The 55,330-nt window shown below is 66.6% G+C and carries 52 protein-coding genes and 1 tRNA gene (2 of these 53 only partly in view); 28 read left to right on the forward strand and 25 right to left on the reverse strand.

Translation table 11 applies throughout. The annotated features are described in order from the left end of the window. Together aceK and J7396_RS16470 are read left to right on the forward strand one after the other, a co-directional pair. Positions 1–514: the 3' portion of a bifunctional isocitrate dehydrogenase kinase/phosphatase gene (aceK, locus tag J7396_RS16465; protein ID WP_209261743.1), read on the forward strand. The gene continues 1,226 nt to the left of window position 1, outside the view; the window shows 514 of its 1,740 coding nt (coding positions 1,227–1,740); the start codon falls outside the window, past its left edge; the stop codon is at positions 512–514. Between the two features lie 288 nt (positions 515–802). Then, on the forward strand, positions 803–1,687 hold the full coding sequence (locus tag J7396_RS16470) for a hypothetical protein (protein WP_209261744.1): 885 nt from the start codon (positions 803–805) through the stop codon (positions 1,685–1,687). A gap of 107 nt (positions 1,688–1,794) precedes the next feature. On the opposite strand, the gene rho is transcribed toward J7396_RS16470, so the two are convergent. Together rho and trxA are read right to left on the reverse strand one after the other, a co-directional pair. Beyond that, positions 1,795–3,663 carry a transcription termination factor Rho gene (gene rho, locus J7396_RS16475; RefSeq protein WP_209261745.1) on the reverse strand — a complete coding sequence of 623 codons (1,869 nt, stop codon included), beginning with the start codon at positions 3,661–3,663 and terminating at the stop codon, positions 1,795–1,797. A gap of 216 nt (positions 3,664–3,879) precedes the next feature. Continuing rightward, complete coding sequence (gene trxA, locus J7396_RS16480; protein ID WP_005923050.1) at positions 3,880–4,221, reverse strand: thioredoxin TrxA; 342 nt, start codon at positions 4,219–4,221, stop codon at positions 3,880–3,882. A 198-nt stretch (positions 4,222–4,419) separates the two neighbouring features. On the opposite strand from trxA, the gene rhlB reads away from it, so the two are divergent. The 6 genes from rhlB (at position 4,420) to rpoH (ending at position 10,497) form a co-directional block, all read left to right on the forward strand. Continuing rightward, a complete protein-coding gene (gene rhlB / locus J7396_RS16485; RefSeq protein WP_011348805.1) occupies positions 4,420–6,141 on the forward strand; it encodes an ATP-dependent RNA helicase RhlB in 1,722 nt (573 codons plus the stop codon). Positions 6,142–6,216: 75 nt separating this feature from the next. Next, complete coding sequence (gene ftsE, locus J7396_RS16490) at positions 6,217–6,903, forward strand: cell division ATP-binding protein FtsE (RefSeq protein ID WP_003484499.1); 687 nt, start codon at positions 6,217–6,219, stop codon at positions 6,901–6,903. Beyond that, positions 6,900–7,850 carry a permease-like cell division protein FtsX gene (gene ftsX / locus J7396_RS16495; RefSeq protein WP_008577360.1) on the forward strand — a complete coding sequence of 317 codons (951 nt, stop codon included), beginning with the start codon at positions 6,900–6,902 and terminating at the stop codon, positions 7,848–7,850. Before ftsE ends, ftsX begins: the two co-directional genes overlap by 4 nt. Before the next feature lie 8 nt (positions 7,851–7,858). After that, positions 7,859–8,701: a response regulator gene (locus J7396_RS16500; protein ID WP_003484494.1), complete on the forward strand. Its 843-nt coding sequence runs from the start codon at positions 7,859–7,861 to the stop codon at positions 8,699–8,701. Beyond that, positions 8,698–9,423: a uracil-DNA glycosylase gene (gene ung / locus J7396_RS16505; RefSeq protein ID WP_011348803.1), complete on the forward strand. Its 726-nt coding sequence runs from the start codon at positions 8,698–8,700 to the stop codon at positions 9,421–9,423. The genes J7396_RS16500 and ung overlap by 4 nt, the downstream gene beginning before the upstream one ends. Before the next feature lie 198 nt (positions 9,424–9,621). Next, positions 9,622–10,497: an RNA polymerase sigma factor RpoH gene (rpoH, locus tag J7396_RS16510; protein WP_005911428.1), complete on the forward strand. Its 876-nt coding sequence runs from the start codon at positions 9,622–9,624 to the stop codon at positions 10,495–10,497. 78 nt (positions 10,498–10,575) lie between these two features. On the opposite strand, the gene J7396_RS16515 is transcribed toward rpoH, so the two are convergent. Then, a complete protein-coding gene (locus tag J7396_RS16515) occupies positions 10,576–11,190 on the reverse strand; it encodes a trimeric intracellular cation channel family protein (protein ID WP_011348802.1) in 615 nt (204 codons plus the stop codon). 50 nt (positions 11,191–11,240) lie between these two features. Continuing rightward, positions 11,241–12,533: an NAD(P)/FAD-dependent oxidoreductase gene (locus tag J7396_RS16520; RefSeq protein ID WP_209261746.1), complete on the reverse strand. Its 1,293-nt coding sequence runs from the start codon at positions 12,531–12,533 to the stop codon at positions 11,241–11,243. 118 nt (positions 12,534–12,651) lie between these two features. Between J7396_RS16520 and J7396_RS16525 the strand changes: the two genes are divergently transcribed. From J7396_RS16525 to J7396_RS16535, 3 genes are read left to right on the forward strand one after another with little or no spacing between them, the layout of a single operon-like run. After that, positions 12,652–13,176, forward strand: a complete 525-nt coding sequence (locus tag J7396_RS16525) for a hypothetical protein (RefSeq protein WP_127166295.1) — start codon at positions 12,652–12,654, stop codon at positions 13,174–13,176. Further along, positions 13,173–14,003 carry an NYN domain-containing protein gene (locus tag J7396_RS16530; protein WP_029820487.1) on the forward strand — a complete coding sequence of 277 codons (831 nt, stop codon included), beginning with the start codon at positions 13,173–13,175 and terminating at the stop codon, positions 14,001–14,003. Before J7396_RS16525 ends, J7396_RS16530 begins: the two co-directional genes overlap by 4 nt. Beyond that, positions 14,000–14,656: a glutathione S-transferase gene (locus tag J7396_RS16535; protein WP_209261747.1), complete on the forward strand. Its 657-nt coding sequence runs from the start codon at positions 14,000–14,002 to the stop codon at positions 14,654–14,656. The genes J7396_RS16530 and J7396_RS16535 overlap by 4 nt, the downstream gene beginning before the upstream one ends. Before the next feature lie 271 nt (positions 14,657–14,927). On the opposite strand, the gene J7396_RS16540 is transcribed toward J7396_RS16535, so the two are convergent. Beyond that, the gene (locus J7396_RS16540; RefSeq protein WP_209261748.1) at positions 14,928–17,150 is read right to left on the reverse strand and encodes a primosomal protein N'; all 2,223 of its coding nucleotides are present in this window, start codon (positions 17,148–17,150) and stop codon (positions 14,928–14,930) included. Between the two features lie 469 nt (positions 17,151–17,619). Here J7396_RS16540 and J7396_RS16545 point away from each other — a divergent pair, with 469 nt between their 5' ends. Both J7396_RS16545 and J7396_RS16550 read left to right on the forward strand, forming a co-directional pair. Further along, positions 17,620–18,645, forward strand: coding sequence for a hypothetical protein (locus tag J7396_RS16545; RefSeq protein ID WP_209261749.1), 1,026 nt, complete (start codon positions 17,620–17,622; stop codon positions 18,643–18,645). After that, positions 18,629–19,231 carry a DUF3106 domain-containing protein gene (locus J7396_RS16550; protein WP_033478607.1) on the forward strand — a complete coding sequence of 201 codons (603 nt, stop codon included), beginning with the start codon at positions 18,629–18,631 and terminating at the stop codon, positions 19,229–19,231. The genes J7396_RS16545 and J7396_RS16550 overlap by 17 nt, the downstream gene beginning before the upstream one ends. A 172-nt stretch (positions 19,232–19,403) precedes the next feature. On the opposite strand, the gene J7396_RS16555 is transcribed toward J7396_RS16550, so the two are convergent. Further along, the gene (locus tag J7396_RS16555; protein ID WP_244669709.1) at positions 19,404–20,576 is read right to left on the reverse strand and encodes a DUF3667 domain-containing protein; all 1,173 of its coding nucleotides are present in this window, start codon (positions 20,574–20,576) and stop codon (positions 19,404–19,406) included. Between the two features lie 268 nt (positions 20,577–20,844). On the opposite strand from J7396_RS16555, the gene J7396_RS16560 reads away from it, so the two are divergent. Continuing rightward, on the forward strand, positions 20,845–22,221 hold the full coding sequence (locus J7396_RS16560) for an MATE family efflux transporter (RefSeq protein ID WP_029820482.1): 1,377 nt from the start codon (positions 20,845–20,847) through the stop codon (positions 22,219–22,221). Positions 22,222–22,305: 84 nt separating this feature from the next. Further along, positions 22,306–24,207, forward strand: coding sequence for a signal peptide peptidase SppA (gene sppA / locus J7396_RS16565; protein ID WP_014091225.1), 1,902 nt, complete (start codon positions 22,306–22,308; stop codon positions 24,205–24,207). Positions 24,208–24,500: 293 nt separating this feature from the next. Here sppA and J7396_RS16570 read toward each other — a convergent pair whose 3' ends face one another. Beyond that, the gene (locus J7396_RS16570) at positions 24,501–24,716 is read right to left on the reverse strand and encodes a hypothetical protein (protein WP_008572026.1); all 216 of its coding nucleotides are present in this window, start codon (positions 24,714–24,716) and stop codon (positions 24,501–24,503) included. 334 nt (positions 24,717–25,050) lie between these two features. Here J7396_RS16570 and J7396_RS16575 point away from each other — a divergent pair, with 334 nt between their 5' ends. After that, positions 25,051–25,827 carry an SDR family oxidoreductase gene (locus J7396_RS16575; protein ID WP_005911403.1) on the forward strand — a complete coding sequence of 259 codons (777 nt, stop codon included), beginning with the start codon at positions 25,051–25,053 and terminating at the stop codon, positions 25,825–25,827. A gap of 168 nt (positions 25,828–25,995) precedes the next feature. Here J7396_RS16575 and J7396_RS16580 read toward each other — a convergent pair whose 3' ends face one another. The 9 genes from J7396_RS16580 to J7396_RS16620 form a co-directional block, all read right to left on the reverse strand. After that, complete coding sequence (locus tag J7396_RS16580) at positions 25,996–26,646, reverse strand: DUF4124 domain-containing protein (protein ID WP_171309830.1); 651 nt, start codon at positions 26,644–26,646, stop codon at positions 25,996–25,998. Positions 26,647–26,669: 23 nt separating this feature from the next. Beyond that, positions 26,670–27,446: a hypothetical protein gene (locus tag J7396_RS16585; RefSeq protein ID WP_008572028.1), complete on the reverse strand. Its 777-nt coding sequence runs from the start codon at positions 27,444–27,446 to the stop codon at positions 26,670–26,672. 229 nt (positions 27,447–27,675) lie between these two features. Next, complete coding sequence (locus tag J7396_RS16590; RefSeq protein ID WP_014091222.1) at positions 27,676–28,239, reverse strand: Sua5/YciO/YrdC/YwlC family protein; 564 nt, start codon at positions 28,237–28,239, stop codon at positions 27,676–27,678. A 9-nt stretch (positions 28,240–28,248) separates the two neighbouring features. Next, positions 28,249–30,741, reverse strand: coding sequence for a DNA topoisomerase I (locus J7396_RS16595; RefSeq protein WP_136733290.1), 2,493 nt, complete (start codon positions 30,739–30,741; stop codon positions 28,249–28,251). 182 nt (positions 30,742–30,923) lie between these two features. Then, positions 30,924–32,195: an RDD family protein gene (locus tag J7396_RS16600; RefSeq protein WP_014091220.1), complete on the reverse strand. Its 1,272-nt coding sequence runs from the start codon at positions 32,193–32,195 to the stop codon at positions 30,924–30,926. A 41-nt stretch (positions 32,196–32,236) separates the two neighbouring features. Then, positions 32,237–32,962, reverse strand: a complete 726-nt coding sequence (locus J7396_RS16605) for a pilin (protein WP_011348786.1) — start codon at positions 32,960–32,962, stop codon at positions 32,237–32,239. Positions 32,963–33,002: 40 nt separating this feature from the next. Further along, positions 33,003–33,476 (reverse strand): DUF494 family protein, encoded by a 474-nt coding sequence (locus J7396_RS16610; RefSeq protein ID WP_003484452.1) that lies wholly within the window; start codon positions 33,474–33,476, stop codon positions 33,003–33,005. Positions 33,477–33,518: 42 nt separating this feature from the next. After that, positions 33,519–34,664, reverse strand: coding sequence for a DNA-processing protein DprA (gene dprA / locus J7396_RS16615; RefSeq protein WP_209261751.1), 1,146 nt, complete (start codon positions 34,662–34,664; stop codon positions 33,519–33,521). A 71-nt stretch (positions 34,665–34,735) separates the two neighbouring features. Continuing rightward, positions 34,736–35,872: a LysM peptidoglycan-binding domain-containing protein gene (locus tag J7396_RS16620; RefSeq protein ID WP_014091218.1), complete on the reverse strand. Its 1,137-nt coding sequence runs from the start codon at positions 35,870–35,872 to the stop codon at positions 34,736–34,738. 131 nt (positions 35,873–36,003) lie between these two features. On the opposite strand from J7396_RS16620, the gene def reads away from it, so the two are divergent. The 5 genes from def to J7396_RS16645 all read left to right on the forward strand — a co-directional run bounded on the left by def (position 36,004) and on the right by J7396_RS16645 (position 42,352). Beyond that, positions 36,004–36,516, forward strand: a complete 513-nt coding sequence (def, locus tag J7396_RS16625) for a peptide deformylase (protein WP_008572823.1) — start codon at positions 36,004–36,006, stop codon at positions 36,514–36,516. A 388-nt stretch (positions 36,517–36,904) separates the two neighbouring features. After that, the gene (gene fmt, locus J7396_RS16630; RefSeq protein WP_014091217.1) at positions 36,905–37,828 is read left to right on the forward strand and encodes a methionyl-tRNA formyltransferase; all 924 of its coding nucleotides are present in this window, start codon (positions 36,905–36,907) and stop codon (positions 37,826–37,828) included. Next, complete coding sequence (gene rsmB, locus J7396_RS16635; protein ID WP_014091216.1) at positions 37,828–39,138, forward strand: 16S rRNA (cytosine(967)-C(5))-methyltransferase RsmB; 1,311 nt, start codon at positions 37,828–37,830, stop codon at positions 39,136–39,138. Before fmt ends, rsmB begins: the two co-directional genes overlap by 1 nt. Before the next feature lie 48 nt (positions 39,139–39,186). Then, positions 39,187–40,908, forward strand: a complete 1,722-nt coding sequence (locus J7396_RS16640; protein WP_029820471.1) for a glycosyltransferase family 39 protein — start codon at positions 39,187–39,189, stop codon at positions 40,906–40,908. A 166-nt stretch (positions 40,909–41,074) separates the two neighbouring features. After that, on the forward strand, positions 41,075–42,352 hold the full coding sequence (locus tag J7396_RS16645; protein WP_029820470.1) for an O-antigen ligase: 1,278 nt from the start codon (positions 41,075–41,077) through the stop codon (positions 42,350–42,352). A 196-nt stretch (positions 42,353–42,548) separates the two neighbouring features. On the opposite strand, the gene J7396_RS16650 is transcribed toward J7396_RS16645, so the two are convergent. Next, positions 42,549–43,373 (reverse strand): glycosyltransferase family 2 protein, encoded by an 825-nt coding sequence (locus J7396_RS16650; protein ID WP_011348778.1) that lies wholly within the window; start codon positions 43,371–43,373, stop codon positions 42,549–42,551. Between J7396_RS16650 and J7396_RS16655 the strand changes: the two genes are divergently transcribed. Then, entirely contained in the window at positions 43,374–44,432 is a 1,059-nt protein-coding gene (locus J7396_RS16655; RefSeq protein ID WP_209261752.1) for a CDP-glycerol glycerophosphotransferase family protein, read from the forward strand. 160 nt (positions 44,433–44,592) lie between these two features. Here the strand turns inward: J7396_RS16655 and J7396_RS16660 are convergent, their stop codons facing one another. The 3 genes from J7396_RS16660 to ribA form a co-directional block, all read right to left on the reverse strand. Further along, positions 44,593–46,098, reverse strand: coding sequence for a PH domain-containing protein (locus J7396_RS16660; RefSeq protein WP_008572809.1), 1,506 nt, complete (start codon positions 46,096–46,098; stop codon positions 44,593–44,595). Then, positions 46,095–46,571 carry a PH domain-containing protein gene (locus tag J7396_RS16665; protein ID WP_029820467.1) on the reverse strand — a complete coding sequence of 159 codons (477 nt, stop codon included), beginning with the start codon at positions 46,569–46,571 and terminating at the stop codon, positions 46,095–46,097. Before J7396_RS16665 ends, J7396_RS16660 begins: the two co-directional genes overlap by 4 nt. Before the next feature lie 138 nt (positions 46,572–46,709). Beyond that, the gene (ribA, locus tag J7396_RS16670) at positions 46,710–47,843 is read right to left on the reverse strand and encodes a GTP cyclohydrolase II RibA (protein WP_071118383.1); all 1,134 of its coding nucleotides are present in this window, start codon (positions 47,841–47,843) and stop codon (positions 46,710–46,712) included. 245 nt (positions 47,844–48,088) lie between these two features. Here ribA and J7396_RS16675 point away from each other — a divergent pair, with 245 nt between their 5' ends. Then, positions 48,089–48,610, forward strand: coding sequence for a GNAT family N-acetyltransferase (locus J7396_RS16675; protein WP_008572803.1), 522 nt, complete (start codon positions 48,089–48,091; stop codon positions 48,608–48,610). 9 nt (positions 48,611–48,619) lie between these two features. Here the strand turns inward: J7396_RS16675 and J7396_RS16680 are convergent, their stop codons facing one another. Continuing rightward, on the reverse strand, positions 48,620–49,636 hold the full coding sequence (locus J7396_RS16680) for a lauroyl acyltransferase (protein ID WP_209261753.1): 1,017 nt from the start codon (positions 49,634–49,636) through the stop codon (positions 48,620–48,622). Here J7396_RS16680 and dtd point away from each other — a divergent pair. The 4 genes from dtd (at position 49,635) to J7396_RS16700 (ending at position 52,923) form a co-directional block, all read left to right on the forward strand. Further along, the gene (dtd, locus tag J7396_RS16685; protein WP_008572800.1) at positions 49,635–50,075 is read left to right on the forward strand and encodes a D-aminoacyl-tRNA deacylase; all 441 of its coding nucleotides are present in this window, start codon (positions 49,635–49,637) and stop codon (positions 50,073–50,075) included. The two genes, J7396_RS16680 and dtd, sit on opposite strands and share 2 nt — an antisense overlap. Before the next feature lie 108 nt (positions 50,076–50,183). Beyond that, positions 50,184–52,061: an RNA polymerase sigma factor RpoD gene (gene rpoD, locus J7396_RS16690; RefSeq protein WP_008572798.1), complete on the forward strand. Its 1,878-nt coding sequence runs from the start codon at positions 50,184–50,186 to the stop codon at positions 52,059–52,061. Between the two features lie 193 nt (positions 52,062–52,254). After that, positions 52,255–52,575 (forward strand): hypothetical protein, encoded by a 321-nt coding sequence (locus tag J7396_RS16695; protein WP_011348769.1) that lies wholly within the window; start codon positions 52,255–52,257, stop codon positions 52,573–52,575. A gap of 272 nt (positions 52,576–52,847) precedes the next feature. Then, positions 52,848–52,923, forward strand: a tRNA-Ile gene (locus tag J7396_RS16700). A gap of 51 nt (positions 52,924–52,974) precedes the next feature. On the opposite strand, the gene J7396_RS16705 is transcribed toward J7396_RS16700, so the two are convergent. Beyond that, positions 52,975–53,223: an AlpA family phage regulatory protein gene (locus J7396_RS16705; RefSeq protein WP_209261754.1), complete on the reverse strand. Its 249-nt coding sequence runs from the start codon at positions 53,221–53,223 to the stop codon at positions 52,975–52,977. A 100-nt stretch (positions 53,224–53,323) separates the two neighbouring features. Between J7396_RS16705 and J7396_RS16710 the strand changes: the two genes are divergently transcribed. Then, a complete protein-coding gene (locus J7396_RS16710) occupies positions 53,324–53,725 on the forward strand; it encodes a zinc ribbon domain-containing protein (RefSeq protein ID WP_209261755.1) in 402 nt (133 codons plus the stop codon). A 17-nt stretch (positions 53,726–53,742) separates the two neighbouring features. On the opposite strand, the gene J7396_RS16715 is transcribed toward J7396_RS16710, so the two are convergent. The 3 genes in view from J7396_RS16715 to J7396_RS16725 are tightly spaced (at most 21 nt apart) and all read right to left on the reverse strand, a layout consistent with a single transcriptional unit that may run on beyond the window. Continuing rightward, entirely contained in the window at positions 53,743–54,051 is a 309-nt protein-coding gene (locus J7396_RS16715; protein ID WP_209261764.1) for a hypothetical protein, read from the reverse strand. Between the two features lie 3 nt (positions 54,052–54,054). Further along, positions 54,055–54,963, reverse strand: coding sequence for a recombination-associated protein RdgC (locus J7396_RS16720; protein ID WP_209261756.1), 909 nt, complete (start codon positions 54,961–54,963; stop codon positions 54,055–54,057). A 21-nt stretch (positions 54,964–54,984) separates the two neighbouring features. After that, positions 54,985–55,330, reverse strand: partial view of a hypothetical protein gene (locus J7396_RS16725; protein WP_209261757.1) — the 3' portion only. 314 nt of this gene lie beyond the right edge of the window; 346 of the gene's 660 nt are visible here — the last part of the coding sequence; its start codon lies off the right edge, out of view; it ends in the stop codon at positions 54,985–54,987.

Below are 55,330 nucleotides of genomic sequence, written 5' to 3' on the forward strand. Positions count from 1 at the left end.
CCTGAGCGAAGACGGCGACGATGTCCTGATCGCACTGTGCTATGTGCAGCGCCGGTTGCGCCCGTTGAATCTGTACCTGCGCGAACAATTGCCCGAAGCCGCGCATGCCGCAGCGCTGGACTACGGCCAGGCCATCAAGGACATGGCGCGCAACAACATCTTTCCCGGCGACATGTTGCTGAAGAATTTCGGCATTACCCGCCATCAGCGCGCGGTGTTCTACGACTACGACGAGCTGTGCCTGATCACCGAATGCAACTTCCGCGATTGGCCAGTACCCGCCACTTACGAAGAACAGATGGCCGCAGAACCCTGGTTCCATGTCGGCCCGCGCGACGTCTTTCCCGAGCGCTTCGCCTTGTTCATGGGCCTGCCCGCCTCGCAACTGGAAGCGGTCAAGCACCAGCACCCGGAACTGTTCGACCCACGCTGGTGGCGCGACCTGCAGAGCCGGCTGCGCGAAGACGATTATCCCGACACCCCGCCCTATGCGGAGTCGCGCAGGCTGGCCTAGAGCGTGTGATGTACGTTGAGATGAGTGCGAAGCGTCCCGTGGCGCGTCGAGACAAGGCGCGCCACGCGGTATCGGCGCGCCACCGGGCGCTTCCCGAAGGGTTGGTCGTCAGCGGCAGCGCGCACCGCGCAGCTTGCCTTGGCGCCAGCCAAGCTGGCGCTACGCAGCACCCGCTCCGCACCGCGGGCGGCCAACGCATCTCTTCTCAACATGCATGACACGCTCTAGTGATTTACCGGCAGCGGCAACACTGGTACAACGCACGCTACATCATCAGGGAGTGCGGTCATGCAATGGAAGCAGCGTTTCAGTCTTGGCATCTTGTTGGCATTGAGCAGCATCGCAGCGACGCAGGCACGTCCAGGCGCAGAACAGGCGCACATGCAGATTGAGGCCAGCATGAATGTGGCAGGCGAGTTGACCCTGACCCCGGACGGTACCGTCACGGCAGTGAAACTTGCCGACGAAGCGAGCTTGCCGCCGGCAGTGCGCGAGCGGATCAAGCGTTCGGTCGCATCGTGGCGCTTCGACCCTGTGCGCGACAACGGAAGCGCCTTGCCCGCGCAGTTGCCGATGAGCCTGCTGCTGGTCGCCAAACAGGGGGACGGGGAAAATTATCTGGTGTCGATCCGTAGTGCGCATTTTGGCGGCCAGGCGCAGGACGCGACGAGTGTGCGCACCAACGACATGCGGCCGCCGCGCTACCCCGAAGCGGCGTTTCGGGCCGGTGCCACCGGCGTGGTCTATCTGATGCTCAAGATCGGGCGCGACGGCAAGGTCCAGGATCTGATCGCAGAGCAAGTGAACCTGACATCCCTCGTGCCGGAATCCAAACGTGCACGGTTGCGCCAGGCGTTTGCCGATGCGGCCTCGACGAAGGCGCGTGCATGGACGTTTCTGCCGCCGACAGAGGGTCCGGACGTCAAGGCGCCGTACTGGGTCATGCGTGTTCCGGTCAGCTTCGACATCGGAACGTCGCCACCCGATCTGATCGCCGCACAACAGGCCCAGAAATGGCGTTCGTATCTGCCTGGCCCCCGTCAGGCCGCCTCATGGGATGAACAGCGCGGCGCAGCGACATCGAGCGACAGCCCGGATGCCCTGCCTGCCAGCGGGTTGTTCTCCGCACGCGGGGAAGGTGTTCGCCTGGTCACGCCGCTGCAAGGAAGTTGAGCGCGGCTCACAGAGCTGACAGAGAAGGCTAAAGCCTGCGCAACGGTCGCCTCGCACAAAAAAGCCCCGCAATGCGGGGCTTTTTCGTCTCGATGAACCGACTGGACTCAGCGCTTCATCGAACTGAAGAACTCGTCGTTGGACTTGGTGGTCTTCATCTTGTCCAACAGGAATTCCATTGCCGCGATTTCGTCCATCGGGTGCAGCAGCTTGCGCAGGATCCAGATCTTCTGCAGCAGTTCCGGCTCGATCAACAGATCTTCGCGGCGCGTGCCCGAACGGTTGATGTCGATTGCCGGGTACACGCGCTTTTCGGTGATGCGACGGTTCAGGTGCACTTCGCTGTTGCCGGTGCCCTTGAACTCTTCGTAGATCACCTCGTCCATCTTGCTGCCGGTTTCCACCAGCGCCGTGGCGATGATGGTCAGCGAGCCACCTTCTTCCACGTTACGCGCCGCACCGAAGAAACGCTTCGGGCGGTGCAGGGCGTTGGCGTCCACACCGCCGGTGAGCACCTTGCCGGAGCTGGGCACCACGTTGTTGTAAGCGCGCGCCAGGCGGGTGATGGAGTCCAGCAGGATCACCACGTCCTTCTTGTGCTCGACCAGGCGCTTGGCCCGCTCGATCACCATCTCGGCAACCTGCACGTGACGCGCAGCCGGCTCGTCGAACGTGGAGGAGATGACTTCGCCGCGCACGGTGCGCTGCATTTCGGTCACTTCTTCCGGACGCTCGTCGATGAGCAGCACGATCATGTGCACTTCGGGATGATTGGTGGTGATGGCCGTGGCCACCTGCTGCATCATCATCGTCTTACCGGCCTTGGGCGGGGAGACGATCAGCGCACGCTGACCCTTGCCCTGCGGTGCCATCAGATCCAGGATGCGGCCGGTGATGTCCTCGGTGGAGCCATCGCCACGCTCCAGACGGAAGCGGCGGCGCGGGAACAGCGGGGTCAGGTTCTCGAACAGGACCTTGTTCTTGCTCGCTTCCAGCGGCTCGCCGTTGATGGTGTCGACGATCGACAGCGCGAAATAGCGTTCGCCGTCCTTGGGGAAGCGGATGCGGCCGGACAGGTGGTCGCCGGTGCGCAGGTTGAAGCGACGGATCTGGCTGGGCGAGATATAGGTATCGTCCGGGCCGGCCAGGTAGCTGGCTTCTGCCGCACGCAGGAAACCGAAGCCGTCGGGCAGGATTTCCAGCACGCCATCGGCGGCAACGCCTTCACCGTGACGGGTCAGCACCTTGAGCAGGGCGAAGATCACGTCCTGCTTGCGCGCACGCGCCACGCCTTCCTGGATGTTGAGCTGGTCGGCGATGTCCAGCAGCTTCTGCGCCGGCATCTGCTTGAGGTCGCTCAGCGAATACACCGGAAAACCTTCCGGCACGGCCGGATGCGGACGCGCGATGAACGGCTCGTTGTTGCCGTCGGACGAGGGCATGCCGCCGTCGTTGCCGAAGCGGTCGCGCGGGCCGCGGTCGCGGCGGTTGCGGAACCGGTCACGGCGGTTGCCCTGCTGGTTCTGGCCTTGCTGGTTTTGTCCCTGACCCTGACCGCCCTGGCCTTGCTGATTCTGGCCGGCGTTCTGGTTCTGGCCCTGCTGCTGACCTTGGCCCTGGTTCTGGCCTTGATTCTGGTTCTGCTGTTGCTGCGCCTGGTTGAAGCGCTGCTGCTGCGACTGGCCACCCTCGCGGGGCTCGCCGTGGGTGTCGCCGCCGTGGCTGGCGCTGGGCGCCTGACCGGCGTGTGCGCCATCGCTGGACGTCTGCGCCGGTGCCGGATCGGCAGCGCGCGACGGTGCCTGCGGGGCACGGGGTGCTTCGGGTGCGGGACTGGTGGGCAAGGGCAGGTTGGGCTGCTGTGCGCCAGCCTCTTCAGTGGCGGCGGCGGTCTTGCTCACGCGCGGCTTGCGCACGCGCTTCTCGACGGGAGCGTCGACGCTGCTCCCGGTATCGGAGGAAGGATGATCGGACAAGTGCGTGATTCCTCGCTAAGGTGCGAGCGCCCAACTAGGGGGCGAACTGGTGGTAGATGGGAGTCTAGAAGAGCTTCTAGAGGGGTGCGGCGGCGCACGAACGTGTGCCGGACCAACTGACACTATCACCGCCGCGCGTGACCGCGCAAGCGTCTTCCCGGGCATGATTTAACTGCCGGCGCATCATCGGGCGCCCATTGCTGGACGCCCGCTTGCTCAGGCGGCCGCGCCACCCAGGGTCTTGTCGATCATCTGGGTCAGCTGGCCCTTGCCGACGGCACCGATCTGGGTCGCCTGCACCTGCCCGTCCTTGAACAGCAACAGCATCGGGATCGAGCGCACATGGTACTTGATGGCCAGCGCACGGTTCTGGTCCACATTCACCTTGGCGACCTTGAGGCGGCCCTGATAGGTGTCGGCCAGATCGTCCAGCACCGGGGCGATCATCTTGCACGGGCCGCACCACTCGGCCCAGAAATCCACCAGAACCGGTTCGCCCGATTGCAGTACAGCTGTGTCGAAGTCGGCATCGCCGACATGTTGAACCTTATCGCTCACCTTGGGTCTCCTGGAAACCAAAACGGCCCACCCGAACGGGCAGGCCGCTACATTGCGCTAAACTGGGGCATTGCGCGACTGAATCAAGTGTCAGTCCTGAAGCCGCGCTGTCCGCCACAACAGCCGCAGTTTGCGACGCTGTCGGCATCGATGCAAGCCGCGCCCGGGCTGCCCAGGGCGCCTCACGAAGACGGAATAATGAGCGACAAACCGCTGACCGATGTGACCTTTTCCTCGTTCGATCTGCATCCGGCCTTGATCGCCGGGCTGGAGAGCGCCGGGTTTACCCGCTGTACCCCGATCCAGGCGCTGACCTTGCCGGTCGCGCTGCCGGGCGGCGATGTCGCCGGCCAGGCCCAGACCGGTACCGGCAAGACCTTGGCGTTCCTGGTCGCGGTGATGAATCGGCTGCTGATCCGCCCGGCCCTGGCCGACCGCAAGCCGGAAGACCCGCGCGCGCTGATCCTGGCGCCGACCCGCGAGCTGGCGATCCAGATCCACAAGGACGCAGTGAAGTTCGGCGCCGACCTTGGCCTGCGCTTTGCGCTGGTCTATGGCGGGGTGGATTACGACAAACAGCGCGAACTGTTGCAGCAGGGCGTGGACGTGATCATCGCCACCCCGGGCCGCCTGATCGACTACGTCAAGCAGCACAAGGTGGTCTCGCTGCACGCCTGCGAGATCTGCGTGCTGGACGAGGCCGACCGCATGTTCGACCTGGGCTTCATCAAGGACATCCGCTTCCTGCTGCGGCGCATGCCCGAGCGCGGCACCCGGCAGACGTTGTTGTTCTCGGCCACGCTCAGCCACCGCGTGCTGGAGCTGGCCTACGAGCACATGAACGAGCCGGAAAAGCTGGTCGTCGAAACCGAAAGCATCACCGCTGCGCGGGTGCGCCAGCGCATCTATTTCCCCTCCGACGAAGAGAAGCAGACGCTGCTGTTGGGCTTGCTGTCGCGCAGCGAAGGCGCGCGCACCATGGTGTTCGTCAATACCAAGGCGTTCGTGGAGCGCGTGGCGCGCACCCTGGAGCGGCACGGCTACCGGGTCGGCGTGCTGTCGGGCGATGTGCCGCAGAAGAAGCGCGAGTCGCTGCTCAACCGCTTCCAGAAAGGCCAGCTCGAAATCCTGGTCGCCACCGACGTGGCTGCGCGCGGTCTGCATATCGATGGCGTCAAGTACGTCTACAACTACGACCTGCCGTTCGACGCCGAAGACTACGTCCATCGCATCGGCCGCACCGCACGCCTGGGCGAAGAAGGCGATGCGATCAGCTTCGCCTGCGAACGCTATGCGATGAGCCTGCCGGACATCGAGGCCTATATCGAGCAGAAGATCCCGGTCGAGCCGGTGACGTCCGAACTGCTGACGCCGCTGCCGCGTGCGCCACGCGTGCCGGTGGAAGGCGAAGAGGCCGACGACGACGCTGGCGACAGCGTGGGCACGATCTTCCGCGAAGCGCGCGAGCAGCGCGCCGCCGAAGAACAGCGTCGCGGTGGCGGGCGCAGTGGTTCGGGCGGGTCGCGCAGCGGCAGTGGCGGTGGCGGTGGTCGCCGCGAAGGCGCCGGTGCCGATGGCAAGCCGCGTCCGCGTCGCAAGCCACGGGTGGAAGGCCAGGCGCCTGCAACTGCGGCGTCGACCGAACATCCGGTCGTTGCCGCAGCGGCGGGACAGGCACCTTCCGCGGGCGTGGCCGATGCCGAGCGCGCGCCACGCAAGCGTCGGCGTCGTCGTAACGGTCGTCCGGTCGAGGGTGCCGAGCCGGCAGTGGCATCCACGCCGGTTCCCGCACCTGCCGCACCGCGTAAGCCCACCCAGGTGGTTGCCAAGCCGGTGCGTGCCGCCGCCAAGCCGTCGGGCAGCCCCTCGCTGCTCAGCCGGATCGGCCGCCGACTGCGTTCGCTGGTCTCAGGCAACTGACCGTTTGCGGCACTGATCGCATCGCCGCGCATCGGCGATGCGACGCAAGCACTGACGCTCCGGCATAATCGCTGAATGACCGTTCTGCGTTTCGACAACGTCAGCAAGCACTACGCCGGTGGCCACCAGGCGCTGACCGATGTCAGCTTCGAAGTGGCCGATGGCGAGATGCTGTTCGTGACCGGCCACTCCGGCGCCGGCAAAAGTACCTTGCTCAAATTGATCCACCTCAGCGAACGCCCGAGTCAGGGCGCGGTACTGCTGGGCGAACGTAACTTGCTCAAGGTACGTGGCCGGCAGATTCCGCTGCATCGGCGCCAGGTGGGTGCGGTCTATCAGGACCACCGTCTGCTCAACGACCGCAGCATCGCCGAGAACGTGGCCCTGCCGCTGATCTTGCGCGGCACCCGGCGTGCCGAGATCGGCAAGCGCGTGCGCTCGGCATTGGAGCGCATCGGTCTGGCCCATCGCGAGAAAGCCCTGCCGTCGCAATTGTCTGCCGGCGAGCAGCAACGCGTGGGCATCGCGCGCGCCATCGTCGGCGAACCGCGGCTGCTGGTGGCCGATGAGCCCACCGGCAATCTCGACCCGGCACTGGCCGCGGAAATCATGCAGTTGTTCGCCGAACTTCCGGCCCGTGGCACCAGCGTGCTGGTGGTCAGCCACGACCTGGCGCTGCTCAAGCAGATGCGCAAGCGCGTGCTGATCCTGGATCACGGCCGCCTGGTCGACGACATCTCGCCGCAGGACCTGGCCGAATGAGCAAGCCCGCCAATACCGAAACCGTCGCGCCGTCGCGGCTCGGCGTCTGGATCGACCACCATCTGCACAGCATTGCCTTCAGCCTGGGCCGTGCGATGCGCAAGCCGTGGGCCACGTTGCTGACCATCGTGGTGATGGCCCTGGCCCTGGCCCTGCCGCTGGGGCTGTCGATCGCGCTGGATAACGTCAAGCTGCTGGCCGGCAGCGTGCAGCAGTCGCGCGAGATCAATCTGTTTCTGAAGGTCGACGTGGCTGCCGAGGCGGCGCAGGCGCTGGCCGGCGAGCTGCGTGCACGCCCGGATGTCGCCAAGGTCACGCTGCGCACGCCGGAGCAGGGCTTGGCCGCGCTGCGCGAGAGCGCCAAGCTCGATGAAGCGGCCGATGCGCTGGGCGACAACCCGCTGCCCACCTTGCTGATCGTCACTCCCGCCGATGCGACCGACGACGCGCAGCTGGCCAATGCGCTGCAGGCGCTGCCGCAGACCGATCAGGTGCAGCACGATGCGCTGTGGCGCAAGCGCCTGGATGGCTGGCTGCACTTCGGCGAGCGCCTGGTCCAGGTGTTGTCTGCCCTGCTCGGGATCGGTGCGGTGCTGGTGGTCGGCAACACCGTGCGGCTGGACATTCAGTCGCGGCGCGAGGAAATCGGCGTGCTGCAGTTGCTCGGCGCCAGCGATGGCTTCATCCGCCGCCCGTTTTTGTATCTGGGCGCGTGGTACGGACTCGGCGCCGGCGCTGTCGCGCTCGCTCTGATCGCCGCCTCGGGCCTGGCATTGCGTGCGCCGTTGGCGACATTGGCCGACAGTTACGGCAGTTCTTTTACCCTGCACGGGCTGGATCTGTTGCATTCTGCGATGGTGCTGGTCGGCACCTTAGTCCTGGGTTGGTTGGGTGCCTGGCTGGTGACCGGCCATTTCCTTCGCCAGACCCGTCCTACCGAGACCTGAGGCCTGCCATGCATCCACCAGATCTCAAACACCTGATCAGCGACGCACCGCGCGTGATGGTGGTCGATGGTTCCAAGTTGGTGCGCAAGCTGATTGCCGACGTGCTCAAGCGCGACCTGCCCAATGTGCAGGTGATCGGCTGTTCCAACATTGCCGAAGCGCGGCAGGCGCTGGAAGCCGGCGCCGTGGATCTGGTCACCACCTCGCTGTCGCTGCCCGATGGCGACGGCCTGACCCTGGCGCGCAGCGTGCGCGAAACCGCCGGGCAGGCCTATGTACCGGTAATCGTGGTCTCCGGCGATGCGCAGCAGCATCTGGTGGAGCGCCGATTCACCGAGTACGTCACCGATTATTTCGACAAGGCGCTGGGCCATGAAGCCCTGGCGACCTTCATCCGCGGCTACGTGCAGCCCGAGCCGGTGGTGGGGGCGACCGTGCTCTACATCGAAGACAGCCGCGTGGTGGCCGAGGCGACCAAGCGCATGCTCGAACGGCAGAGCCTGAAAGTGGTGCACGTGCTCACCGCCGAAGATGCCTTTGCGCTGCTCACCGCCGAATCGCTGGGCCGCACCGAACGCCGCATCGACGTGGTGCTGACCGACGTGACCCTGAAAGGCGAGCTCAACGGCCGCGACGTGGTCGAGCGTATCCGCATCGATTTCGCCTACGGCAAGCGCCGCCTGCCGGTGCTGGTGATGACCGGCGACACCAACCCGCGCAATCAATCCGACTTGCTGCGGGCCGGTGCCAACGATCTGGTGCAGAAACCGATCGAAGAGCGCCTGCTGGTGACCAAGGTGTTGTTCCAGCTGCGCCTGGCACGCCTGGAGGATCAGGCTGTCACGCTATGACTGAAGGGGAGGGACGCATCCAGCTGGAACCGTCGTGGAAGGCAAGAGTGGGCGACTGGCTGCTGCGCCCGCAGATGCAGGAGCTGTCGGCATTCCTGCGCCAGCGCAAGGCGGCCGGAGCACGGGTGTTTCCGCCCGGCCCGCAGATCTTCGCCGCCTTCGACGCCACCCCGTTCGAACAGGTCAAGGTGGTGATCCTGGGCCAGGACCCGTATCACGGCGAAGGTCAGGCGCATGGGCTGTGCTTCTCGGTATTGCCCGGCGTGCCGGTGCCGCCGTCGCTGCTCAACATCTACAAGGAGATCCAGGACGACCTGGGGATCGCGCGGCCGGATCACGGCTACCTGATGCCCTGGGCGCGCCAGGGCGTGCTGCTGCTCAATGCCGTGCTGACGGTGGAGCAGGGGCGCGCCGGCGCCCACCAGAACAAGGGCTGGGAAGGCTTCACCGATCATGTGGTGGACACCCTCAATCGCGAGCGCGAAGGGCTGGTGTTTCTGCTGTGGGGCAGCTATGCGCAGTCCAAGGGCAAGGTCATCGACCAGGCACGCCATCGGGTCTTGAAGGCGCCGCATCCTTCGCCGCTGTCGGCGCACCGCGGCTTCCTGGGTTGCCGGCATTTTTCCAAGACCAACGACCATTTGCGGCGGCGTGGTCTGAGCCCGATCGACTGGTCGCTGCCACCGCGCAGCGCGCTGGACACCACCTCCACCGGCGCCTGAACGACGCTGGCGGCATCTCGTTGCGCAACCAATTTGTCACGGTTTGCACAGGGGCTTGGTGATACCGTAAGCCTCGAATTTGGGGTGCCGGGCTGTAGAACACCGGTGATGCCAAACACCCGAACGTTCTATAAATGGAATGCTGGGAACTCTTTCTGTACCCGGCAGTCCAATAGTTCGACTGCTAAGATGGTGCCTATGAACCAGACTACCTCAACTGCCCTTGTGGCAAACAATCTCCCGATTCCCAGTGCGCTCGGTTCGCTGGACGCCTACATCGGTGCCGTGCACCAGATCCCGGTGCTGTCGGTCGATGAGGAGCAGGATCTGGCCCGTCGCTTCCGCGACGAGCTGGACCTGGACGCCGCGCGCGAACTGGTCCATTCCCACCTGCGCTTCGTGGTGCACGTGGCCCGCGGCTACAACGGCTACGGCCTGCCGCTGGGCGACCTGATCCAGGAAGGCAATATCGGCCTGATGAAGGCGGTCAAGCGCTTCGACCCAGACATGGGCGTGCGCCTGGTCAGCTTCGCGGTGCACTGGATCCGTGCCGAGATGCACGAGTTCATCCTGAAGAACTGGCGCATCGTCAAGGTCGCCACCACCAAGGCGCAGCGCAAGCTGTTCTTCAACCTGCGCAAGTCCAAGACCCGTCTGGGCTGGCTCAATGCGTCGGAAGTGACTGCGGTTGCCAAGGACCTGAACGTCTCCGAGCGTGAAGTGATGGAGATGGAGTCGCGGCTGTCCGGTCGCGATATCGGTTTCGACGCGTCGTCGGACGAAGACGACGATCACGGCCCGCCGTCGCCGGTGAGCTATCTGGTCGCCAATGAAGAAGACCCGTCGCAGGCGTACGAGCGTCACGACAGCGAAGACAACCAGCTGCAGCTGCTGCGCGAAGGCATGGCTGGACTGGACGCGCGCTCGCGCGACATCGTCAAGCGCCGTTGGCTGGATTCCGATTCCAAGGTGACGCTGCAGGAACTGGCAGACGAATACGGCGTCTCGGCCGAGCGTATCCGCCAGATCGAAGCCAATGCGCTGAAGAAGATGAAGGCGCTGTTCGTCGCCTGACCCTGTCGGTCTTGCGCGAGTGGTTGTACAGACGGCCCGGTTTTCCGGGCCGTTTGCATATGTGGTGTTACGCGATTGCTACTCCGGCGGGCGCGCCACCGGCAGATGCCAGCCGTAGCGGATGGCCATGAAGCGCAGGCCGAAACACACGCCGGCGCCGGTCGCCAACGACCAGGCCTGCGGCACATCCAGGACGTGCCCGATCGCGACCAGCCCGCCACCGGCGAGCGCGGCGACCGCATACAGTTCGGCCTGCAACACCACCGGCGTGCGTGCCACCAGCAGATCGCGCGCGATGCCTCCGCCGATGCCGCTGAGCATGCCCAGCAGCGTCGCGCTGAGTGGGCTGAGGTGATAGTCCAGCGCCTTGCTGGTGCCGTAGACCGCAAACAGCGCCAATCCGGCCGCATCGAAGAGTTGCACCGGGTTGCGCAGCCGCTCCACCGCTGCATGCCAATAGAACCCGGCCACCCCGGCCAGGCAGGCCACCAGCAGATACTGCGGCTGCACCAGCGCGGCCGGCGGGGTGGCGCCGATCAGCACATCGCGCACGATGCCGCCGGACACCGCTGCCGCGCAGGAGAGCACCAGCACGCCGAACAGGTCCAGGCGGTTGCGCACCGCCAAGGTCGCGCCGCTCAGGGCGAACACGAAGGTGCCGAGCAGATCCAGCAGGAACAGGACAGTTGCCACGATCGGGTCGTCGAATCAGGCCGCACAGCATCGCACGGCCTGCGCCGCTATCACCCGTCCTTGCTGCTGGGCGGCGGGTCGTCGGCGGCGCCGCCAAAGATGATGCGTGCGGCGCGCTGGTAGCTCCAGTACGCCATCGCCCAGTTCACCAGCACCACGAACCGGTTGCGGAAGCCGATCAGAAAGTACACGTGCGCAGCCAGCCAGAACCACCAGGCGACGATGCCGGACAACTTGAGCTTGCCCACATGCACGATGGCGGCCATGCGGCCGATCGTGGCCAGGTTGCCGTAGTCCTGGTAGCGAAACGCCGGGGCGGTCTGGCCGCGCTGCCGCGCCCGGATCGCCTTGGCGATGTGCTTGCCCATCTGCTTGGCGGCCGGCGCCACGCCCGGCACCGGGCGGCCGTCCTGCTGCACCGAGGCCAGATCGCCGCCGACGAAGATGTCCGGGTGGCCCGGTACGCTGAGGTCGGCCTCGACCAGCACGCGGCCGGCGCGATCCAGCGGCACGCCCAGCGTACGCGCCAGCGGCGAGGCGGCCACGCCGGCGGCCCACACCACGGTGCGTGCCGGCACGAAGGTGTCGCCGAGCTGGTAGCCCAAGGCATCGATCTGCGTGACCGGAGTTCCGGTGTGCACCTCCACGCCCAGACGTTCCAGCTGCTTGCGCGCCTTGGCAGTGAGATCTTCCGGAAACGAGGGCAGCACGCGCGGACCGGCTTCGACCAGGCGCACGCGCGCCTGCCGCGGGTCGATGTGGCGGAACTCGTTCTTGAGCGTGTGGCGGGCGATTTCGGCCAGGGTGCCGGCCAGTTCGACGCCGGTGGGCCCGCCGCCGACCACGGCAAAGCTCAGCCAGGCGGCGCGTGCGGCGGGGTCGGATTCGGCTTCTGCGCGTTCGAAGGCCAGCAGCAGCTTGCGCCGCAGCACCAGCGCGTCGTACAGCGTTTTCAGGCCGGGGGCGTGTTCGGCCCATTGGTCGTTACCGAAATAGGCATGGGTGGCGCCGGTGGCCAGCAGCAGCATGTCGTAGCCGAGCGTGCTGCCATCGGCCAACACCACCTCGCGGCGGTCTGGTGCGATATCGGTGACATCGCCGAGCAGTACTTCGACATTGCGTTGCTCGCGCAGGATGTGCCGGAGCGGCGCGGCGATGTCCGGTGCCGACAAACCGGCGGTGGCCACCTGGTACAGCAGCGGCTGGAACAGGTGGTGGTTCTGGCGGTCGACCAGGGTGATGCGGATGCCGGGGTCGTCGAGCGCGCGGGTCGCCCATAAGCCGGCGAATCCGCCGCCAACCACAACCAGACGCAGCGGAGCTTGGGAGGGGGGAGAGGTCATCGTGAGGTCCGATGGAGTGCGACGCGGGCCCAGCAGGATGCCGCATCGGCAATGAACATGCCGCGTGAGCGCGGCCCGCCTGCGGCATCATGTCGCATCTCCCGCTTCCGGCCAGCCCATGTCGTCGCTCCCGCCGCCGTTGCCGCCGTTGTCGTCTGTGCCACCCGCTGCACCGTCGCCGGCAGCTGTCGCCCCAAAGTCGCTCAGTAGTGTGGCGATCGGGCTGATTGGCGTGGCGACGTGCGTGGTGCTGATGGCGATGCTGGTGTTTGGCGCGCTCATCTGGTTGATGTCGACCGGCTGGTCGTTGTTTGCCGATCAGGCGCGCAGTGCGCTGCAGGCCGATGCCGTGGTGCAGGAACATATCGGGCAGATCCGCGACATGCGGGTGGATCTGTATCGCACCAGTCTGGCACCGGGGAGCGATGAGTTCGTGTTCGATGTGCAAGGCGATCGCGGCACCGGGCGCGTGCATGCCACCTGGGTCAGCGACGGTGCCGAACGCGAGATCCTGAGTACGGGCGTGCTCACGCTGCGCGATGGTACCGAGTACACATTGCCGGCCGAGACCGACGTGGAGGAGAGTGAGATGGACACCGACACCGACTTCAAGACCGAATCTGCGAACTCCCTGGAGCAATGAGCATGATCGACAACCCTGACAAACGCATCGCGCTGCTGATCGATGCGGACAATGCGCCGGCCGGAAAGATCGATGTGGTGCTGGCCGAAGTGGCGCGCTACGGCGTGGCCAACGTGCGCCGCGCCTACGGCAACTGGAAGAGCCCGCACTTGAAAGGTTGGGAGGCGGCATTGCACGACTACGCGATCCGGCCGATCCAGCAATTTGCCTACAGTTCCGGCAAGAACGCCTCGGACATGGCGATGGTGATCGATGCGATGGACCTGTTGTACGCGCGCAATCTGGATGGATTTGCGATCGTCTCCAGCGATGCCGATTTCACGCCGCTGGTGATGCGGCTGCTGACCGACGGCATGAAGGTCTATGGCTTCGGCGAGAAGAAGACACCGGCGCCATTCGTCAATGCGTGCTCCAAGTTCACCTATGTCGAGGCGCTCGGGCAACAGGCTGCAGCGGCCAGCGAAACGGCTGCCGGTCGCAAGGACGCCACCGCATTACGCAGCGATACGCGTCTGGTCCAAATGCTACGCAATGCGATCGTCAGCGCCTGCGAAGACGATGGTTGGGCGCTGCTGAGTGCGGTCGGCAAGCAGGTGGCCAACCAGGCCTCGTTCGATCCACGCAACTATGGCTATCGCAAACTCAGCGATCTGGTACGCGCGATCGGCTTGTTCGAGATCAGGCAGGACGAACAGGCGTTGTGGGTGCGCGACGCGCCCAAGGGTGGCGGCAGCGGCGCGAAAACTGCTGCGCCTGCCGCAGCGGCGCCGTCACCGGCCAACAAGCGCGCGGCGCGCGCGCCCGCCAAACCTGCTCCGGGGAAATGACGATGACGCATGCAGCCAGCGACCACACACCGCCGACGATCACGCTGTGGGGGCGTCGCAATTCCAGCAATGTACGCAAGGTGCTGTGGTGCGCCGAAGAAGCCGGCGTGGCCTACGCCTCGATCGAAGTGGGCGGCGCGTTCGGGGGCAACACCACGCCGGAATATCGCGCGCTGAACCCGAACGGGCTGGTGCCGACACTGCAGGATGGCGCGCTGGTGCTGTGGGAATCCAACGCGATCGTGCGCTATCTGGCCGCGCAATATGCGCCGGCGTTGTATCCGCATGCGCCGGCCGAGCGCGCGCTGGGCGACCGCTGGATGGATTGGACCACTTCCACTTTCGCTGGAGTGTTTCGCGACCTGTTCTGGGGCGTTTTGCGCACGCCCGAGGCCGAGCGCGATCACGCACGCATCGCTGCGGCGTTGACCCACTCGGGCGAGTTGCTCGCACGTGCCGATGCGGCATTGGTGCAACAGCCGTACCTGTCCGGCGAGCAGTTCGCGATGGGCGATATTCCGCTGGGCAGCTTCATCTACGCGTGGTTCGAAATGCCGATCGAGCGACCGGAATTGCCGCATCTGCAGGCGTGGTATGCGCGCCTGCGTGCGCGGCCGGCATACCGGCGCGCGGTAATGACCGCGCTGACCTGAGTGTCGCGCCGACGCTGAGTCAATGCGATTCATGACAGGCACCGCCTGAGCTGCCGACCCGGCACGTGCTGCAAGCAAGTGGGCCTTGTACATCACGCAGGCAGGTAGCCTGCAGTGTCGTAGGAGCGCACCCGGGCGCGAGGGCATTCCCGTCATGCCACATCGCGCCCGGGTGCGCTCCTACCAAGGATCACGCCACTGCGCTCAATGACCTGGGCACAGCGCGCAAGACGTGGGTCTGGCTTCTGCTCCATGGTCGAGACGCCGTGCGCTAATACAAGTCGATCGGGTCCACATCCAGCGACCAGCGTACACGGCGGGCTTGCGGTAGCGTATAGATGGCCGGCAGTTGGGTGTCGAGCAGGCGATGCAATGCCGCGCGTTGTTGCGCCGACAACAGCAACTGCGTGCGCTGGAAACCGGCGCGGCGCGGCATCGGTGCCGGCATCGGGCCGTAGCATTCCACCGCGGCAAACGCCGGCGATTGCGTGCCGGGGTCGGCGCTGGTCAAACCGCGCACCGCCAGCAGGAATTGATTGGCTGCGGCCACATCCTTGGCTTCGGCACGGAACAAGGCCAGGTGCGCGAAGGGAGGGAATCCGGCCGCTTCGCGCTGCTGCAGTTCGGCGTCGGCGAAGGCGTGGTAGCCGCCATTGACCAGGGTCTGCAGCAACGGGTGTTCGGGGTGATGGGTCTGCAACCAGACTTCGCCCGGCCGGTCGGCACGCCCGGCGCGTCCGGCTACCTGGATCAACTGCTGGGCCAGTTTTTCGGCGGCGCGGAAGTCGGCCGAGAACAGGCCTTCGTCGATGCCGACCACCACCACCATGGTCAGCCGTGGCAGGTCGTGGCCCTTGGCCAGGATTTGCGTGCCCACCAGGATGCCGGCCTCGCTGCCCAGGCGCGCCAGCTGGGTCTCCAGTGCGTCGCGACGCTGGGTGGTGCTGCGGTCGATGCGCACCACCGGGACGTCCGGAAACGCCTCGGTCAGGCGTTCCTCCAGTCGCTCGGTGCCGATGCCCTGCGGCTGCAGCGCGAGGCTGGCGCAGGCCGGGCAGGCCAGCGGTGCAGGTTGGCGCGCGCCGCAATGGTGGCACTGCAGACGGCGGCCGCCGGCATGCACGGTCATCGGGGTCTGGTGCAGCGGCGTGCTGCAGCGCTGGCAGGCCGCGGTCCAGCCGCAGTCGTGGCACAGCAGCACCGGTGCATAGCCGCGGCGGTTCTTGAACACCAGGACCTGTTCGCCGCGCGCCAGGGTGGCGCCGATACCGGCCAGCACCTCGGGCGACAGGCCGTCCTTGAGCGGGCGCTTGCGCACGTCGAGCACGCGTACGCGCGGCGGGCGCGCTTCGCCGGCGCGCCGCGACAGGCGCAGATGCTGGTAGCGGCCGGAATAGGCGTTGTGCAGGCTTTCCAGCGATGGCGTTGCACTGCCCAGTATCACCGGCACATCCAGCGCCTTGCCGCGTACCAAGGCGAAATCGCGCGCGTGATAGCGGATGCCGTCCTGCTGCTTGTAGCTGCCGTCGTGCTCTTCGTCGATCACGATCAGGCCGGCGTTGGGCAGCGGGGTGAACACCGCCGAGCGGGTGCCGACGATCAGCTTTGCCTCGCCACGCCAGGCCGCCGCCCATACCCGCGCGCGTTCGCCGTCGGACAGACCCGAGTGCAGTGCGTGCACCGGCACGCCCAGGCGGGTACGGAAGCGGCCCAGGGTCTGCGGGGTCAGGCCGATCTCCGGTACCAGTACCAACGCCTGCTTGCCGGCGGCCAGGCAGTCGGCAATGGCCTGCAGGTAGACCTCGGTCTTGCCGCTGCCGGTGACGCCGTCGAGCAGGTAGGTGGCAAAGCCACTGTGCGCGCGGATCGCGGTGGCGGCGGCCTGCTGTTCGTCGTTGAGCGGCGGGCCGCTGCCGGGACGGGGCGGGATGCTGTCGGCCGGCACCGCCACGCGCTCGGCGTAGTGGCGTTTGGCCAGGCTGCGCGCTGCCTGCCGCCATTGCGGCAGTAGTGGATCCAGTTGCTCTTCGCCCACTGCGCCGGTGAGCAGCAGGGTCGCCAACAGGGCGGGACGGCTGCCCGCGCGCAGGCTGGCGGCACCGCTGTGGCCGGCTTCGGTCAGCTGCCAGGCCCAGGCGTGGGTGTCGGCCAGCGGTTCGCCGCGGCGCAGCGGGCCGGGCAGGGCGCTGGTCTGGGCCTCGCCGAGCGGGGCGTGGGTGTAGCGGGCCAGCCAGTGCAGCGAGCGGGCCAGTTCATCCACCAGCAGCGGGGCCTGGTCGCACCACGCCAGTGCCGGGCGCAAGCCGTCGGCCGCGGGCAGTTGCCCGATCTCCACCACCACCCCGACCAACTCGCGCGGCCCGAACGGCACCCGCACCCGGCAGCCGACCCGCGCCGGGTCCGTCAACGGCGCATCGGTCGGAGGCAGATAGTCGAACAACTGGGGCAGCGGCACCGGCAAGGCGACGCGCAGGGTGGCGACGGTCGAAATCATCCGACCAGTCTACCGACCCTGTCCAGAGGCCGGCGGCCGCCCCCGAATCGGCCCGAATCCAACCCGAGGCAGCGGCCGCGTTTCTGTGACGGAAGTGATAAATACGACGTAAACCTATGTGAGGGTTAAGGAAACGGGTTTATCCACACTGGCTGTGGATAAACCTGTGAATTAGTGTCGTGCTCCACGCTGTGACGATGGATTCACTAGCCTCTGCAACCTCTTGGACATTTTTTAGCCAACATGCATAAGTCAATAAATTTCAATCACTTAGGCGTGAAACACGAATGCAACAAAGAAAAAACAACAGTTGACAGACGCCTGCGTATCGGTATGTCTGCCGCTGTGCACAACCCGCCGCGGCGGCAGGCACGGCCGGTGTGAAGGCGGAGCGGGGCCGGGCCGATCTGTCAAGCCGTCGGCGGGGGCCAATCGCGTCGGTATCATGCCGGCCGATGCTGGAGTTCTCATGACCGTAGTCCCCGACGCCCCCGTGACCCCTGCCGCGCTATCTGCCTTCTTGCGCGGTGTCGAACGCCGGGGTCTGGTGCTCGCACAATTGCAATGCGGCGACGTGGCCGCCGCCGAGCGCGCACTCGCAGCGGCCTTGCGCGCCTTCAGCAGCCAGGCGGCAGGTCGGCCGATGGCAAGCTGGCCGATGCGCTTCTGGAGCCTGCTGGCCACCGCGCCACCGCTGCGGCGCGAGCCGATGCCGGGCACGTGGCTGCCCCCGTTCACCGTCTTGGGCCGGATGCAGACTGCCGACCGCCTGGCGCTGCTGCTGCGGATCGTGGCCGGGCTGGAAGAAGGCGTGGCCAGCGAGGTGCAAGGCGTCGAAGCGGCGGACTACCGGCAGTCGCTGGCGCGTGCCTGCCCGCGCGATGCCGCCGGCAATCCGGATGCCCAGGCCTGGCGGGCCCTGGCAGAAGCGGCGCAAGTGGAACTGCGCGACCTGAGCCCGGCCCAGTTGACCCGGCTGAGCCAGCTCCGCGATTCGGCCCTGGCCGGAATGCCGCTCACTGCCGCGCCGGCCGAGCCGGCACCGGCGCCGCGCCGTCCTGCCGCTGCCCGGGCCCGACGGCAATGGCGGTGGCCGCAGCTGGAGCGCCGCCACGCCGGCATGGCGTTGGGCGTGCTGGCGGTGGCACTGCTGCTGGCGGGGTTGGGCTGGTGGTGGGCCCACCGCCGGCCCGCGCTTCCTCCCGAGCCTGTCTCCCAGGCGCCTGCCGGCGTGCTGCACGTGACCGACGCGGCGCCGGTACTGGTGGAGGAACTCCCGGCGGCCGACCTGCCGGATGCCGTGGCCACGCCGGGCCTGGATCCGCGCGACCAGGCGATGCTGGCCGACCCGGATCTGGAGCTGGCCCGCGCTGCGGACTTCTACGCCTGGTATGCCGCCGGCCACCCGGTGCCGGTTGATGAATCCGGTGCGCATGCCACCGCAGCCGAGCAACCTTCCGCCGCTTTGGAGACGGTCGATGATGAAACCAACTGACTGGTGCGGCCTGCTGCTCTGCGCGTTTGCCGGCGTCGCCGGCGCGCAGCGCTTGCCGACGCCGCTGGAAGAATCGGCCGCTGCGCCGGCCGCGTCCACTTCCGCTGCCGCAGTGCCGAGTACATCGCCGAGCGCCGCGCAGCAACGCGCACGCTGGGCAGCGATGACGCCTGCGCAGCAAGCCGAGCTGCGTGCCCGCTATGCCGCCTGGAAGGGGCTGACGGCCACAGACCGCGTGGTGTTGCGCCAGGCACGCGAGCGGCTGCAGGCCTTGCCGGAGGATCAGCAACGCGCGCTGCGCACCCAGTTCGGCGCGATGGATCGCCTGCATCGCGACGGCTGGCGCCTGGGCTCGCAGGTGGGGGCGTTCTATGCCCAGTTGCAGCCGTTGATCGGCTACGTGCAGCCCGCCCAGCGCGAGGCCATGCTGGCCGCGCTGCGCAGCCTGGACGCCGGCCAGCTGGAGCAACTGGCGGTGCTGGCACAGCGCACCCCGCCCCAGGAGCGCGACAGCCTGCGCGAGGCCTTCCTGGCCGAAGCGCCGGCCACGCGCAGCATCTGGTTGAAGCGCCAACTGGCGCGTTGATCGCTCGCGTGCCGTCGGCGCGCGCAATGCCTTTCAGTGTTGCGCCGGTCATATCCGTTCTAGCTGTGCCTGCCCCATAGCGCCGCTTCAGACGCGCCGCACCCAGGCCCGGCATCGCTGCGTCGCGCTGCAATGCGGCTGTCTTAGCGCAACCGTCTGCGCAGTCAGCGCGTCAAAGACGCGCCAGACTGGCCACCATCAACAGCGCAGCGGCCACCGTCACCAACACCAACACCAGATACACCCCGCTCAGGCCGATGTACTTGAGCACGGTGACCAGCCAGGACTGCGCGTACACACGCCGCTGCATCCACAGCAGATACACCGGCATCCAGAGCGTCAGCCCGAACTGCGCGACTCCGATACTCCAGGTGATCGGGCTGGCGACGTGCGCCAGCGCATCGCTGAGCAGCGACAACAGCAGTTGCGTGAGCAGGTTCAGGCACAGGAAGGCGTGGCTATACAGTGCCAGCACCAGATGCTCCAGATACACCTGCCCGCTGCGCACGTAGAACACCCGCAACAGCAGTGCAAACAGCGGCACCAGCACCAGCAATGCAGACGGCACCGCTGCGAAGAATGCGTTGTAGAGCAGTTGCGGGTCGCTGCGCAGTCGAGGCAGGTTGTCGCGGATATGGCGAAGTTGGGTATTGATCCAGCGGTTGGCGAACTGCGGTAGTGCCGCATAGTGCAGTGGGTTGCTCACCGGGTCCCACGGCTTGCCCATGACCGAAAAGAACGTGCTATCGCTGTCTGCCTCTGCGGTGGGCACGGCGCTGGTCGGACGCGCGTCGGCCTGCAGCTGCGTCAGACGACGTTGCGCTTGCGCATTGGCACGCGCGATGCCGGCGTCCACGCGCTCGCGTGCGATGCCGCTCGGCACGGCCGCGCGCGTCTGCGTCAGCGCGTCGACCAACTGCCTGCGTACCGCTTCCACCTGCGCCGGCGTGCGTGCCTGTGCGAAATCCTTGGAAACCGTGGTCTGGCTGGTGCCGGGCGCGGCGGCGATATCGCTGTCTGCGGCGGACGCATGCACGGCGATGCGCGCGATGAAGAACGTCAACAGGCTCAGTACCAGGAACAGCCGCATCGGCGCCACGTACCGCACGCGTTGGCCGCCCAGGAAGCGTTGGGCCACGCGTCCGGGCACCAGCAGGTCGCGCAGGGTGCGGAAAATGCGCCCATCCAGATGCCAGAACGATTCGAAGACTTCTTCCACCGCATGGGCGACGCTGCGCACCGGGTTGTGCGCGCTTTGCCCGCAGGCGTGGCAGTACGCCCCCTGCAAGGCAGTGGCACAATTTTCGCAGTCTGTGGGAGGGTGCGCGGTCGAATGCGGTGACATGAGCCAGGTCCGGTTGGCGAGTCGGGGAAGGCGCGTTGCCGTCGACCTGATCCCGAAAGAACGGCGTTGGCGCACGCGTACAACGGTCTCCCGCGCCGGCCCGGTTGCAGCAGCCTTCGCGTTTTGCCCGCACACACAGTCGCGCAGCGGGCTCTACCCAGCTGCGCGGCAAGGCCGCAGTCGGAAAGTAGGCGTAAGATAGCCGGCCCGCGCGACCCGGTGCCAGCGCCTCCCGGCACGGCCGTAGTCCGCGCAGCGATCGGTTGTCATGTCTGTTTCTTCTGCACCCCCGTCCGCGACGCCAGGCTTCGCCTCGGAAGTGCGCACCACCGGCCTGCTTGCGTTGCCGCTGGTGCTCGGCCACGTTTCCACCGGCCTGATCGGTTTTGTCGACAACGTCATCGCCGGCCACCACGGCACCGCCACGCTGGCTGCAGTCACCATCGGCACCTCGCTGCTGTGGCTGCCGATGCTGGTGCCGATCGGCACCTTGATCTCGTTGACTGCCTCGGTCTCGCAATTGCTCGGCGCCGGCCGCGAGCGCGAGATCGGGCCGCTGTTCCGGCAGGCGCTGTGGCTGTCGCTGGGGCTGAGTGCGCTGATGTTCGTGTTCCTGAGCGTGGTGCCGCCGTTGCTGCCCACCTTCGGGATTGCAGCGGACATCGTGCCCGGCGCCACCGCGTTCCTGCACGCGGTGCGCTGGGGCGTGCCGGCGCTGACCTTCTACTTCTGCATGCGCTATCTCAGCGAGGGCATGCACTGGACGCTGCCGACCATGCTGCTGGGCTTTGGCGGCCTGCTGGTGCTGGCACCGGTGGGCTATGCGCTGACCTATGGCAAGTTCGGCTTCGCCGAACACGGTGCCGAAGGTCTGGGCATCGCCTCGGCCATCACCATGTGGGTGCAGGCGAGCGTGTTTGCGCTGTATCTGTGGCGCGCACGGCGGTTTGCGCATCTGCACTTGTTCGCCCACCTGGAAGGACCGCGCTGGCGCGCCATCGGCGAGTTGCTACGCACCGGCTTGCCGATCGGCATCACCGTGTTGATGGAAGGCGGGTTGTTCATCGTCACTGCGTTGTTGATCGGCCGGCTGGGCTCCACCGAAGCGGCCGCGCACCAGATCGCGATCAACGTCGCGCAGTTGTGTTTCATGATCCCGATGGGCGTGGCCGAGGCCACCACCGTGCGCGTGGGCCACGCAGTGGGCCGCGGCGACCCGCTGGCGATGCGGCGCGCGGCCTGGGCCGGCTATGCGATCGTGCTGGGCACCCAAGCGCTGTCGGCCAGCGCACTGTTGCTGGGCCACGATGCCATCGTCGGCGTCTATACCGACGACGTGGCCGTGGCCGCGCTGGCGTCGGTGTTGCTGCTGTTTGCCGCCACGTTCCAGTTTCCCGACGGCATCCAGGTGCTGTCGGCCGGCGCGCTGCGCGGGCTCAAGGACACCCGCGTGCCGATGTTCCTGGCGATGTTTTCGTACTGGGGCGTGGGCATGCCGATCGGCGCCGGGCTCGGCCTGGGGCTGGGCTGGGGACCGAAGGGCATGTGGGTGGGCCTGATCCTGGGCCTGACGGTGGCCTCGATCCTGATGGGGCTGCGCTTCCGCCAGACCAGCCGGCGGCTGACCGCCACCGTGACACCCTGACTTCCAGCGCATGCCGCGCGCGCTGCGCAGCCGGTATGCTGGGCACCATCGATCTGTATGCAGCGTCTTTCGACGGAGCTTTCCATGAACCACCCCGTGCGTCGCAATCCCATCGCCAGCTTCTTCGTCGGCCTGTGGGATGTGATGAATTTCACCCGGCGCCTGATTTTCAACCTGGTGTTCTTCGGGTTCCTGTTCCTGCTGTTGCTGGTGTTCGTGGTGGCGCTGGCGCGTGGCGATGGCACCAAGCCGTTGGCCGAGCGCACCACCCTGGTGATCAACCCGGAAGGTACGCTGGTCGAACAATTCAGTGCAGACCCGGTCAGCCGGTCCCTGGCCAAGGCGGTCGGCGACAAGAGCGCCGAAGAAGTGCAACTGCGCGACCTGGTGCGCGTGATCGAGGCGGCGGGCAAGGACCGCAAGATCGAGCGCGTGCTGTTGAACCTGGACAAGCTGCAACCGTCCGGATTTGCTTCCCAACGCGAAGTGGCCGTCGCATTGCAGAAGTTGCGCGCCTCCGGCAAGCAGATCGTGGCCTTCAGCGAGAGCATGAGCCAGGGCCAGTACCTGCTCGCCGCACAGGCCAACGAGGTGTATCTGGACCCGATGGGCAGCGTGTTGCTGGAAGGCCTTGGCCGCTATCGCCAGTACTTCCGCGAAGGCCTGCAGGACAAGCTCGGTGTGGACGTGCATCTGTTCCGCGTCGGCGAGTACAAGTCTGCAGCCGAGCCGTACATCCTGGACGCGGCCTCGGCCGATGCCAAGGAAGCGGATTTGTTCTGGATGAACGATGTGTGGCAGCGCTATCTGGCCGACGTGGGCACCGCGCGCAAGCTGAGCCCGGCGCAGCTGGCTGCCGGCATCGACACGCTGCCCGAAGGCGTGGCCGCCGCCGGTGGCGACCTGGCCAAGTTCGCGCTGCAACAGAAGCTGGTGGACGGGCTCAAGACGCGCGAAGAAGTCGATGCGCTGCTGGTCAAGCGCGGTGTGGCCGACAGCGATGCCGACAGCGGTTTCCGCAATATCGGGTTCAACGATTATCTGAGCCAGCTGCAGGCGCAGCGTTCGCCGATGGATAGTCGCCCGCAGGTGGCGGTGGTCGTGGCAGCGGGCGAGATCAGCGGTGGCGAACAGCCGGCCGGACGCATCGGTGGCGAGTCTACGGCGGCGCTGTTGCGCCAGGCGCGCGACGACGAGGAAGTGAAGGCGGTGGTGCTGCGCGTGGATTCGCCCGGTGGCGAAGTCTTCGCCTCCGAGCAGATCCGCCGCGAAGTGGTTGCGCTCAAGCAGGCCGGCAAGCCGGTGGTGGTGTCGATGGGCGATCTGGCCGCGTCCGGCGGTTACTGGATCAGCATGAATGCCGATCGCATCTACGCCGACCCGTCGACCATCAGCGGCTCCATCGGCATCTTCGGCATGGTGCCGAACCTGACCCGCGCGCTGGACAAGATCGGCGTGCACACCGACGGCGTGGCCACCACGCGGTTCGCCGGTGCGTTCGACATCACCCGTCCGCTGGATCCGGCTGCCGGCCAGGTCATCCAGGCAGTGATCAACAAGGGCTACGCAGACTTCACCGGCAAGGTGGCGCAGGCGCGTCACCAGTCGGTGGAGGCGATCGACAAGGTGGCGCGTGGCCGTGTGTGGAGCGGCGCGCAGGCCAAGGAGCGTGGATTGGTGGACGCGTTCGGCGGCATGTCCGAAGCGGTGGCCGATGCGGCCGACCGCGCCAAGCTGAGCCGCGGCAAGTTCCGCGTGCGCTATGTGGAAAAGCCGGCCACGCCGTTCTCGCAGTTCATGAGCGGGTTTGCCGGCAGCCGCATGGGCGCCTGGATGCTGGGCGACTCGGGCATGGCGCGCGCGCTGCTGGCCCGCTCGTTGCCGGAAGTGGATACGCAGCTGCGCTTTGTCGAAAGCGCCGTGCACGACAGCAAGGCAGGCGGCACGCCGGTCAAGTCGCTGGCCTACTGCTTCTGCGGGTTCTGACGCGTTGCGCTCAGTGCGCACTTGATGCATCGACAACGCCGGCCATGTGCCGGCGTTGTTGTGCGCGCGCGGATGATGCGGTGGTTTGAACGGCCGAACGAACGAAGCAGACGGCAAGACCCACGCAGCAATCGTCGAGCGCGCAACCATCAGCCACTCGCATCGCGCATGTCGTGCTGAGTGCAGTTACAGCCTTGGCAGGCGTTCACCGGTGGCTATTGGCACATCCGTGCGCTGATTGGCACCAACTGCAGGCGCTTCAGGGCGCCAGTTCACCGGTTGCCGAGGTTTTGCTACTGCGTGGCGGCATCGATCGCCTTGCGCTGATCGTCGGCCGCCTGGTCGGTTGCGGCCTGCACCGCGTGCGCCTTGTTCAACGGTTGCTGGATGTGGCCGCGCAAGGCGGTGGCTTGCGGATCGGGCTTCTGATCGGTGGGCGCGGGCTGCGGCCGCTGACAGGCGCCCAGCGACAACGCCAGACCAACCGCAAGCATCCAATGCATCTTCATCGTCGTGACCTCGCTTGGGGTGGCGTTATCCTAGAGCGTGTTATGTACGTTGAGGTGAGTGCGAAGCGTCCTGGCGCGTCGCGACAAGGCGCGCAAAGCGGTATCGGTGCGCCACAGGACGCTTCCCGGCGGGTTGGCCGCCAGCGGCATGGAGCAGGCGCCGCGCGGCTTGCCTTGGCGCCAGCCAAGCCGGCGCCGCGCAGCACCCGCTCCGCACCGCTGGCGGCCAACGCATCTCATCTCAACGTGCACAACACGCTCTAACGCCCGGGCCACGCATGCGCGTCAACTGCGTTGCAGCGGCCGTTTCCTGCGCTTTGAAGAGGATTACCACGTGACAACGCACCGTTGGCGGCTGGATGGACAGACCGCCCTCATCACCGGCGCCAGTGCCGGGATTGGTCTTGCCATCGCGCGCGAGCTGCTCGGCTTCGGTGCCGACCTGCTGATGGTGGCGCGCGATGCCGATGCCCTGGCGCAGGCGCGCGATGAGCTTGCCGACGAGTTTCCCGAGCGCGAACTGCACGGGCTGGCCGCCGATGTCTCCGACGATGAAGAGCGCCGCGCGATCCTGGATTGGGTGGAAGACCACGCCGACGGCCTGCATCTGCTGATCAACAACGCCGGCGGCAACGTGACCCGCGCCGCGATCGATTACACCGAAGACGAGTGGCGCGGCATCTTCGAAACCAACGTGTTTTCCGCATTCGAACTGTCGCGTTATGCGCACCCGTTGTTGGCGCAACACGCAGCCTCGGCCATCGTCAACGTCGGCAGCGTCTCGGGCATCACCCATGTGCGCAGCGGCGCGCCGTACGGCATGACCAAGGCGGCGTTGCAGCAAATGACGCGCAACCTGGCGGTGGAGTGGGCCGAAGACGGCATCCGCGTCAACGCGGTGGCGCCGTGGTACATCCGCACCCGCCGCACCTCCGGTCCGTTGTCGGATCCGGACTACTACGAACAGGTCATCGAACGCACGCCGATGCGTCGCATTGGCGAACCGGAAGAAGTTGCCGCGGCGGTGGGTTTTTTGTGTCTGCCGGCTGCCAGTTACATCACCGGCGAATGCATCGCGGTGGACGGCGGCTTCTTGCGCTACGGGTTCTAGCGCAGGCGACACATACCGCCTGGTTCCGAGTGGATGCGCATGGACGCAGAGCTTGCATGTTCATGCACCATGTTCATGCACCCGCCCATGCTGCGCGTCGTCTTTCAGCCAAATGGCGATTGCCCGCCAACCGTCCAGACCCGTTGGCTCATCGCGCGACAGGCGTGCTCAGGGCGTGGCGGCCGGATTGGCGCAACGGCTCTCGTCGAGAACCCGGCGCATCTGCTCATAGCGTTGTTTGCGTTCGGCCGACTGCGCTTCATCGGAGAAGCGCCAGGTGGATTCGGCCTGCTCGGCGCGTTTGCGCCAGGCCTCGCACAGGCTCTGGTCCGGCACCGGCGCGCAGCGGTCGGTGACCACCTCGCAGGCGCTGCCGCCCCCGGTGGCCGGGCCGCCGGCCAGATTGGTGGTCTGCATCGGCAGGCAGCGCGTGGCCGGTTCGCGGTCTTCGGTAAAGTAACGTCCGTTGTCGTGTGCGGTGCACTCGAACAGCGGCGGCGGTGGAAGGGTCGATGTCGAGGTAACCGTCGGTGCTGGCAGTGCGGCGGGCGTGGCCGGTGCAGCGGGTGCCGATGCAGCCGCCTGCGCAGCAGCCCGTGGTTGCGCCGCTGGCATCGCAGGTGCGGGCGCTGGGTTGGTAGCGCCGCCGGGCGCGAATGGCACCGCCGCCGGTGCGGTCATCAGCTTCTTCTGTTGTTGCATGCCCTTCGGGCACGGCATGTTCTGCACCGTCAGTGCGCCAGTCGGATCGGTACAGCGATAGATGGCCACTTCCTGCGCGCCGGCCAGCGAACCGAGCGCCATCATGCTGAGCGTCATTGCGCCCAATAACGGCCAGCGCCTCATGCGCCGCCGCAGTCGCGTTGCTGGCGTGCCTCGATGCCGCGCTGTTCGCGGCTGAGATCCTCGCGCTCGCTCTGCAGCGCGCTGTTGTAGCGGCGGATCAGCTCCCAACGGCGGTCGGCCAGCCGCGCGCAGACTTCCTGTGCGGGCAGGGCGTGGCATTCGTCGCGGATCTGCACGTTGCCGTACGGCACGATGACCGTGCCGCCGTATCCGCCGCCGTTGTAACCGCCCTGATAGCCGCCTTGGTAGCTATCTACGCCGAAGCTTGCGCTGCCGCGGACGCTTCCTCGTCCGGAGCCGCCCTGCACCGAGATCGCCGGACGCGGGCTCACCGAGATCGGTGGACGCTGGATGCCGCCACCGCCGCGGACCGGGGGAGCAATGGTGTTGCCCACATAGGCGGGCCCCCAGGTCGGCACCCAGCGCGGATTGCCTTCCGGGCTGTCGCTTGTGTAGCGGTTGCCGTCTTCGGTGGTGCACTCGTACATCGGCTGTGGCGGTTGCACGGTAACGATGCGGACCTCATGCGTGGGCGCTGCGGCGACCGGTGCCGGCGGCTCCACGCGCGCTGGACGCGGCGGCGGGTCTTGCGGCCGTTGCAGATCCAGCACCTGCTGGCGACCGCTGCTGCAGGGTGCATCCTGCAGGGCGACAGTGCCGGTGCTGCTCACGCAGCGATAGACCCGCACATTCGGGTCGGGTTTGCTCGCGGTGGTGGCGGCCGACGCCGGCAGCGCCGCGGCGAGCAGCAGAAGAGTCAGGACGGTACGCATGACTGCAGTGTGCGCGTCTGTGCGGCCGCCGCAAAGGGGGTGCGGCTGAACGAACGCTGTGCAGGGGCGAGGCGACAACGCGCCGGATGGCTGCGGCCTGCTTCCGGAATGCCAGCAGTGGCCGGGTAGGCCGCCAAGGGCGACGGCCCGGAACATTCGGCGTGGGGATAGACGACCAATGGACCCGCCGCGCGCGCCTCATGGCTGCGCGGCCGTTTCTCGGCCGCACTCAGTCGCGCAGGATCTGCCCGCTGCGTGCGTCGCGGATCTGGGTCGGCTGCGCCAGGGCGCCGGTCTCGCCATCCACCACGCCGTCGATTGTCGCCAGCAATGCCGGATCCAGGGCGGCACGGCTGCGCGCTGGCGGCTCGCCGGCCAGGTTGGCGCTGGTCGACACCAGCGGCGCCCCCCAGGCCGCGCACAGCGCTGCCACCACGGGATGCGCGCTGATGCGTACCGCTAGCCCATCATGTTCGCCGGTGACCCAGCGCGGCGCCCGAGCGGTGACCGGCAGGATCCAGGTGTGCGGGCCGGGCCAGCTGGCCAGCACGTCCTGCCGGCGTGCCGGCTCCAGTGCGTCGATGTCGACCCAGTCGCGCAGCAGGTCCACGCTCGACGCCACCACGATCACGCCTTTCTCCACCGGGCGCCGCTTGATCTCCAGCAGCCGCAGTACGGCCGCCTCCTGGCGCGGGTCGCATCCCAGTCCCCACACCGCTTCGGTCGGGTAGGCGATCACGCCGCCCTGCGTCAGTGCGGCGACGGCGCGATCCAGGTCGAGTGTGTCGGTCATGTGCGCCTCTCAGCCTGCGGCCTTGCTCACGGTTTTCTTGACCACGCGCTTGGCGGCCTTCTTGGCAGCGGTCTTCTTGGCCGGCGCCTTCTTGACGGCGGTCTTGCTGGCTGCGGTCTTGGTCGCGGTCTTCTTGACGGCAGGCTTCTTCGGCGCCGAATCCTTGACCGTATTCTTCTTCAGGGTGGCCTTCTTGGCGCCAAAGCCCTTGCGCACGGGCTTGCCGGTGTCGGCCAGCAGCTGCTGCACTTCTTCGAACGTCAACGACGCCGGCTCACGATCCTTGGGGATCTTGCCATTGAGCTTGCCGTCGCTGATGTACGGGCCGAAGCGTCCGTTGAGTACCTGGATGTCGCTGCCGTCGAATTCCTTGATCACCCGGTTGCGTGCGATCTCTTCCTTCTCTTCGATCAGGAAGACCGCGCGCGCCAGGTCGATGGTGTAGGGGTCGTCTTCCTTCTTCAGCGAGGCATAGGTGCTGCCGCGGCGCGCGAACGGGCCGAAACGGCCGATGCCCACGCTGACGTCCTGGTCCTGGTCCTGGCCGAGCAGGCGCGGCATCTTGAACAGTTCCAGCGCGTCTTCCAGCGAGATCGAATAGATGCTCTGGCCAGGACGCAGCGACGCGAAGGTGGGCTTGTCCTCGTCTTCGACCGTGCCGATCTGCACCATCGGGCCGAAGCGGCCGATGCGCGCGCTGACTTCCTTGCCGCTTTTCGGGTCGGTGCCGAGCACGCGCACGCTGCCGGCATCGGTCTTGTCCAGCGAGTCTTTCTTATCTTCGACCAATTCCTTGAACGGGCCCCAGAACTTCTCCATCAACGGGATCCACTCGGCTTCGCCGCGCGACACCGCATCCAGGTCGTCTTCCAGATTGGCGGTGAAGTCGTAATCGACATAGCGGGTGAAATGCCCGGACAGGAACTTGGACACCGCCCGGCCGACGTCGGTGGGGCGGAAGCTGCGGCCTTCCATCTCGACGTATTTGCGGAACTGCAGGGTCTGGATGATCGAGGCATAGGTGGAAGGACGGCCGATGCCGTATTCCTCCAGCGCCTTGACCAGCGCCGCTTCGGTGAAGCGCGGCGGCGGCTGGGTGAAGTGCTGATCGGTGACGATGCGGTCCAGCGGGACGTTGTCGCCGGCCTTCATCAGTGGCAGCTTGCGGCCCTCGTCCTCGTCCTCGCTGCTCTTGGTGTCCTTGCCTTCTTCGTACACGGCCAGAAAGCCCGGGACCACCACGGTGGTGCCGCTGGCGCGGAACACGTGCTCGCTGCCGGCCGACAGGTCCACGCTGACCGTATTGAGCGTGGCCGGAATCATCTGGCAGGCCACTGCGCGGCGCCAGATCAGCTCGTACAGGCGGCGCTCGTCCTCGGACAGGAAGCGCGCCACTTGCGCAGGCGTGCGCAGCGCGGAGGTCGGGCGCACCGCTTCGTGGGCTTCCTGCGCGTTCTTGGACTTGGTGGTGTAGGCGTTGGGCTGGTCGGGGAGCGAGGCGGTGCCGAAATCGCGCGCGATCACATCGCGGATTTCCGCCAGCGCGTCCTGCGACAGGTTCACCGAGTCGGTACGCATGTAGCTGATCAGACCGACCGAGCCTTCGTCGCCGAGTGCCACGCCTTCGTACAACTTCTGCGCCACCTGCATGGTCTTGCGGGTGGTGAAGCCGAGCTTGCGCGAGGCTTCCTGCTGCAGCGTGGAGGTGGTGAACGGCGGGGCGGGGCGGCGCTTACGCTCCTTGCTGGCCACGTCGGTGACATGCAGCACGCCTTGCGCGGCCTGCTGGATGCGCAGGCGCGCCGCCTCGGCGGTGTCGCCGTCGGTCACGGTGAACTGCTCGAACTTCTGCCCGTCCAGCTTGATCAGCCGCGCATTGAACGCCTGCGAGGGATGCCGACAGTGCGCATCGATGGACCAGTATTCGCGCGGGATAAAGGCTTCGATCTCTTCTTCGCGCTCGACGATCATGCGCAGCGCCGGCGATTGCACGCGGCCAGCGGACAGTCCGCGCTGCACCTTGCGCCACAGCACCGGCGAGAGGTTGAAGCCGACCAGGTAATCGAGCGCGCGGCGCGCCTGCTGCGCATCCACCAGGTCGCCGGCGATCATGCGTGGCTTTGCCATCGCCTCCTTGATCGCGCGCGGGGTGATCTCGGTGAACACCACCCGCTGCATCGGCTTGTCCTTGAGCAGGCCGCGCTCTTTCAGGATCTCGGCGATGTGCCAGCTGATCGCCTCGCCCTCGCGGTCCGGGTCGGTCGCCAGAAAGATGTCGTCGGCACTCTTGGCGGCACGCGCAATGGCTTCGACGTGCTTCTCGTTCTTCTCGATCAGGTCGTAACGCATCGCAAAGCCGTTGTCCGGATCAACCGCGCCTTCCTTGGGGACCAGGTCGCGCACGTGCCCATACGAGGCCAGGACGGTGAAGTCCTTGCCGAGGTATTTATTGATCGTCTTGGCCTTGGCGGGCGATTCGACGATGAGCAGGTGCTTGGGCATGGTGGCAACTTCTTGGGGCGGAGCCCGGGGGGCGGGTAGCGTGGCCTAATTGGCCGGTCGAGGGAAGCAGATCGACCGTTTCCCACGCGTTAACGCCCGGGAAGGACTCCCGGGCGTTCAGTTCTCTTATTAGAAAGATCACGGCGGACGCCGCCGTGTCAAGCGGCCGGCGCCGCGAATTGCTAGCGCTGGCTCATTCCGATCGCCGCCAGCATGAAGGCGACGGCCACCACCGAGAGCACCAGGATCACCGCGTAAATGGCTAGAACCACGATGGACACGGTATCCAGACCCCTGGATTGGCGCTCCGGATGCTCAGTGAATGCCCAACGGTCCACCACCAGGGTGTCGCAGACCTTGTCGTGCGGAGCCTGCTTGCGCGCGGTCATGCCGGCCATGAAGGCCGCCACGATCACGCCGATGCCCAGGGTGAGCACGCTGATCAGCATGTAGGCCAGATAGCGCAGCACATTGCGCCAGAATCCGACCCGCCCGCCGTTGCTGTCGGCGCGCACCAGCTTGATGCCGCAGGCGAGCTTGCCCAGGCTGGCCTGATGCCGGCTGGACTGCATCCAGGCGAAATACAGCGTCGGGATGGCCAGGCCGATGCCGTAGGACATCACCACGATGGCGATGCCGAGCGCACTGCCGTCGTCCAGCGCCGAACCCGAATCGCCGCGCGTGGTGACCAGCGCCACCACGAACACCAGCGGAATCACGATCAGGTACACCGCAAAGGTGGTGATCAGGCTATCGAGAATGCTGGCGGCCACGCGCCGCCAGAGCCCGGCGTAGACCACTGGCGCATCCTGCAGCGCCGTGTCTGCGGCGGGCGCGGCGAGGGCCGGGGCATCCCAGGCCCCTGGAGGTGGCGTGGTCGCCGCTGCCGCGGTGTAACCCGGTGGCCACGTGGTGCCCGAGGGCGTGGTCGGGCTTGGATCTGACGCCAGCGGCGTGTTGGACCATGCCGAGGTGTCTGATGAAGGGGATTGATCGTGTGGCCGGTGTAATGGGGCGATTGCCGGGCGGTGATCGGCACCGGCAGCCGCGCCGGTATCGCTGGCGCTGGTGCCTGCACCCGCACCCTCAATGCCGCCATCGGCAGCTGCCGGTTGCCAGTGCGATGTCCCCCTGGCGTGGTCATCGATCGGCAGGGTCGCGGTGGGCGAACCTGTCGCCGGCGCGTCGTGGCCGGGATGCGCAGCCGACAATGGTGCATGGCTTGCCGCATCCGCCGGCATCTGCCCGCCGGCTTCCGGGGCCGCGGCCGCCGCCGCGCTGTCCAAGCCCAGCTCGCCCTCGATCTCGTGCAGTGCCACCCACTGCGCCAGACCTTCGCGCCAGACCAGGCTGGAACGGTCGATGATGCCCTGCGACAGGCGCGCGCGAAGCGTGTCCGTGTCCACCGGCCCCTGGCGCTGCCGCTGTGCGTCGGCGTAGTACCACTGCGTCATGTTGTCCCCTTAACGTGTAGCGATCGGCATGCAGCAGGCAGTCAGCCGCGGCAATCCGGTGGAAGTTGGGTGTCGTCGATTTCGGAACTGCAGTGCCAACTGCCGGCATCCGCATCCAGCTCCAGCCACACGGCCTTGCCGTCGATTCTGGCCGACTTGGGCGCATGGAGCACGGCTTCGATGCCGCATTCGCTGCCCTCGAAACGGCCGATGCGCACGCTGCTCAGCCGCTCGCTCGCGTACTGCTCGGGTGGCTTGAACCCCGCGTCGTCATTGACCGGGCAGCGGCCCTCACTGGCCAGGAATCCGGTGATCTGCGGCTTCAATGCGGCCAGTTCGCCGACCGCCTCGGCGACCTTGGCGCGGCTCAGGTAATCGTTGTAGGCCGGGAACGCGATCGCAGCGAGGATGCCGATGACGCCCACCATCACGAAAACACCGGCCAGCGCACCCAGCACTGCAACCAGCGGCCAGCCGGGGCCATTGCGACGTGGCTGCACTGGTGGCGCGACAGACGACTGGGCAGGCGGAATGTGCGCCGCGGCAGGCGGCAACGGCGGCGGAACCGCGCCCGCACGCACATCCGTAGAGACTGGCGGGCCCAGGGTGTCGGCGCACGCGGACAGCGGCAACCAGTTGTCCAGGCCTTCGCGCCAGACCAGCGTATCCAGGGCGATCACGCGATCGCGATACAGGCCCAGCAAGACGTCGTCGGCCACCGGACCATGCCGATGGCGGTGGCCATCGGCGTAATACCAACTGCGCATCCCCGTTCCCCTGCACGCACATCCGTGGCGGCTTCAACGCTCAGTGTACGGGTTCAGGCTCGTCCAGGAACATCTGGGTTTCCATCCAGGCGTAGGCCGCTTCCGCCCCGGGCTGGTTGAACAACACCATCAGCACCACCCACTTGAGGTCGTCCAGATCCAGTTCGTCCTGATCCAGCGCCATGGCGCGGTCCAGCACCAACTCGCGCTGGTCGGCGTCGAGAATGCGGTGTTGCTCGAGGAACAGCAGAAACCCGCGGCAGTCGACATCGAGCTTGTCCAGCTCCGGCCCGTGATAGATACGCACCGGTCCATCGACATGCGGGCGCGCGACGCTGGGCCGCTGCTCGGAAAGCGCGTCCAGCCAATCGAAGGCCTTGCTGATTTCTGCGGGACTGAAACCGGCCTGGATCAGGCCATTTTGAAGCGAGTCACGGTCACGGACCAGGTCCGCGTCTTCGCTGAAGTAATGTTCAAACAGGTACAGCAGTACATCGAGAATGCTCTCTTTCATTGCCCTCGGCCTGCGTCGCGCGACGCTGTGGAGGTGAAGAAACTAAGGATTGCGGGTATAGCGACCGTGCTCGGTGACCACGTCTCCCTCCAGTTCCATGATGAGCAGCATGGAGGACAGCGCGGCGGCCGTCAATCCGGTGCGCTGCACCAATGAATCCATAGGGGTTGGGTCGTGGCCCAGTGCTTGCCACAAGCGCTGGTAGTCGGGATCGGAGCGGGCGGGACCGGCGCCAGCACTGGTGGTTGCCTTGCTGGGCAATTCAGTGGGGGCGGCCAGGCGCTCGCGCAAGGCGCTGGCCAATTCGCCAGACAGCTGGCCCAGTCCTTCGATGACCTGTGCAGGCTCCTGCGCCAGCGTGGCGCCCTGCCGGATCAGGTGATGGCAGCCGCGCGCGAGCGGATTGTGCAGCGAGCCGGGGAGGGCGAACACCTCGCGCCCTGCTTCGGCCGCCAGCCGGGCGGTAATCAGTGCGCCCGAACGCATCGCCGCTTCGACCACCAGCGTCCCCAGTGCCAGCCCGGCAATGATCCGGTTGCGGGCCGGAAAGTGCGCCGCGACCGGAGCAGTGCCAGGCAGATATTCGCTGACCACCGCGCCGCGTTCGGCGATGCGATCGCGCAAGCCTTGGTGCCGCTCGGGATAGGCGACATCGACACCTGTGCCGACCACCGCCACGGTGATGCCGTCGTGCTGGGCCAATGCGGCCTCGTGTGCGATCGCATCCACGCCGGCGGCCATGCCGCTGACGATGCTCAGCCCGGCGCAGGCCAGGCTGGAGGCGAATGCGCGGGTATGGTCGCGGCCGCCGGCAGTGGCCGAGCGGCTGCCGACCACCGCCACGCCCGGGTGCCAGAGGACATTGGGGTCGCCGTCCACGAACAAGGCCATCGGCGGATTGGCGATATGCCGCAACAGGGCCGGGTAATCCGGATCGCACCAGCCGATCAGGTGGTGGCCGGGCTGTTCGCACCAGCGCAGCGCGGCCTCCAGCGCCTGTGGATCGGGGCCCTGCAGCAGCGCAGCCTGCACCTCATCGCAACCAGCGGCGCGCCACGCCCCAGGCCCGGCTGCCAGCATTTCGGACGCTGACCCGTACGAGGTCAGCAATTTTCGGCGCGGCGGACTGCGGCCGCCTGCCAGCAGCAGGATCAGCAGTGCGCGCAGGTCGGGAGCGGTTTCGGCCATACACCCAGGCTAGGCCGCAAACGACGACGGCGCCCTCGGGCGCCGTCGCGTTGGTGCATCGGATCTTTCGCTTATTGCGCGTCAGGATGCTTGACGAAATAGCCCAGGCCGGTCGGCTTGACGCTTTCCATCACCAGCGCATAGCTGACCTTGTCGAAGGTGCGGAACACCATCGCATGCGAGGCGTACTCGTCGGGCAGGCCGACGGTGGAGCCGGACGGGCCGCTGAAATCGTCGTCGGTCCGCGAGAAGCGCGAGTGCTTGACGCGGTCGCTGACCGTGCGGCCCTTGCGCCAGATCGAGAACACCGTGCCGTTGTTGATGCCTTCGCGGGCGCCGCCGGAGATGGCGATCACATCGCGCGTGCCGCCGACGGTGAAGGCATCGGCGATGGCCAGCACGCGCAGTTCGGTCTGCAGCGCCTGTTCCGACGGCGGATGCGGGATGAACTGCAGATCGTACGGCTGCGCTTCGACCGCAACGATGCGATCGCCAGCGCGCACTTCGCGGCCGCTGTCCTGCAACAGCAGGGTCGCCGCCTTGGAGTTGCCGCCTGCCGCGCTGCGGGTGATGGTGCCGACATTGACCTGCGCCATCTCGTAGCCGAGGAACTCGCGGCGCGTGCTCGGCGCGATGAAGTTCTTCCAGATGTTGCCCGAGCCGGCGGTGATGTTGCCGGCCATGTCCAGATCTTCGTTGTGCTTGGGCAGGCTGAACTTCACGGTCGGGCGAACCACCGCAAAGCGCTGGCCCGGCTGCGCGTTTTCCAGGCCGACCACGTAGGCGACCTGGCCGGTGGTGGCACGCGTGCGTCCGCCTTCCAGACCCACCACATACGGCAACTGGTCGAAATCGTCGACCACGCGCAGGTTCTTCAGGAACGGCTCGACGTCGGCCAGCGGAATGGCGTTGATCGGCGCTTCCTGGCGCGGGCCGGGCTGGATCGTGCCTTTGCCGACCCGGTCCAGATAGGCCAGGCTGATCACGTCACCCGGATAGATCAGGTGCGGATTCTGAATCTGCGGATTGGCTTGCCAGATTTCCGGCCACAGCCATGGTTTTTGCAGGAAACGCCCAGCGATGTCCCACAAGGTATCGCCCTTGCGGACCACATAGGTGTCTGGATGCTCGCCCACCGCTTGCGCGGCAGCGTAGGTCGCGACGGTCAGCATCGCCGCAGCGACGACCGTACGAAGTCGGTTCAACATAGGTGCCTTCTTGCCTGATTCCCCAACAGGTCTGCGCACTATAGTCTAGAAACCGGGGCGTCACGCAAGCATTGCGCTAGAATGACAGCGTCTTGCCGGCGCCGCGCCGGTGTTTCCAGACGGGTAACCCCATGGCTTTGCTCCCAATTCTTGAGTTTCCCGACCCGCGGCTGCGCACCAAGGCGGTGCCGGTCGATGCTGCCGAGGTCACCAGCCAGGCGTTCCAGACGCTGCTGGACGACATGTTCCAGACCATGTACGAGGCGCCAGGCATTGGCCTGGCCGCCAGTCAGGTGGACGTGCACAAGCGATTCATGGTGATCGACATCAGCGACGAGAAAAACCTGCCGCAGGTGTTCGTCAACCCCGAGATCGTGAGCAAACAGGGCGAGCAGCTGTATCAGGAAGGCTGCCTGTCGGTGCCCGGCATCTATGCCGATGTCAGCCGCGCCGACGCGATCACCGTGCGTTATCTCGACCGCCAGGGCCAGGCGCAGGAACTGCAGGCCGACGGGCTGCTGGCCGTGTGCATCCAGCACGAGATGGACCACCTGGACGGCAAGCTGTTCGTGGATTATCTCTCGCCGCTCAAGCGCGAAATGGTGCGCAAGAAGCTGGCCAAACAGCGCAAGCATGTGGCTTGAGGGCCGGGATTGGGAATTGCGGATTCTGGATTGGCAAAAGCGGGTTTTTGCAGTGTTTTGAATCTGCTGGTGTCGAATCCTCGAATGCGAAGTCTGCTGCGATCTGGCTCGTGGGCTTTGCCCGCGCATCGCGATACCGGCCCGTCTGTAGACGGATGGTCTCAAAGATCGGGATTCGGGATTGGATAAGGCACTGCCGTAGCAGGCATCGAATTGCCGGCTGCGATTCCCGCCTCGCGCTCGATGGTGACGGGCAACGCCGGTTCTGGCGCCAGGTTTCCAAATCCCCCACAAATCTGCTCCTACCTCTCAGCTCCACGCCATTCGCGCCCCGGCCAGCACACCTGCCGTTGCGAATCCCAAATCCCGAATCCCGACTCCCAGCCTTATGAGAATCATCTTCGCCGGTACGCCGGATTTTGCCGTTCCGTCGCTACGCGCCGCCGCGCAGCGGCATGAGGTGGTGGCGGTGTACACGCAGCCGGATCGCCCCGCCGGGCGTGGCCGCGGGTTGACGCCCTCGCCGGTCAAGCTGGAGGCGATCGCGCGCGGCATTCCCGTGTTCCAGCCGCAGACGCTGCGTTCGCCCGAAGCATTGGCGACGTTGCGCAAGCTGGATGCGGACCTGATGGTGGTGGTGGCTTACGGGTTGATCCTGCCAAAGGCAGTGCTGGCCGCGCCGACGCACGGCTGCTGGAACGTGCATGCCTCGTTGCTGCCGCGCTGGCGTGGCGCCGCGCCGATCCAGCGTGCGATCGAGGCCGGCGACACCGAGACCGGGGTGTGCCTGATGCAGATGGAAGCCGGGTTGGACACCGGCCCGGTGCTGCTGTCGCAGCGCATCGAAATTGGCGAGCAGGAAACCGGCGGGCAGCTGCACGACCGGCTGGCCGCGCTGGGCGCGCAGGTGCTGTCCGATGGCCTGGGTCTGTTGCGCGCCGGCATCCGTCCGGTGGCGCAACCGCAGCCGGCCGACGGGGTGACCTATGCGCACAAGCTGGACAAGGCGCAGGCGCGGCTGGATTGGGCGCAGCCGGCGCAGGAACTGGCGCGGCGCGTGCGGGCGTTCAACCCGTGGCCGGTGGCCGAGGCGATCCTGGCGGGCGAGCGCGTGCGCCTGCATGGCGCGGTGGCGCTTGAACTGGCCCATCAACACCCCCCGGGCACGCTGCTGGCGGCCAGCAAGCAGGGCATCGATATCGCCTGCGGTGAGGGTGCGCTGCGGGTGCGCGTGCTCCAGCGCGAGGGCGGCAAGGCGATCACCGCCGCCGATTACCTCAACGCGCGACGCGACCTGCCGGCGCTGCGCTGATGTCGGCCGATACCGCAACCGCCGGCGTTGCCTCGCGCCTGGCCGCCGCACGCGTGCTGACGGCGGTGTTCGATCGGGGCCGGTCGTTGAAGGCCGAACTTGCCGCCACCTTGCCCGGCATCGGCGATCCGCGCGATCGTGCGCTGGTGGAGGCGATCTGCTTTGCGGTCATTCGCCGGCGCCCGGCCTATGACATCGCGTTGCGGCAATGGCTGGAACGTGCGTTGCCGCCCCGCGATGCCGAACTCAAGGCGCTGCTGATGGTCGGTTTCGCCCAACTCGACGTGCTGCAGCTGCCCGCGCACGCCGCGTTATCGGCCACGGTGGATGCGTGCCGCGCATTGGGCCGGCCCCGTCAGGCCGGCATGGTCAACGCGATCTTGCGGCGCGCCCAGCGCGAAGGATTTCCGGCGGTGGCCGACGATGCCGGTTGGCCGTCGTGGCTGCGCAAGCAGCTGCGCGCGGACTGGGGCGATCGTGCCGAAGCCATTTTTACCGCCAGTGCGCAGATGGCGCCGATGTGGCTGCGCGTGCAGCGTTCGCGCACCGACCCTGCGAGGTATGTCGCGCGACTGGCCGAACTGGATATCGTGGCGCACACCGACGCGGTACTGCCGGATGCGGTGCGCCTGCACAACGCCGTGCCGGTGAGCCAGTTGCCGGGCTTTGCCGAAGGCGATGTTTCGGTGCAGGACGGCTCTGCCCAGCAGGTGGCCGATGCGTTGACCCTGGCGCCGTCGGCACGCGTGCTCGATGCCTGCGCGGCGCCGGGCGGCAAGGCGGCGCATCTGCTGGAGCGCCACCCCGGCTTGCAGCTCACTGCGCTGGATGTGGATGCGCGCCGCCTGGAGCGCGTGCAGCAGACCTTGCAGCGCACAGTCCCCGATGCGCAGGTTGCATTGCAGGCGGCCGACGCCGCCGATCCGGACGCGTGGTGGGACGGCCGGCCGTTCGATGCGGTGCTGCTGGACGCGCCATGTTCGGCCACCGGCGTGGTGCGTCGTCAACCGGATGTGCTGCTGCACCGGCGCGCCGACGATATCGATGCGCTGTGCGCGCTGCAGGCGCGGCTACTGGATGCGACCTGGCGCACGCTGCGCCCGGGTGGACAATTGCTGTACACCACCTGTTCGCTGTTGGCGCGCGAGAACCAGGCGCAGGTCGAGGCATTTCTGCAGCGCACTCCCGATGCACAGGCGCAGCCTTTGGGTGCGCAGTTCGGGCATGCCGCCGGCGCCGGACGTCAGCGGTTTCCAGGCGAGGCGCACTGCGACGGATTTTTCTACGCGCTTTTGCTAAAAGCCTCCTGATCGCGCGAAGTCCAGCGCTCCACCCTCTGCGTCCGACTGCCGCCCGACATGTTCAAGAATCGCGCTTCCACCGATGTCTGGTTGCTGGCCATGACCGCCGTGCTGGTAATTGGAGCCGGCCTGGGGTTGCGTGACCCATGGCCGGCGGACGAGCCGCGCTTTGCGCTGGTGGCCAAGCAGATGGTGTTGAGCGGCGACTGGTTGTTCCCGCATCGCGGCAACGAGCTGTATTCGGACAAGCCACCGATGCTGATGTGGCTGCAGGCGCTGTTCTACACGCTGCTGGGCAATTGGCGGGTGGCGTTCCTGCTGCCGTCGTTGCTGGCCGCGTTGGGCACATTGGCCTGCGTCTACGATCTGGGCCGGCGGCTGTGGACCCGGCGCGTGGGCGTGTATGCGGCCTGGATGCTGCTGTTTACGCTGCACTTCACCTTTCAGGCCAAGAAGGCGCAGATCGACCCGCTGGTGGTGTTCTGGATCACCCTGGCCAATTACGGCTTGTTGCGGCATCTGCTGATGGGTCCTGCCTGGCGCTGGTGGACGCTGGGCTGGTTCGCCGCCGGGTTGGGCGTGATCACCAAGGGCGTTGGCATCATCGCGCTGCTGCTGCTGATCCCGGCCGGGATTGCAGCGGCGCGTGGCTGGCCGGGCGTGCGCGTGCACGTGCGCGACCGGCGCTTCTGGCTGGGGCCGCTGTTCTTCTTCGTGGCGATCGCGCTGTGGTTCGTGCCGATGATGGTGACCGCGCTGACCGCCGGCCAGCCCGAGTACCGCGTGTATCTCAACGACATCCTGCTGCGCCAGACCGCCAAGCGCTACGCCAACTCCTGGGATCATGCGCAGCCGGTCTGGTACCACCTGCAAAGCATGGCCACGATGTGGCTGCCGACCATCCTGCTGCTGCCGTGGGCGATTCCAGCGTGGCGGCGCCGGCTGAAGCGACGCGATCCGCGCTATCTGCTGCTGCTGGCCTGGTGGCTGCTGGTGCTGGTGTTCTTCACCATTCCCAGCGGCAAGCGCGATGTGTACATCCTGCCGGCGCTGCCGATGTTCTGCCTGGCGCTGGCGCCGCTGGTGCCGGGCCTGCTGCGCCGGGCTGGCGTGCAGCGGCTGCTGTTCGGGTTCGGGCTGCTGTTGGCAGTGGCGTTCAGCGCGGGCGGCGTGGCGATGCTGATCGGCCACCCGGGCTTCGAGCAGAAGATCATGGACAGCCGCGGGGTCGGCAGCGAAGCCACCGACCCGCTGGGCTGGCTGCTGCTGGCGGTGGGTAGCTGGGGCATCGCCAGCCTGCTGCTGATGCGCGTGCGCCGCTCCGCGTTCGCGGTGGTTTCGCTGCTTGGCGCGTGGTGGGTGGCGTTCGGGCTGGTGTGTTACCCGATCTTCAACGATTCCAGTTCGGCCGGTGCGGTGATGCGCGAGGCCGGGCGCCGCATCGGCCCGGATGCGCAACTCGGGCTGGTGGCGTGGAAGGAGCAGAACCTGCTGATGGCCGACCGGCCTGCGCAGACCTTCGGCTTCAAGGTGCCGTGGGAAGCCCAATTGCAGCGCGGCGTGGCCTGGCAGGCAGAGCAACCCGGCCAGCGCTGGCTGATGGCACAGGAGACCGCATTGCTGGCCTGCGTGGATCGCAGCCGCAGCCAGTTGGTGGGCGTGGCCAATCGCCGGCGCTGGTGGTTGGTGCCGTCCGATGCCGTGCGTGGCCCCTGCGTGGCCAGCTCCAGCGAGCGTGCGGTGGAAGCAAAGGAGCAGGGCAACCTGGATACCGAATGAGCCGGCCGACTCCACCGGCACACGCGCGTACCAGGTGCCATTGGCACGGCGTCAATGCAGCGGCCGGTCGCTGTCTAGCAGGGATTCATGCGTCGCATCGTTAGCTTGGCCGGCGCTGCCGAAGCCCACGCACTGCGTCGCCCCCCTTTTCCCACCGATTTTGTAGATGAATTCCTTGCGTCCCCAACCCGCGTCACTGTCGCCCTCTGCCCCGACCACCTCGCGGGCAGGCGTGCGCATTGCCGAGCTGGGCGCGTTCGCATTGACTGCGCTGGTGGTGAGCATGCCGAGCGGGTTGCTGCCGTTCGGCCTGTGCCTGCTGCTTGGTTCGTTGATGGGCTGGCGCAGCTTGCGTGAGGCCATTGCCGCGCGCGAGTGGTCGTTGCGCGTGGTGGGCTGGCTGACGGTGGCGGTGATTGCGATGTCGCTGCTGTCGATCGCGTTGTTCGAGCACGGGCTGCGCGATGTGGGCAATCGCTCGCGCTTCCTGGTGCTGCCTTGGGCGGCGCTGTGGGCCTATGCGTTGCAGCCGCGCCAGCTGTGGTTGTGGCGCGGTGCCTTGGTCGGCGTGTTTGCGGCCATGCTGATCGCGCTGCTGCAGGTGATGAACGGTGCCGACCGCGCCGAAGGCTTCACCAACGCCATTGTGTTTGCCGACATCGTGCTGATGTTGCTGGTGGTGGCGGTGTTCTGCCGCCCGCTCGGCAGCGTGCGCTGGCTGGTGGGGGCTGGGGTCGCCACCGTGGTGGTGATCGTGCTCAGCGGCAGCCGCGGCGTGTGGCTGGCGATGCTGGCCACGCTGGGCGTGCTGATCTGGGGTGCGCCCTGGCACAGCACGCGCGTGCGCCTGCTGACCTTCATCGGCGGCGCGGTGCTGGCGGTGGGCGTCGCGCTCAGCGTGCCGGCGCTGACCGATCAGATGCGCCTGGGCGAATTGCAGCGCGACCTGCAGCGTTACGAAGTGGGCGACACCGATTCGTCGGCCGGTGCCCGTATCGAACGCCTGCATGTGGCTTGGGACACGGTGACGGCGCATCCGCTGACCGGTGTGGGCGTTGGGCGTTTCGACGATGCGATGCACGACCTGCCGGCCTGTGCCGCCGACCCGTCGTTGTTCCGTTGCCAGTTGGGGCATGCGCACAACGATCTGGCCGAATGGAGTGCCACCCAGGGCGTGCCCGGGCTGTTGCTGCTGCTTGCCGTCTACGGCGTGCCGCTGTGGATGTTCGTGCGACTGCATCGGCGCAGCGGACAGCAGCAGTTCCGCGGCCCGGCGGCGGCCGGGGTGATGCTCGTGATCAGTTATGCCTTGTGCGGCCTGACCCAATCGATGTTCGCGCACCAGGTGGCGGCGAGCTTCTACACGGCCATGGTCGGCGTGCTGGTGGGTCTGTCGGCGCGGCAGGCGCAACAGGTGCAGTCGGACGTGGCACGCGCTCGATAGCGGCGGATGATCCACCGGCTGCATGTGGCGCATGCCCTGGCAGCGCGCTTTCGGTGCCTGGGCACACGCCCGTGCACAAACAGAAGGGGGGCGGTTGTTGCCGGAGTCGGCATGCGTTGGCTTGCACAGACCGACTTCCACGCACCGTTGGCGCGTTCGCAGCAGCGTGGCTGCAGCTCGGAGTTTTTACCGGTTGTTATTCGCTGCGCCGATCCGGCGCCCGTGGCGGGTCCTGCACCGGCTGATTGTTTTGCAGCAGCCACAACATGATGGTCTTCTGGCGGACGTAGTTGGCGCGCACATAGGCGTAGATCAGCCCATGCCAGCCATCGCGAAAGCCGCCGCGCAACAGGTAGCCGCGCCAGAAGCGCCAGGCCGGCGCCAGCACCAGTTTGCTCCAGGTGGCGCGTTTGCCGCGTGCATGTTCGTGCTCGGCCATCATCTGCGCGTAGCGCTGGGTCTTGGCCAGCTGCTGCATCAGCGAGCGGTACGGGTAATGGATCAGATCGCCCGCCAAGGTCTCCACGGGGCCATCCACGCTGGCCGCCTCGTGGATCTCGCGCTTGCCGCGCCAGCCGCCGCGACGGCGATCGAACAAGCGCAGCACCCGGTCCGGATACGCATTGCCGTGGCGCAGGAAGCGACCGAAGTAGTCGGACAGGCGTGCGAAGCGGTAGCCGGCCGCCGTGGCGAAACCGGCGTCGCGCGCAGCGATGATCGAGGCGCGCAGGGCATCGCTGACGCGTTCGTCGGCGTCCAGGCACAACACCCAGTCGTGGCTGGCTTGTGCCACGCAGAATGCCTTCTGGCTGCGGTAGCCATCGAAGGTGCGTTGCAGCACGCGCGCGCCGTGTGCGCTGGCGATGGCGGTGGTGGCATCGGTGGAGCCGGAGTCCACCACCACGATCTCGTCGCAGAACGCCAGCGAGGCCAGACAGTCGCGTAGGCGATCGGCCTCGTTGAACGCGATAATGCAGGCGCTGATGCGCGGCCGTTCGTCGGGTGCGGTCGAAGAGGACATGTGATGGCCGATTACCTGCTGTTCGCAACGGAGCGTTACGCGTTGCCTATTCTGGCGCCATTGGCGCAGGCGTTACAGGGCTGCGGGCACGTGGTGTCGGCCTGGTTCGAAGGTGGCGCGCGCGGGCTGGCGCTGCCGGGCGTGCGCGAGGTTGGCCTGCGCGAGGCGCTGGCGCTGCGCCCGCGTGCGGTATTCAGTGCCGCCAACTGGGTGCCGCCGTTTGTGTCGGGCGCGAAAGTGCAGCTGTTTCACGGTTTCAATGTGCAAAAGCGCGAGGACAACCGCGGCCATTTCCGGGTGCGTGGCCTGTTCGATCTGTACTGCACGCAAGGCCCCGCCACCACCGCGCCGTTCCGCGTGCTGGCGCAGCGCGAGGGCCATTTTGCCGTGGTGGAAACCGGCTGGCCCAAGCTCGACCCGGTCTTTCGCGACGATGGCGGCCGCAGCGCGGCCTTGCGTGCACCGGCCGCCGGCCGCCCGGTGATCCTGTTCGGTTCCACCTTTACCGAGCGCCTGAGCGCGGCGCCCGCACTCTACGACGAGATCGCCGCCGACATCGCGCGCGGCGCGCATTACTGGTTGCTGACCTTGCACCCGAAGTGCGCGCAGGAATTGTTCGATCGCTATCGCGCACTGGCAGGCGCCAACGCACGCTTCATCGAACCCGAAGAGGTCATGGCCGCGCAACGTGCGGCCGATGTGCTGGTTTCCGATACCTCGTCGATCGTGTCCGAGTTCGTGGTGCAGCACAAACCGGTGGTGACCTTTCGCAACCGTGTGCCGCAGCCGCACATGCTCGACTTCCGGCAGGCAGAGCACTTGCCGCAGCAGCTGGCGCGCGCGCTGGCGCCGGATGCGGCTTTGCGTAGCGCGCTTGCCAGTTATGCCGATGCGATTCACCCGTATCGCGACGGGCATTCTTCCGAGCGGGTGATTGCCGCCACTGAAGACTTCATTGCCGGCAAGCTCGGCGGGCTGCGTCGCAAACCGCTGGGTGCAGTGTGGCGCGGGTTGCAGATCCGTCGCGAGTTGGGCTACTGGGGGCCGGCGCAGCGCTGAGCGCGATCAGCGGCAACGAGCGGGTGGTGATGATCGGCGACGTTTTGCCGAACTTACGTCCTTGTCATTGATCAGACCACTGACCCGGATTGCGACTGACGAGCAGCACCAAGGCTGATCGCGGATGTTGATCAGTGCAACTACTGAGCGCTAACGCTGATCACCAGCGCAGCTTGCGCCGTGCCAGCGCGGCACCGAGTTGCGCCTGCAGCGCCTGCGCCTGGGCAAGCGGCACAAAGCGCAGCCGCAATGCCGGGCCGGTGGCACTGGCGCCGGCTGTATCCAGCCATAGCGTGGCGGTGCCGGATAGGCGATCCAGCGGCGAGCGCTGCAGTTGCAGCGCCTGCAACTTGTCCAGCTCGGCCAGCCGCCACCAGCGCTTCCACCAGCCGCCGCGCACCGCAACGTAACGCGCATCCACCGCATAGGCCATGCGCTGCACCTGACGCTGCGCCTTGAACGCGCTCCACGGCAGCCACACCAGCAACCACAAGGCCTGGCTGCCGAGCTGCCACGCCAGGCCCGCCGTCAGCGGCAGCAGCATCAGCGCGGCAGGCAGACTCAATCGCCACCAGCAATGCGTGGCGATCGTCTGCCACTGCGTCGGCGGCCAGGCGATGCCTGGCAGCAGGCGTTGCAGCAAGGCGTCGCACTGTTGCGGGTCGGCAATGGGCGCGAGTTCTTTCAACGCGCTGCCGTGGGTGTCGCCAGTGCCGGCCACTGCGGTGTCCACCCGCAACTGGCGACGGCCGAACAGGCGATGCAGCAGGCCCTCGTACAACGTCCAGGACTGGATCCGCCGCAACGCCACGCTGCTGCGGATCCGCGTCAGCAGCCCGCGCTCCACGGTGAGGCGACGCTCGGATTCGCTCAGGTGGAAGCCGTGGTACTGGGTCACCGCCAGGGCGACCGACAGCGCGCGCATCGCCAGCAACAGGGCGAGTGTGGCGAGGATCGCCAGCGTTGCCGTGACCGCGACGCCGGGATGGATCTGGCTGACGTAGCGATAGGCCAGCTCGCCGTTATGCTCGACGAAATTGGACACCGTGCGGCGCGGAATCATCTGGTAGATCACGCCAAAGCCGGCCGCCACCACCACCATGCCGCGATTGGAGATCAGGCCCAGCCGGATGACCTCGGCCATCGGCAGGCGCAGCAGGCTGCCGCTGTCTTCCTCGATTTGCGGCGCCGGCACGCCTGCCTCGGTTGCACGGCGCCGTATCAGATCTTCCAGCGCAAGCGCCTGATCCAGCCGCAGCACGCGCATTTCCGCTTCCGGCTTGTGCCCACCGGCCGATTCCAGCCGCACCTCGGCCACGCCGGCCAGACGGTGCAGCAGCGATTGATGCACCACCACGTTATGGATGCGCGCAAACGGAATATCGCGCCGGCTGCGTTCCAGCAGGCCACTGCGAATGGCTACGCTATCGCTGCCGATCCGGTAGCGGTAGGTGAAGTAGCGCAGCACCGAAATCGCAACCAGCACCGCAATCACCACCCCGGTGGCGATCTGGTCGGCAACATCGCGATTGCCGTCGCGGCTGCCGAACAGGATCAGTGCAGCCAGCGGAATCAGGAACTGACGGATCTGCTGCAGCAACACGAACACCCACGACAACGGATGCAGGCGCTGCTCGTCGTTGCCGGGATGTGCAACGGCGCTCATAGCGCGTCGTCGTCGTGATCGAGCTGCCGGGCCAGGCGGTCGCGCAGGCGCTCGGCATCGTGTTGATCCAGCCCCGACAGCGCCACCGCGTTGAGCCGGCTGCCGGCGGTGTGCACCACCAACGTGGTCAGGCCGGTGGCGCGTTCGATCGGCCCGCGGCGCAGGTCCACATGCTGCACGCGCGAAATCGGAACGCGCGTATCGCTTTGCCATAGATGGCCGCGCTGTAGCGCCAGGCCGTGCTGATCGAGTTTCCAATGTGTCAGCCGATGCCGTTTGACCGCCAGCCAGGCGCCCAGCAGGGCGATGACCGCGGTCACGCCCAGCGCCATCGGCCAGTAACGCCAGGCGTGCAGCCAGACAATCGTGACGCCGGCTGCGATCAGGCCCGCACATCCGCCGCCGAGTGCGCCATTGATCGCCGCCACATACGCACCGCGGCGCGGCAGCGACTGCCACTGGCTGTGCGTCACGGCTGGGGTTTGTGCCGGAGCGGGCTGGACCATGACGTCGGGGTGCGGCGGTGGAGCGTCGTGCACGTGGCTGGCCTGCAGAAGCGGTGCGCAAGCATAGCCGGCTGCCCAGTGCAGGCGCACCCGGCGCCGGGCGCGTTATTGCGCGGCCAGGATCAACGCATCCACATCCAGCGCGTGGCCGGCGCGTGCGGCCTTGGTGCGCAGGTACTGCTCGTTTTCGGCGGTGATGTCGCCGGTGATCGCGATGCGGTCTTCGACCACGATGCCGGCCGCGCGCAGGCGCTCGGCCTTGGCCGGGTTATTGGTCAGCAGCCGGATCCGGCTGATGCCCAGCCCGCGCAGCATCGCCACCGCACTGCCGTAGCGGCGCTCGTCCGGACCAAAGCCCAATTGCGCGTCGGCATCGATGGTGTCCAGGCCCGCATGCTGATAGCCGTAGGCGCGCATCTTGGCGGCGATGCCGGTGCCGCGACCTTCCTGGTCCAGATACAGCAGTACGCCGCCACCGAGCTCCTTCAGCTTGGCCAGGCCGTGCCGCAGCTGGTCGCCGCAATCGCATTTGAGCGAGCCGAACAGGTCGCCGGTGAGGCACGACGAATGCACGCGCACGGGCACGGCAGTGCTCAGGTCAGGCTGGCCGACCACGATCGCCACCTGATCGCGCTGCGCCACGCCGCCGCGAAACACCACGAACTCGCTCATGCCCAGGCCGCGCAGCGGCACCGGAGTGCGGGTCACCAACTCGTAGCCGGCAGCCGAGGAGGTGGCACAGCCGCGGCTCAGATCGTCCAGCGCCAGCGACTGGCAGCCGGCGAACGCGGCATGGTCGTGCACATCGCGCAGCTCCACCGCCAGCAGCGCCGGCAGCAGCAGGCCAAGCCGCGCGATCTCCACGCCGCCGGCATCCAGCGCATCGCCGGCCGTCCACTGCGCGGGCACCGGGGTGTCGCGCAGGTAGGCCAGCGCGGCGAGCTGGTCGTAGCTGTGATCGAGCAAGCCCACGCGCGCGCCCTGCGGCGCACTCAGCCCCAGCACATGGGCGCGGGTGGGCGTCACGAAGAGATAGTGGCGTCCCCGCGCGGCGCGGGCGAAAGCCGCATACGACTGCGCCGTGCTGCTATCCAGCGCCAGCACCGCACGCGCCTGCCCATCCGCCGCCGTCAGCAGGACCGGGCGCCCGGCGCGCAGTTCGGAGGCGGCGCGCTCACAGCGAATGGCCGCCGGATCGCCGAAGGCCTGTGCGCTGGGGGAGGGGAGGGGGCTGCTCATGCACGACTCCAAATGGGGATTGCCACGGCCGCTTCAAGGCGGACGCCGCCGCGGTCACTGCCTGATCGCATCTGCCCATTGTCGCGCGCCTGGCAACAGGCAGTCGCCACAACCGGGTAGAACGCTGCATCCAGCCGCTGCCGATTGAGTGGGCGGGCCTGGGCCGCTTGGTTGCCCTGCGGCCCGCGTTGTTCAGGGTGCGGCAATGCTTTCTAATCGGGCCACCTCCATGTTCGTCGGGCCCCATGCACATTGTCGATTGCAGCCACGCGCGCCATGCCAGTGCCATCCTGGACATCTTCAACGAAGCCATCGCCAATTCCACCGCGCTGTACGACTACCGTCCCCGGCCACCGGAGAGCATGGTCGGCTGGTTCGCCACCAAGCAGGCGGGCGGCTTTCCGGTGATCGGCGTGGAGCACGACGACGGCACCCTGATGGGCTTTGCCAGCTACGGCACCTTTCGCGCCTGGCCCGCCTTCAAGTACAGCGTCGAGCATTCGATCTACGTGCATCGCGACCATCGCGGCAAGGGCCTGGGACGTCTGCTGCTGCAGGCCCTGATCGCAGCGGCGCAAGTGCGCGGCGTGCACGTGCTGGTGGGCGGCATCGATGCCAGCAACCAGGCCAGCATCGCGTTGCACGAACAGTTCGGTTTCACCCACGCCGGCACCGTGCGCGAAGCCGGTTTCAAGTTCGGGCGCTGGCTGGACCTGGCGTTCTACCAACGCATCCTGGACACACCTGCCGATCCGCACGACGACTGAGCTCGGTCGCTAGTGCGGATGCCGCTCGGTCGCATACGGGTTGGCCTCGCCGCTGCCCGGCGGACGCAAGGTGTAGCGCTTGTAGGTCCACTGATATTGCGCCGGGTCGCGCCGGGCGATCTGTTCGATGCCGGCGTTGAGCGCGCTGGCCGCACGCACCGGGTCCGCATCGGCCACTGCCGGGTCGGCCGGTTGCACATGCAGCGCGAACTGCAGATCGTCGCCGGCGCGCTCGCACCAGCCGTACAACACGATCGCCCCGGTCCGCTCGGCCAGCCGGTTGACCAAGGTCATGGTCAAGGCCGGAATGCCGAAGAACGGCGCGAACACGCCATCGCCCATCTTCGGTTGCTGGTCGGGCAGGATGCCGACCGCGCCGCCGTCCTTGAGCACCTTGAACAACTGCCGCACTGCCGGGCCTTCGGCGCGCACCTGGCGCACGTTGTGGCCACCACGTGCCAACTGCAGGAAGCCATCCACCGCCTCGGACTCCGGCGGCCGGTAGACAATCGCGATCGGCCCGCGTTCGGACAGCCACTGGTTGAGCAATTCCCAGTTGCCGAAATGGGGCGCCGCCACGATGACCCCGCGCCCGGAGGCCAGCGCGGCGTCGTAGAGTTCCTGGCCGTTGCGCTGCAGGCGCGCCAGGTTCTCCGCCGGCGGGCGGGTCCAGGTGCGCAGCACTTCCAGCGTCTGCCGCGCGGTCGATTGCAGGATCTGCGCATGCAAGCGCGCGCGCTGCTCGGCGCTCAGTTCCGGATACGCCAGCTCCAGATTGCGGCGCGCCACGCGTGATTCGCGTGCATTGAGCTTGCGCCAGCTCCAGGCCAGCGTGTCGGCCACGCGCTTGAGCAACGGCCACGGCAAGCGGCCCACGGTGGCGGCGGTGGCATACAACAGGCGAGCGCGAACATCAGGTGTCATCGGCGCAATTCTAAACAGCGCAGACCACGAAGGCCCGCGCGTGACAGTGCCGGCAGCGCTGGGCATGCTGCGCGGCACAGTTTGCCGCCCGAGAATGCCCATGCTTGCACTGATCCAGCGCGTCACCCGCGCCGCCGTCACGGTCGATGACCAGATCGTCGGGCAGATCGGCCCCGGGCTGCTGGCGCTGATCGGCGTGGAGCCCGGCGACAGCGACGCGCAGATCCGGCGCCTGGCCGAGCGGCTGCTGAGCTACCGGGTATTCGGCGACGACGCCGGCAAGATGAACCGCTCACTCACCGATACCGGCGGCGGCCTGCTGCTGGTCAGCCAGTTCACCCTGGCTGCGGACACCAGTTCCGGCAACCGCCCAGGCTTCAGCACCGCCGCGCCGCCACTGGAGGCTGAACCGGCGTTCAATCGATTGGTGGCGATCTGCCGCGAAAAACATCGCGGTGGGGTGGAAACCGGGCGTTTCGGTGCCCATATGGTTGTCGACCTGGTCAACGATGGCCCGGTGACCTTCCTTCTCAGACCCTAGATACACCACGTCCACCAGCGGTCCCGTCTTGAATCCGGCAGACCGGGCTTCACGCTGGTATAATGCTAGGTTCTCTTTCCAATCTCAAAGCCGGTGGCGCGAGCACTCATGGCCAACGAACGTCCTGCCCAGCAATCCGACATCAAGCTACTGATCAGCAAGGGCCTGGAACAGGGCTATCTGACCTACGCCGAAGTCAATGACCATCTGCCCGACGACCTCGTCGACCCGGAGCAGATCGAAGACATCATCAGCATGATCAACGGCATGGGCATCGATGTCCATGAAGTTGCACCCGATGCCGAAACCCTGTTGCTCAACGATGGCAACACCGGCAACCGCGAGGTTGACGACACCGCCGCCGAAGAAGCTGCCGCCGCGCTGACCGCGCTGGACACCGAAGGTGGCCGCACCACCGACCCGGTGCGTATGTACATGCGCGAAATGGGCACGGTCGAGCTGCTAACCCGCGAAGGCGAAATCGCCATCGCCAAGCGCATCGAAGAAGGCCTCAGCCAGGTCCAGGCCGCATTGGGCGTGTTCCCGCTGTCGACCGAAATGCTGCTGGCCGATTACGAAGCGCACAAGGAAGGCAAGAAGCGTCTGGCCGAGATCGTGGTTGGCTTCAACGACCTGATCGAAGAAGCCGATGCAGCCGCTGCTGCGCTCGCCGCGGCCGGCCCGGTCGCCGTGTCCGACGATGAAGCGGTCGACGAAGACGACGACGAAGACGGCGATGACGAGGCCGCCGAAGAAGAGGCCGGCCCGACCGGTCCGGATCCGGTGGAAGTGGCCACGCGCATGGAGAACTTGGCCAACGAATACGCCAAGTTCAAGAAGGCCTATGCCAAGAACGGCGCCGAGCACAAGCTGGTGGTCAAGGCCCGCGAAGACATGGCCGCCATCTTCACCACGCTCAAGCTGCCGCTGCCGCTGACCGACGCGCTGGTCACCCAGCTGCGTGGCGTGGTCAATGGCATCAAGGATCACGAGCGCAAGGTGCTGCACCTGGCCACCACCGTGGCACGCATGCCGCGCAAGGACTTCATCCGCTCCTGGGAAGGCAACCAGACCAACCTGGAATGGGTGGAAGACGCACTCAAGCGCAAGCAGAAGTGGTCGTCGGCGCTGCGCGACGTCAAGGACCAGATCATCTCCGAGCAGCAGGGCTCGATCGAGATGGAAAAGGCCAACTACCTGACCCTGGGCGAGATCAAGGAAATCAGCCGTGCGATGGCCTATGGCGAAGCCAAGGCGCGCAAGGCCAAGAAGGAAATGGTCGAGGCCAACCTGCGTCTGGTGATCTCCATCGCCAAGAAGTACACCAACCGCGGCCTGCAGTTCCTGGACCTGATCCAGGAAGGCAACATCGGCCTGATGAAGGCCGTGGACAAGTTCGAATACCGTCGCGGTTACAAGTTCTCGACGTATGCCACGTGGTGGATCCGTCAGGCCATCACCCGTTCGATCGCCGATCAGGCGCGCACCATCCGTATCCCGGTGCACATGATCGAAACGATCAACAAGTTGAACCGCATTTCCCGTCAGATGCTCCAGCAGTTCGGTCGCGAGGCCACGCCGGAGGAGCTGGCCAAGGAAATGGACATGCCCGAGGACAAGATCCGCAAGGTGATGAAAATCGCCAAGGAGCCGATCTCGATGGAAACCCCGATCGGCGACGACGAGGATTCGCATCTGGGCGACTTCATCGAGGACACCAATGTGGAGTCCCCGATCGACAACACCACCAACATCAATCTCTCCGAGACGGTGCGTGACGTGTTGGCCGGCCTCACCCCGCGCGAGGCGAAGGTGCTGCGCATGCGCTTCGGTATCGACATGAACACCGATCACACGCTGGAAGAGGTCGGTAAGCAGTTCGACGTCACCCGTGAGCGGATTCGTCAGATAGAGGCCAAGGCGTTGCGCAAGCTGCGTCACCCGAGCCGTTCGGAACAGCTGCGCTCGTTTCTGGATATCGACTGATGCCGCGGTCGTAACCGTGCAGTGATCACACAGCAGCCCCGCTCATGCGGGGCTGTTGCGTTATGGCGCAGGCAGTTGGCTATGCTTGGTAGCGGGCAGCGATTGGTCGCATGCAAGGCATGCGTCCGTGAGGTAGCGCCGCGATGTTTCACGTACCGCCGACGAAGCTACACGGCCACGCAACATTAAACCGATGTTTCTGCAAACCTCACGTGGCGTTCTGACCGCGACTTCTAAGTTGGCCGACGAATGGAGACGAGATTGCTTTATGAGCAGGCAAAGCCGCTTTGAAACTACCACGTACCGCGAACACGAGATCCGCGTACGCGCCGAGCAGGCTTCCCCTGATGCCAAGTGGACGCTGTGGGTGGACGTGTACGCGCTCGGCGGCAAGCGCCAGCCGCGTATCGGTTGCAATGGGCTGGCCTATGCGACGTACCAGGAGGCCATTGCGCACGGCTTCCGCGCGGGTCGGCAGCTGATTGATGGGCAGTTTGAGACGGCTGATGCGTAAGGGGCGGGGATTTGGGATTGGTGATTCGGGATTGGTAGGTTTGCTGGGTGCGTCTAGATGACGCGATCGCGTGCATCACGCAAGAAATCTGATGCCAAAGCCCAGCCGCCGCTGGGCTTTTCGTTGTAGGCAGCCGACACGGGATCTCGCGGCAGTGAGCGCTGTATTGCTGCAGGCAGAGGGCGCATAGCAGACACGGCAACGTCCACACAGGTAAACTTTCGCGTCCGCGGCACGGCCCGACATGCTCGCCATCTCGCCGCCAGACACACGGGCCTATAGCTCAACGGTTAGAGCAGAGGACTCATAATCCTTTGGTTCCAGGTTCGAATCCTGGTGGGCCCACCATAAAAACAGGGGGTTGCGAATGTGCATACCCCCGTCAGCCTCCGCCGGTGCCTACTCCGTGCCTACTTCCGGCGTGCTGCTCTCGCCGTCGCTTTGCTTGATCGTGTGGCTTACCCAAGCGTGCAAGCGCGACACCGGCCACAGGCTCTTGCGGCCGACCTTCACCGGCGCCGGGAACCACTTTTCGCGCACGCCGCGGTAAATGGTGCTCTTGCCCAGGCCGGAGATTTTTATCGCCCGTGCAAGCGGCGCGAACTCGTCGCGGTCTTGTGCTTCAACGCCCATCGGAACCACCAACATTTGAACCTCCCAGATAAGGCAGCTTGCATAGATCCATCTGCCGGTTTGGTTGTAGAGAATGTGCCAAAATCGCGCTGAGGACAGTCACTGAGGGCATGTAATGGCATTGATGCCATGCAGCGAGTGCGGCAAGGAGATCAGCAGTTTGGCGACGGCCTGCCCGCATTGCGGAGCACCAGCCAAGCACGCCCATGTGGTCCAGGGTACGAGGCCGACCACCGCTCGAATCACCTCGCCGGCCGGCAATAGCGCGCTTCTTAAAATGGTCCTCACTTTCGCAGCGCTTATCGCAGGCCTGTTTTTGGTGATGTTCATCATCGCGGTTATTGAAGAAAGCAACGATCCGCAAAGTGCTGAGCGATATCGCGGTAGGCAGGCGATCAAGGTTTGCAGAGAGCAGTTCGAGCAAAAGGCAGCGGACCCCGTTGCCAGGTCGTCCTACGCTTCTGCGTGCGCCAGGCTGGAGAGCGACTTCAAAACGAAGTTCGGGCGAGATCCCTAGCCAAACGGTTAGGCGGCTCACTTGCGTTGCTCCTGTCTGCGATAGCAACGAACTTCCCAGTTATTCCCGCGCCGGCTCATGAAGCAGTCGAAGCCGGCGGCATCCTGTGAATCCGCAAAAGCAGCGGCATCGTCCACTGAGCTGAACGTCTGACGCGAGTCGGTCATGTCCTTCGATCTTGCGACCAGCCACAGGATCGCAACAGCCACGGCGCCGACGGCGAAGGACGCAAAAGTGATTGCGGCGATGTATAGCCAAGCGGAGCCAGATCCGAGCGAGTACAGGCCCAGATAGAGCGGCGCATGTAAGTCAATGCAGGCCTGCACGGCTCAGCCCTCCAGCTTCGAAAGGCGCAGCGCCTGCTCGAGCACCAGGAACAGGCGGCGCATCTCGGCCGACTGCAGCGCGAAGCGCGCATCCAGCTCCGCACGCGCACCGTCGCCCTCGACGTCGTCGAGCTGGTCCAGCGCGCCATCCAGGAACCTGAGCTTCCGGATCACCAGGTCATCGCCCAGAACGAACGACAGGTTGTCGTCCAGCACCAGCGCCAGCTTGGTGACCTGCTTGCCGGCCTCCAGGTGCTTCTCGATCTCGTCGCCGCGCAGCTCCTGGTGCTGGCACTTCACGATGGCGCCGCCCTCGATCGGGTCGCGCAGCTCGGCCTCCTCGCCGATGCTGAGCGATTCCGGCAGCGGCTCGCCGGCGATCCAGCCGGTGAGCACTGCGCGCGGCGCCATCTGAGCGTTGAGGGGCAGGGCCGGGAAGCTGCCGAGCATGCCGCGGATCTCCGATACCGCGCTTTCGCCAACCTTGCGGCTGGACGTGTTGACGATGGCCACGCCGTGGGCCAGGTCGAGGATCACATCGGTGCGCGAGTTGCGCACGAAGGCCTTGGGCAGCAGCTCGTGGATGATGTCGTCCTTGAGGCGCTTGCGCGCTTTGCCGCCGGGGCGCCGGCCTTCCTTCTTCTCGATGTCGGCGCACTTTTGCTCGAGCGCGTCGTTGATGACGGCGCCGGGCAGCATCTTGTCCTGGCCGCCGACGGCCAGCCAGAGGAAGTCGCCGATGCGGTGTGACAGCTGCTCGGTCTCCTCGCGGCCGAACGGCGAAACGAAGCCGCGCGATGACATCTCCAGCGGGCCGACGGGCTTGAGTGCGCACTGCGGCAGCAGCTGCTCGACGGCGGAGAGGTCGAGGGAGGCAGGGAAGCGGAACATGGTGAGGTTGCGAAAGAACATGGTTGATCCTTGAAGTCAGAATTAGGGGAGGCGCTGGAAGCTGATGACCCACATCCAGGGATCGGCGTCCCAGTCGCCGCCGGTGCCGCCCCATAGATCGGCGAAGCTGGTCACCGGATTCGCCGCATAGAAGCGCCCGTCCTCGACGTGGAAGCCGTGACCGTCGGCATGTCGCGTGATTCCCTCAGCCAGCGCATCGGCCTCGCTGATCGCCTGCAGCCGCTCGACGCGCACGTCGGTGATCTCCAGCACCAGGCGGCAGGCCCAGCGCGGCATATGGATAGAAGGGACGTTCCCGCGCGCGGCCGCATCCGGCATGCACCAATCTTCCGCGGGCGGGTTGTGCCAGGTGTGCGCGATCCATTCA

Source organism: Xanthomonas sp. A1809, from assembly GCF_017746015.1.
Lineage (GTDB): Bacteria > Pseudomonadota > Gammaproteobacteria > Xanthomonadales > Xanthomonadaceae > Xanthomonas > Xanthomonas euvesicatoria.

What these genes read in the sequence shown, in the direction of transcription:
- J7396_RS16710 (WP_209261755.1), top strand. Translation starts at nt 53,324, where the DNA reads ATGGCATTGATGCCATGCAGCGAGTGCGGCAAGGAGATCAGCAGTTTG.
- rpoH (WP_005911428.1), top strand. Translation starts at nt 9,622, where the DNA reads ATGAACCAGACTACCTCAACTGCCCTTGTGGCAAACAATCTCCCGATT.
- J7396_RS16530 (WP_029820487.1), top strand. Translation starts at nt 13,173, where the DNA reads ATGAGCATGATCGACAACCCTGACAAACGCATCGCGCTGCTGATCGAT.
- J7396_RS16680 (WP_209261753.1), bottom strand. Translation starts at nt 49,636, where the DNA reads ATGGGCATTCTCGGGCGGCAAACTGTGCCGCGCAGCATGCCCAGCGCT.
- rsmB (WP_014091216.1), top strand. Translation starts at nt 37,828, where the DNA reads ATGTCGGCCGATACCGCAACCGCCGGCGTTGCCTCGCGCCTGGCCGCC.
- rhlB (WP_011348805.1), top strand. Translation starts at nt 4,420, where the DNA reads ATGAGCGACAAACCGCTGACCGATGTGACCTTTTCCTCGTTCGATCTG.
- J7396_RS16550 (WP_033478607.1), top strand. Translation starts at nt 18,629, where the DNA reads ATGATGAAACCAACTGACTGGTGCGGCCTGCTGCTCTGCGCGTTTGCC.
- ftsE (WP_003484499.1), top strand. Translation starts at nt 6,217, where the DNA reads ATGACCGTTCTGCGTTTCGACAACGTCAGCAAGCACTACGCCGGTGGC.
- J7396_RS16585 (WP_008572028.1), bottom strand. Translation starts at nt 27,446, where the DNA reads ATGCGTACCGTCCTGACTCTTCTGCTGCTCGCCGCGGCGCTGCCGGCG.
- ung (WP_011348803.1), top strand. Translation starts at nt 8,698, where the DNA reads ATGACTGAAGGGGAGGGACGCATCCAGCTGGAACCGTCGTGGAAGGCA.
- J7396_RS16525 (WP_127166295.1), top strand. Translation starts at nt 12,652, where the DNA reads ATGTCGTCGCTCCCGCCGCCGTTGCCGCCGTTGTCGTCTGTGCCACCC.
- J7396_RS16720 (WP_209261756.1), bottom strand. Translation starts at nt 54,963, where the DNA reads ATGTTCTTTCGCAACCTCACCATGTTCCGCTTCCCTGCCTCCCTCGAC.
- J7396_RS16705 (WP_209261754.1), bottom strand. Translation starts at nt 53,223, where the DNA reads ATGTTGGTGGTTCCGATGGGCGTTGAAGCACAAGACCGCGACGAGTTC.
- J7396_RS16695 (WP_011348769.1), top strand. Translation starts at nt 52,255, where the DNA reads ATGTTTCTGCAAACCTCACGTGGCGTTCTGACCGCGACTTCTAAGTTG.
- J7396_RS16605 (WP_011348786.1), bottom strand. Translation starts at nt 32,962, where the DNA reads ATGCGCAGTTGGTATTACGCCGATGGCCACCGCCATCGGCATGGTCCG.
- ftsX (WP_008577360.1), top strand. Translation starts at nt 6,900, where the DNA reads ATGAGCAAGCCCGCCAATACCGAAACCGTCGCGCCGTCGCGGCTCGGC.
- J7396_RS16610 (WP_003484452.1), bottom strand. Translation starts at nt 33,476, where the DNA reads ATGAAAGAGAGCATTCTCGATGTACTGCTGTACCTGTTTGAACATTAC.
- J7396_RS16500 (WP_003484494.1), top strand. Translation starts at nt 7,859, where the DNA reads ATGCATCCACCAGATCTCAAACACCTGATCAGCGACGCACCGCGCGTG.
- J7396_RS16645 (WP_029820470.1), top strand. Translation starts at nt 41,075, where the DNA reads ATGAATTCCTTGCGTCCCCAACCCGCGTCACTGTCGCCCTCTGCCCCG.
- J7396_RS16555 (WP_244669709.1), bottom strand. Translation starts at nt 20,576, where the DNA reads ATGTCACCGCATTCGACCGCGCACCCTCCCACAGACTGCGAAAATTGT.
- J7396_RS16595 (WP_136733290.1), bottom strand. Translation starts at nt 30,741, where the DNA reads ATGCCCAAGCACCTGCTCATCGTCGAATCGCCCGCCAAGGCCAAGACG.
- sppA (WP_014091225.1), top strand. Translation starts at nt 22,306, where the DNA reads ATGAACCACCCCGTGCGTCGCAATCCCATCGCCAGCTTCTTCGTCGGC.
- J7396_RS16620 (WP_014091218.1), bottom strand. Translation starts at nt 35,872, where the DNA reads ATGTTGAACCGACTTCGTACGGTCGTCGCTGCGGCGATGCTGACCGTC.
- J7396_RS16540 (WP_209261748.1), bottom strand. Translation starts at nt 17,150, where the DNA reads ATGATTTCGACCGTCGCCACCCTGCGCGTCGCCTTGCCGGTGCCGCTG.
- ribA (WP_071118383.1), bottom strand. Translation starts at nt 47,843, where the DNA reads ATGAGCAGCCCCCTCCCCTCCCCCAGCGCACAGGCCTTCGGCGATCCG.
- J7396_RS16560 (WP_029820482.1), top strand. Translation starts at nt 20,845, where the DNA reads ATGTCTGTTTCTTCTGCACCCCCGTCCGCGACGCCAGGCTTCGCCTCG.
- J7396_RS16520 (WP_209261746.1), bottom strand. Translation starts at nt 12,533, where the DNA reads ATGACCTCTCCCCCCTCCCAAGCTCCGCTGCGTCTGGTTGTGGTTGGC.
- J7396_RS16570 (WP_008572026.1), bottom strand. Translation starts at nt 24,716, where the DNA reads ATGAAGATGCATTGGATGCTTGCGGTTGGTCTGGCGTTGTCGCTGGGC.
- J7396_RS16600 (WP_014091220.1), bottom strand. Translation starts at nt 32,195, where the DNA reads ATGACGCAGTGGTACTACGCCGACGCACAGCGGCAGCGCCAGGGGCCG.
- J7396_RS16675 (WP_008572803.1), top strand. Translation starts at nt 48,089, where the DNA reads ATGCACATTGTCGATTGCAGCCACGCGCGCCATGCCAGTGCCATCCTG.
- J7396_RS16580 (WP_171309830.1), bottom strand. Translation starts at nt 26,646, where the DNA reads ATGACGCTCAGCATGATGGCGCTCGGTTCGCTGGCCGGCGCGCAGGAA.
- J7396_RS16470 (WP_209261744.1), top strand. Translation starts at nt 803, where the DNA reads ATGCAATGGAAGCAGCGTTTCAGTCTTGGCATCTTGTTGGCATTGAGC.
- fmt (WP_014091217.1), top strand. Translation starts at nt 36,905, where the DNA reads ATGAGAATCATCTTCGCCGGTACGCCGGATTTTGCCGTTCCGTCGCTA.
- J7396_RS16650 (WP_011348778.1), bottom strand. Translation starts at nt 43,373, where the DNA reads ATGTCCTCTTCGACCGCACCCGACGAACGGCCGCGCATCAGCGCCTGC.
- J7396_RS16545 (WP_209261749.1), top strand. Translation starts at nt 17,620, where the DNA reads ATGACCGTAGTCCCCGACGCCCCCGTGACCCCTGCCGCGCTATCTGCC.
- J7396_RS16640 (WP_029820471.1), top strand. Translation starts at nt 39,187, where the DNA reads ATGTTCAAGAATCGCGCTTCCACCGATGTCTGGTTGCTGGCCATGACC.
- J7396_RS16590 (WP_014091222.1), bottom strand. Translation starts at nt 28,239, where the DNA reads ATGACCGACACACTCGACCTGGATCGCGCCGTCGCCGCACTGACGCAG.
- def (WP_008572823.1), top strand. Translation starts at nt 36,004, where the DNA reads ATGGCTTTGCTCCCAATTCTTGAGTTTCCCGACCCGCGGCTGCGCACC.
- J7396_RS16660 (WP_008572809.1), bottom strand. Translation starts at nt 46,098, where the DNA reads ATGAGCGCCGTTGCACATCCCGGCAACGACGAGCAGCGCCTGCATCCG.
- dprA (WP_209261751.1), bottom strand. Translation starts at nt 34,664, where the DNA reads ATGGCCGAAACCGCTCCCGACCTGCGCGCACTGCTGATCCTGCTGCTG.
- rpoD (WP_008572798.1), top strand. Translation starts at nt 50,184, where the DNA reads ATGGCCAACGAACGTCCTGCCCAGCAATCCGACATCAAGCTACTGATC.
- J7396_RS16535 (WP_209261747.1), top strand. Translation starts at nt 14,000, where the DNA reads ATGACGATGACGCATGCAGCCAGCGACCACACACCGCCGACGATCACG.
- dtd (WP_008572800.1), top strand. Translation starts at nt 49,635, where the DNA reads ATGCTTGCACTGATCCAGCGCGTCACCCGCGCCGCCGTCACGGTCGAT.